Below are 57,671 nucleotides of genomic sequence, written 5' to 3' on the forward strand. Positions count from 1 at the left end.
AAGACGACGTATAGGGTCTGACGCCTGCCCGGTGCCTGAAGGTTAAGTGGAGGGGTGCAAGCTCCGAAATGAAGCCCAGGTAAACGGCGGCCGTAACTATAACGGTCCTAAGGTAGCGAAATTCCTTGTCGGGTAAGTTCCGACCTGCACGAATGGCGTAACGACTTCCCCACTGTCTCCAGCACATGCTCAGCGAAATTGAATTCTCCGTGAAGATGCGGAGTACCCGCGGTTAGACGGAAAGACCCCGTGCACCTTTACTGCAGCTTCAGAGTGGCATTAGGAAAGAATTGTGTAGCATAGGTGGGAGGCTTTGAAGCCAGGGCGCCAGCCCAGGTGGAGCCATAGGTGAAATACCACCCTGTTGTTTTCTGATGTCTAACCTCGAACCATGAAACTGGTTCAGGGACCCTCTGTGGCGGGTAGTTTGACTGGGGCGGTCGCCTCCCAAAGAGTAACGGAGGCGCGCGAAGGTTGGCTCAGGCCGGTTGGAAACCGGCTGTTAGAGTGCAATGGCATAAGCCAGCCTGACTGCGAGACTGACAAGTCGAGCAGAGACGAAAGTCGGTCATAGTGATCCGGTGGTCCCTCGTGGAAGGGCCATCGCTCAACGGATAAAAGGTACGCCGGGGATAACAGGCTGATAACCCCCAAGAGCTCATATCGACGGGGTTGTTTGGCACCTCGATGTCGGCTCATCACATCCTGGGGCTGGAGCAGGTCCCAAGGGTTTGGCTGTTCGCCAATTAAAGTGGTACGTGAGCTGGGTTCAGAACGTCGCGAGACAGTTTGGTCCCTATCTGCCGTGGGCGTCGATATTTGAGAGGAGTTGACCCTAGTACGAGAGGACCGGGTTGAACGTACCTCTGGTGGACCTGTCGTGGCGCCAGCCGCGCAGCAGGGTAGCTATGTACGGACGGGATAACCGCTGAAAGCATCTAAGCGGGAAGCCTCCCTCAAGATAAGATATCTTAGAGCGGTCGAAGACCACGACCTCGATAGATCGGATGTGGAAGTGCGGTAACGCATGGAGCTAACCGATACTAATTGCTCTAGTCGCGCTTGAGAACCCCACCATCAACAACAATCCTGATTGATGGCGGAATATCTCAGCATCATACATATCGCACGGTTTCTAGAACCTCGACAGCATGCGCCCGCTCTATAGCTTGGTGGCCATAGCGTCTGTGACCCACCCGATCCCATCCCGAACTCGGCCGTGAAACCAGACCGCGCCGATGGTACTAGCGCTTAAGCGGTGGAAGAGTAGGTCGTCGCCAGGCTTTATAGCAGGCGCAGCGCTCGTCGATACACACCCATTCACATCTCACCCTGGCGCGGGGTGGAGCAGCCCGGTAGCTCGTCAGGCTCATAACCTGAAGGTCACAGGTTCAAATCCTGTCCCCGCAACCAATCCCATACCCCCCACACACCCCGCCCGGATATAACCGCGGCGGGCTTCCTTCGTGCGCTGCAGACCAACCGCACTCAAGACCCCATAGCTACCATGCGTCGCGCCACGCCGGATTTTCCGCGGAATCACACCTCCAAACAGCCTGCGGCAAACCCGTCGCGCATTTCAACTATCCGCATCGATGGTTTACTCGAAATGCGAATTGTGATTAACAAATCGCATTTGGCGAGGAAGCGCCCTGCCGGCGGAGATCGGCCGGGCGCCATGAGGGAGGTTGCCGATGAACAGCGGAGAGAAGCGACGGGCCTGGTTGCGGCGGGGGCTGGTGCTGCCGGCGCTGCTGTCGAGCGGAGCCGTGCTGGCGCAGCCGGCGGGCGACGTGACCGATGGCGGGGGGTTGCAGGATATCGTCGTCACCGCGCAGCGGCGTGGCGAATCCCTCCAGAAGGTGCCCATCACGATCACGGCCGTGCAGTCCGCCGAGCTCGATCGTTCCCAGATCCGCGACCTCAAGGGGCTCGAGCGGATCGTCGCGGGCGTGAAGATTCCGGCGACCAATCCGGCGGGCGCGGGCAAGCCCTATATCCGTGGCCTGGGCTTCGGTTCGGTCTTCCCCGGCATCGAATCCCCGGTCGCGGTGTTCGTCGACGATGTCTATATGTTCGACGTCAGCCTCGCGACGCCGAACCTCAACAGCGTCGAGCGGATCGAGGTGCTCAAGGGGCCGCAGGGCACGCTTTACGGGCGCAACACGCTGGGCGGGGTGTTCAGCGTCAAGACCAGGGATCCGGGCCGCGAGCCGGGAATGGCGGTCGATGTCGGCTATGCCAATTACGACCTGTTCAGCGCGAAGGTCTACGCGACCGCGCCGCTCGGCGGAACGCTCGCTGCCAATGTCGCCGCGAGCTACGAGAAGCAGCGTGATGGCTGGGGCCGCAACTTCGCGCTGGGAACCGATCACCAGAGCTATGAGAGCGGAAATGTCCGCGCCAAGCTGGCGGCCGATCTCGACGCCACCACGATCCTGGTCTCGGGCTGGTATGGCGAGGCGAACGGCACCCAATATGCTTTCGGCACCTATCCCGACCGGCGCCGCGACCCGACCATCACCCTCTTTCCCGCCGGTTTCGGCTATTATGATTCGATCGCCAACGATCAGGACTCGACCCGCAAGGCCTATGGCGGCTCGCTGCGGATCGAGCATGATTTCGGCGGCATCTCGCTGGTGAACGTCGCGGCGATCACCCATTCGAACGCCACCCTGCATGCCGATACCGACCAGACCGCAGCCTTCATCGCCAACGTCCGCCAGCACTGGACGACGACGACCCGCACCAACGAACTGCGCCTGCAAAATGAAGGGAGCGGCGGTATCCAGTGGACTGCCGGACTGTTCCTGCTCGATTCGGATGCGCACATCCAGGTCAACCTGATCCGCGCGCCCACCGATCCGGCCAACCTCACCACCTTCTCCAACGGCTATCTGTCGACGAAATCGGCTGCGCCCTTCGGGCAGGTCACGGTGCCCCTGGCGGAAGGGACGCGGGTGACGGGCGGCCTACGCTACAATTACGACAAGCGCCGGCTGCGCACCAATGCCGTGAACGGCCTCGGCACGATGCTGGCCCAGCCGGCGCCGGTGCGGGCATCGTTCAAGAAGCTGAGCTGGCGACTGGCGCTGGAGCAGGATATCGGGCCCGATTCGCTCGGCTACGCCTCCTACAGCCGGGGCTACAAGGCGGGCACCTTCAACCCGGGCGCCCCGGCGGGCAGCGTGCCGCCGGTCAGCCCCGAGACGCTCGACGCCTTCGAAGTCGGCCTGAAGAACCAGTTCGCCGACCGGCGCATCCAGCTCAACCTTTCGGCCTTCTATTATGACTATAAGAATCAGACGGTGCGCGGCATCGTGCCCGGCACGGCCCGCGCCGACTTCTTCAACGGCAAGGGATCGCGGCTCTACGGCGTCGACATCGACGCGCGGGCGCGGGCGACCGACCGGCTGACCCTGACCATCGCCACGGCCTATCTCCATTCGAAGTTCCGCAGCTTCCCGGCGACGGTCTCCTATGTCGACATCCCCGGCCGCTTGTCGAACCGGCTCGTCCAGCCCTTCGATGCGACCGGCAACGTCCTGCCACAGGCGCCGCGCTTCACCGGCAGCGCGAGCATGACCTATCGGGTGATCGACAATGACGGCTTCGGCAAGCTCGAACTCTACGCGGCGGCCAACCACAGTTCGACCACCTATTTCGAGGCCGACAACCGGCTTCGCCAGCGCCCCTATGAACTGGTCGACATGTCGCTGACCTGGACTTCGACCGACCGGCGCTGGCAGGCCAGCCTGTGGGGGAACAACCTCACCGACAAGCGCTATCTGGTCGAGGCGGCCGGATCGGCGGCGGCCGATATCGCGGTCGCGGGCGCGCCGCGCACCTATGGCGTGACGCTACGCGCCAGGTTCGGCCAGCCCTGATCGTGTGCGGCGCCGGGCAACCGGCGCCGCCAGCGCGGCTCTCAGGCGAGCCAGCCCTTCACGGCATTGAGCATGTCGGACTGGAAATCCGAATCGGCCAGCGACAGATGCGCGCGGGGCTCGCCCTCGTCGGGAAGCAGGATCAGCACCAGCGCGCCCCGCATCACATCATGCCATCCCGCCATCCGTTCCTTCAGATAGGCGACCGGGCGCGGATCGTGGCGGGCGAGACATTCGGCGATCCGGTCCGACACATGCCGGGCGTTCTGGAGCACCCGGCGGCGCACCGAGGCATCGACCAGGGCCCGGCGCTGCACCAGCCGCGCCAGGCCGGGGTCGTTGCGATAGGCGCTGAAGATGATCTCGACATAGAGCGCCAGCAGCTCATCCTTCGACGCCGCAGGCTCGATCTGCTGCGCCACGAACTCGTCGAACTCACGGCGGCGCGCATCATAATAACCGTTGATCACGGTATAGAGCACCGCGTCCTTGTCGGCGAAGCGGCGATAGAGCGCGCCGGGCGACAGGCCGGCCTCGGTCGCGATATCGACCACCGAGGTGCCCTCATAGCCTTTGGCCATGAACAGTTTCAGCGCCGCGTCGAGGATCAGGTGGAGCGTGCGCCGGCTGCGCTCCTGGCGCACCTCCAGCGTCCATTGCGACACATCGGACCAGACGATGCCCGTCCCCTTCGTCGCCATCTGCCCGCTTTCGCCTTCGCTGCCCCGGGCGCCCAGAGTCCCGATGCCCTCCATCAGTCAATCACCAGCCCCGGTCAATTATGTAAATACACATTTGCAAAACTGGATGGGGGCTATATGTGAATCATAAATTGCATTTTACGGCATGGCTTGTCTCCTCATCGAGCAGCCATGCCGAGCCAGGAGGGGCCGGATGTCGTCACCAAGATACACGATCCACATCTACAACTATCATCCCGACGACATCCTCCATCTGGCGGTCCATGCCGATCGGCTAGGCTTCGAGGCGTTGTGGGCGGGCGAGCATTATATCCTCCCGCAATCCTATTCGGGCGAGCACCCGTCGGAAGCGGCCGACGGTGCGGCGCACAAGGCACTGACAGCGAACGTGCTGGGCCCGCATGTCCGCATCTATGATCCCTGGTTCCTGCTCGGCATGGTGGCGGGTGCCACCAAGTGGCTGAAGATCGGCACCGCGATCGTGATCGTCCCTCTCAACAATCCGTTGCTGCTGGCGCGCCACACCGTCACCGCGCATGATCTGTCTGGCGGGCGCTTCATGCTCGGCACCGGCGCGGGCTGGCTGCGCGAGGAATTCGACGCGGTGGGCATCCCGTTCGAGCAGCGCGGCTCCCGTCTCGACGAGACGATCGAAATCCTGCGCAAGGCCTGGGCCGGCGGCTATTTCGGCCATGAAGGCCGGCACTTCCGCTTCGATCCCGTACAGATTTCGTCCCACCCTGTGGATGTGCCGATCATCTGTGGCGGCAATTCGGGGCCGGCGCTGCGCCGCGTCGCCAGGGTGGCGGATGCGTGGATTAACTCGGCCAACATCACCCTCGACCAGGCCCGCCGCCTGCGCGAGACGATCGTCGCCGAACGCGAGGCGCAGGGCTCCGCAGGGCGGCCCTTCCGCTATTATGTGAAGCCGTTCCACAATGCCGACGTTCCCGGCTTTATCGACGCCGGTTTCGAGGACATCGTGCTGTGGGGGCCGAATGTTTGGTCAGACGATCCGGCCGTGCCGCTCGACCAGAAGATCCGCCAACTCGAATCCGTCGCGGCCGAGCTTGGTATCCGGGCGCCCGCAGACCGACAGGGAGACAGCCAATGAGTTCCGAAGCCAAGCGCCGCATCCGCGAGTTGATGGAGCTCTATTGCCGTGCCTGGGATCGTGCCGATATCGAACTGGCGCTGAGCATCTGGCATCCCGACGGCACCGCGCAATATCTCACCGAGCCTGTGCGCGACGTGCGCACGATGATTCCCGAGCGGTTGTCCGCGCGGCGCGCGACACAGGTGGTAACGTCCCATCAGGTCACCAATGCGGTGATCGCGGTCGAGGGCGACCGGGCGGTGAGCGAAGCCTATGGAACCGCCTGGCAGCAGCAGCCCGGCGAGAATGGCGCGATCATGCAGATCCATTTCTTCAGCCGCTATCTCGATAGCTGGTCGTGCCGCGATGGCCGCTGGGGGCTCGATCATCGCCGCGTGCTGCTCGATGGCCACAGCGTATCGAGCTTCGAACCACTGCCGGCGCTCCAGGCGGCCACCGGGCTCGGCCGGATGGGGCCCGACGACCCCTCCTACGCGCATCTCGCCTCGCTGAAAGCCGTGGGATGAGCCAGCGCCAGTGGATCGTGCGCGGCAAGCCGCTGGGCCGTGCGATCGAGCCATCGGATCATGAGCTGGTCGAGGCGCCGGTGCGCGAACCGGAAGCGGGCGAACTGCTGGTCCGGGTAGAATGGCTCGGGATCGATCCGGCGCAGAAGAGCTGGATCGAGCAGGATGTCGGCTACATGGCCCAGGCCGGCGCCGATCAGGTCCAGCCCGGCTATGGCGCGGGGACGGTGCTGCGCAGCGCCCATCCCGATTATGCGGTGGGCGACCGGGTGATGGGCCTGCTGGGATGGCGGGAGCGTGCCACGGTGGCGGTGTCCGATGTGGAGAAGCTGCCCGACGGCGTCGCACCCGAACTGGCGCTCGCCTGCCTCGGCAATACCGGGCGCACCGCCTATCTGGCGCTGACCAAGGTCGGGCGGCCCAAGCCCGGCGACACGCTGTTGATCTCGGCGGCGGCGGGGGCGACCGGATCGCTCGCGGGACAGATCGGCAAGCTGGCCGGATGCCGCGTCGTCGGGATCGCCGGGGGGCCGCAGAAGTGCGCGATGCTGGTCGAGCAACTCGGCTTCGACGATGCCATCGACTATAAGGCCGGAAATGTCCGCCGGCGGCTCAAGGAAAGCTGTCCGGACGGGATCGATATCTTCTTCGACAATGTCGGCGGGGAACTGCTCGATCAGGCGCTGGCGCGCTTGGCCAAGGGCGCCCGCGTCGTGATCTGCGGCGGCATCGCACGATATAATGCCGATCCCCGCGATCCGGCGCAGATGCCGCCCGGGCCGCGCAACTATTTCAACCTGGTGTTTGCGGGAGCGACGATGGGCGGCTTCCTGATTTTCGACGAACAGACCGACTGGCCGAAGGCGGATGCCCGGCTGATCCCCTGGCTAAAAGAACAGCGGATCAAACCACTGCTGGATATCGCCGAGGGACTGGAGAATGCTCCTGCCGCGCTGGCCCGCCTGTTCGCGGGCGGCAATGTCGGCAAGCAACTCGTCCGTCTTTGAGCGGGCGACGGAAGGAACAGGCAGGATGACCGCGATACTCAAGGGCATAAGGGTGTTGGAGGTGGCCGAATATGTGATGGCGCCGGCCGCCGCCGCCGTGCTGGCGGACTGGGGCGCGGACGTCATCAAGGTCGAGCATGCCGAGCGCGGCGACATGGTCCGCTCGACCACCTCCTGGGGCGTGCGGCCGGGCATCAACGGCTTCACCTATGTCTGGGAGGCATTCAACCGGGGCAAGCGCTCGATCGGGCTCGACCTGTCCAAGCCCGAGGCGCGGGAGATATTGTACGACCTGATCCGCAAGGCCGATGTCTTCGTCACCAATTTCCTGCCGCGCTCGCGCCAGAAGCTGGGCATCGATGTCGACGATGTCCGCAGGATCAATCCCGACATCATCTACGGCCGGGGATCGGCCTATGGCCCTCACGGCCCCGATGCCGCGAAGGGCGGTTTCGACGGGCTGACCTATTGGGAGGAGACCGGCGCCAGCCTGTCGGCGATGCCGCGCGAGGATGGCGATCTCGTCTCGCTGCCCGCGCCGGCGTTCGGCGACAGCCAGGTGGGCATGGCCTTTGCCGGGGGGCTCGTCGCCGCGCTGTTCCACCGCGAACGGACGGGTGAGGCGCTGGTGGTCGACAGTTCGCTGCTGTCGGGCGGCATGTGGGCGATGCAGGCGGCGCTGGTCGGCGCTAACCTGTGCGGAGTGGAGATGCTGCGCAACGGTGATCGCTCCAAGGCCGCGAGCCCGCTGACCAACAGCTATCGAACCAGTGACGGCCATTTCATCGCGCTGGCGATGCTGCAGGGCGACAAATATTGGAAGGATCTGTGCGATCTGATGGAGCGCCCCGATCTGGCGTCGAATCCGCGCTATGTCGATGTCGAGGCGCGGGGCATCAACAATGTCGCGCTGATCGCCGAACTCGATCGGATTTTCGCGCAGCATCCGCTGGCCCACTGGCAGGCGCTGTTGTCGACGCAGGACGGGCAGTGGGCGACGGTGCAGCCGGTGGGCGCCCTCAACCGCAATGCCCAGGCCCTCGCCAACGGTTTCGTCCAGACGGTGGACTATGGCGGCGGGAGATCGATCAACCTCGTCGCGTCGCCGGTGATGTTCGACGGCGCTTCGCCCGACCTGGCTCCGGCGCCCGAACTGGGCGTGGATACCGAAATGGTATTGAACGAGGATCTGGGGATCGACTGGGATCGGATCCTCGAACTCAAGGAAATCGGCGCCATAACCTGAGCGGGCCGGTGCGGGGAGCCCCGCTACGCCGGAATGGCGCCTCCGCCGATCCGGAGCATCGTCGCGCGCTCGTACATGTCGCGGATCAGCGGGTCGCGCTCCTGCGCGCGGATCGCCACCTGGAAGGGCAGGGTCCGGCGCCGGACGAAGCGCAGTTCGACCAGCGCCCCCCGCGTCAGATGGTCGCGCACCATGATTTCCGGCACGAAAGCCATGCCGCCGCCGGACATGGCGACGTCGACCATTGCGCGGACATTGTTGCTCAGGTTGATCACCGCTCCCCCCAAGCCGCCCTCGTCGAGGCTCGCCAGCGCCACCGCATGGATCGGCGAATGCGAATGGAGCACCCAGATCGGGACGCCTTTGGGCTGCGCCTCGGGATCGAGCCCGAGCACCGGGCTCGCGATCCAGATCATCTCCACTTCCCCGATCCGCTGGGTGTGGATGTTGGGCGTGGACAGCGGACCCGACAGGAAGATCAGGTCATGCGTCGCGCCCAGCAGCTTGCGCAGCATCGCCTGCGACAGGTCTATCTCAACCTCCAGGGTCGCACGCGGCATCTCCGCCTTGAGATCGGCGAGGAAGGCGGGGAGGCAGGTCGCGGCCGCAATCTCGCCGGCTCCGATGCGGATGATGCCCGACGCCCCCTCGAAACTGCTCGATTGCAGCAGGGTCCGCTCGATCGTGCCCCAGAGCGGTTCGCAGTCCCTGACCAGTTCGCGCCCGCGCACGGTCAGCGCCATGGTGCGACCGGCTCTCTGGAAGATCGGATAGCCGATCTGGCTTTCCAGTTCCCGCATCCGGGCCGAGATCGCCGGCTGGGTGGTGTTGAGGCGTTCGGCGGCCGCGGCGAAGGTGCCGAGGCGGCTGATCCACAACAGGGTTTCGAGATGGTAGAGTGAAAGCCGTCTCATAAGAGTTGTTGATGTATATCGTAAGAAAACAACAATTGGAACTTATGGCTGTGATCCGCTAGCCCACCCGTCAGGGAGATGCGCATGACCAAAATCTATTCCTCCGCCGAGGCAGCGCTCGAAGGCCTGTTGTTCGACGGCATGACGATCTGTTCGGGCGGGTTCGGCCTGTGCGGGATTCCGGAACGGCTGATCGACGCAATCGCGGCCTCCGGCGTGAAGGGGCTCACCGTTGCCTCGAACAATGCCGGCATCGACGGCGAGGGCCTCGGCAAGCTGCTGCGCACCCGTCAGATCGCCAAGATGATCTCCTCCTATGTCGGCGAGAACAAGGAGTTCGAGCGGCAATATCTGGCCGGAGAACTCGAGGTCGAATTCTCCCCGCAGGGCACGCTTGCGGAGCGGATGCGCGCCGGTGGTGCCGGCATCCCCGGCTTCTACACCAAGACCGGTGTGGGAACCCTGGTGGCCGAGGGCAAGGAGACCAAGGAGTTCGACGGCCAGACCTATGTGCTGGAACGGGGCATCCGTTCGGACATCTCGATCATCAAGGGCTGGAAGGCCGACGAGAGCGGCAACCTGATCTTCAACAAGACCGCCCGCAACTTCAACCATCCGGCGGCGACCGCGGGCAGGATCTGCATCGCCGAGGTGGAGGAGATCGTGCCGGTCGGTTCGATCGATCCCGATCATGTCCACCTGCCCGGCGTCTATGTGAAGCGGCTGGTGCTCGGCGCGCCTTACGACAAGAAGATCGAGTTCCGCACCGTGCGGCAGAGGGAGACGGCATAATGGCCTGGGATCGCAACCAGATGGCGGCGCGCGCCGCCCAGGAGCTGCAGGACGGCTTCTACGTCAACCTCGGCATCGGCATCCCGACCCTGGTCGCCAACAACATCCCCGCCGGGATGACGGTGACGCTCCAGTCGGAGAACGGCATGCTCGGCATCGGCCCTTTCCCCTATGAGGGCGAGGAGGATGCCGACCTGATCAACGCCGGCAAGCAGACGATCAGTGCGCTGCCCTCGTCGAGCTTCTTCAGCTCAGCCGACAGCTTCGCGATGATCCGGGGCGGCCATATCGACCTGACGGTGCTTGGCGCGATGGAAGTCGCCGAGAATGGCGACATCGCCAACTGGATGATCCCGGGCAAGATGATCAAGGGCATGGGCGGCGCGATGGACCTCGTCGCCGGCGTCAAGAAGATCATCGTCGTCATGGAACACAACGCCAAGGACGGCAGCCCGAAGTTCATCCCGGCCTGCACCCTGCCGCTGACCGGCCAGAATGTGGTCGACATGATCGTCACCGATCTGGCGGTGTTCCAGCGGCCCGATCATGATTCTCCGTTCCGGCTGATCGAAACCGCCCCCGGCGTCACCGCCGAGGAGGTCGCCGCCAAGACGACGGCTCATTATCTGAGCTGAGCGCGGGCTCCACCCGGTCGTCGTGCCGAAACAAGGGCGACCTTCTCGCGAAGGGGCGTTTGCGTAAACAGTCGTTGAGCCGACACTCGTCATCCTCGCGCATGCGGGGATGACGACAAAAAAGGGGGGTGATGGCCCCCTTTTTCGGCATGACGAAATTGGATGGCGCTTCCTCAGAACCGGAAGGCGATCGAGGCGAGCAGCCGATCCGACGCTTTCGAGGTCCCGGTGGCGACGGTGCGGTTGCCGGGGCGGTGGGCGTAGAGCGCCTCGATCGCGAAGGCTGGCGGGCCGATCAGGCGGAGGCCGCCGCCGAACGAGGTGAAGCGCCCGCTGGGATTGCCAGCGCCTGCCTTCCAGATGCGGACATGGTCGGCGAAGGCGAAGATCTGCGGGTGGGGATTGCCGTTCGCGAACAGGTCCAGCCGGGGTTCGAGCCGCACGCCCAGGGCGCGATCGGCCGAGGCGGCGCCGGGATCATAGCCGCGTCCGATCGTGTAGTTGCCGATCGCATATTGCTCGAAGCCGAGCAGCGGGCCGCTGGCCCATTGTCCGTCGATGGTCCCCGCCAGGCTGAAGGCCGGCCCCCAGGCGATGACATCCTCGATCGTGGCCCGGACGACGGTGGCGGTGCTGTCGGCGCCGGGCCGGCTGGTCGCGGTGCTGCCGCTGGAACTGGCGCCGAGGATGGCCAGCCCCCGCCGCAGTTCGACCTGTCCGTTCAGCATGTGCCGGCCGCGCTGGGCGCTGCCGGACAGGCGAAGATAGGCCACGCGCAGCTCGTCCCTCGTCCTGATCGGCACGTTGAAAGGGAAGACCAGGATCCGCGCCCGCTGGTCGGTGATATCCAGCCCCGCCCCGAGGCGGAGCTCGCCTTCCGGCGAGCGTAACAGCTGGCGCGACAGGTCGATGCCGCCGACCGCCGATCGCGACCGGATATCGAAGCCCGGCAGGCTGGGGCGCGTCCAGGCATAGCTGAACCGCGCACCCAAAGTCAGGCGCCTGCCATTGCCGATATAATGGCCGAGCTGGACCACCCTTTGCTCATGCCCGCCCAGCGCGATCGAGGCGCCGAGATAGGAACGATCGTACAGGCCGGTCAGCCCATAGGCCTCGACCCGGCTGGTCGCGTTCACCGGCCCGATTGCCTGCGATCCGAGATTGTCCAGCGCCGCGACGAGGCCGACCGGATCATGGTCGACAGCCAGTTCGCCCAGGATCGCCCCGGTCCCGGTTCCGGCGGGGCGCAGGGTGAGGGTGATGGACAGGCCCGGAATGTCATCGATCGCCAGCAGCATGCGTTCGAGCTCGCGCTGGTTGACCGGGCGCAGCGCCTTGATTTCGGCAAGGCGGGGGGCGAGCCGGCGGGCATAGCGGCCGGGCCGGCCGGTCAGGCGGACATCCGCGAAATGGGCGAGGATCACGTCGAGGCGCGCTATGCCGCCATCGATGTCCTGCGGGGGGATGCTGACCGCGGCGATATAGCCGGCCACGCGCAGCGCCTCGGCCGCACGGTCCCGCAGCGCGCACAGGCCCGACACCGGCTGGAGCCCCGCCGTCGGGCGGATCGGGGCGAGCAGCACGCGGATCTCGGCCGGCAGTGGCGTACCATCGGCCGATGCGAACTCGGCCGCGCGCAGGTCGATCTCCTCGGCCGAAGGGGCGAGGTCGCAGGGCGGCCGTGCCGAGCGGTCGTCGATCGTGACCTTGGGCTGGCCGGTTGGCGCGGCGGGCACGGCGGGGGCGATCTGCTCGCGGCTGGGCAGGCCGGTCGCCGCCTGTTGCGCGGCGCCGGACGATGCGGTCAGCAGCGGAACGCAGATCCAGGCATGGCGGACGAAACGGCGATCAGGCGGCCAGCGCGTCATTCGCTCCATAGGCCAGGGGCAGCTTCAGCTCGGCCTTGAAGCCTTCGCTCGTCCGGTACAGCCGCACGTCGCCGCCATGGGCGCGGGCGATCGAGCGGCAGACGGCGAGGCCGAGGCCATTGCCGCGCTTGCCGCCGATCTGGGCGCTGGTCGAGCGGTAGAAGGGCTCGAAGGCGCGCTCCAGATCCTCCTCGGGCAGGCCGGGTCCTTCGTCGATCACCGCGACATAGGCCTCGCCCCGGTCGGTCCGCAGGCAGATGCGGGCGCGATCGCCATATTTGACGGCATTGTCGATCAGATTGGCGAACAGCCGGCGCATCGCCATCACATCGATCTCGACCGGCGCGTAGGGCAGCGGATCGACTGTCACCGGATTGCCGATGAAGGCGGCGTCCTCGGCGACATCCTCGACGATGGTGCGCAGGTCGAGCTTCTCGCGCACGCCCGGGATCGATGCGTCGCGGATGAAGTTCAGGACCGAGGAGATCATCGCCTCCATCTCCTCCAGCTCCTCGACCATGCCCTCCCGCATGCGATCGTCGTCTATCTCCTCGACGCGGAAGCGCAGCCGGGTCAGCGGGGTACGCAAATCATGGCTGATCGCGCCGATCATCGCCGTGCGGTCGCTGACAAAGCTGCGCAGCCGGTTCTGCATCAGGTTGAAGGCGTGCGCGGCGCGGCCGACCTCCGCTGGCCCGTCGAGGTCGAGCACGTCGGCGGTCGGATCGCGGCCGAGTTGCTCGGCCGCTTCGGCGAAGCGTTCGAGCGGCTTGCTCATCCGCCGTGCGAACAGCCAGCCGAGTGGCGCCACGATCGCGAAGGCGATCAGGAACCAGAGCAGCACCCGGCGCTGCCAGGTGTTGAGGAAGGGCGGGGGCGCCGGCTGCACGACCGACCAGCGGCCATCTGCCATCCGCATCGCGGCGATGAAGTCACCCTCGACGAAGGGCGCGGGCGCGAGGCCGAACAGGCCGCGCTGGCGCACGGGCGGCGTGCTGGAATAGCTGGAGGGCGAGGTGACGTCCTCCTCCGTGCCGGTCGGGACGGACATGGGCGCGGCGGCCTCGGCCACGGTTGCGGGCGGTGGGCCGACGACGGGGGCCGGTGCCGGTGATGCGGCTGGGGACGGTGCCCCCGCGACGGGCGCGTAGGCATGGACGGCGGGCGGCGCGATCAGGTCGGCCTGGGGGACGATGATCGCCGGCCGGCTCTCGGCGGGAACGCGCAGCACCGGATCGAGCTGCGAGGAGGAGGGGTTGACCGGCAGCAGGTTCGACCGGCCGATCATGTCGAGGCTGCGGCGGATCAGCGGCGTGGCGCCCACCGGCTTCTTGTCGATGCTGCCATCTGGCTCGGCGGTGGGTACCGGCTGGATGACCTGCGCCCCGCTCGGCGCGCGCAGCAGCGGGGGTATCGTCTGGCCGCGATCACCCTCGATCCGGACGCGGCGTTCGGAACGCACGACTTTGTCGATCACGCCCCCGGTGGTTCCGTCTGGGGGCGTGGTGGTGCTTTCGTCTATCCGGATATGGCCCCGGCCTTCCCAGCGGCCGCCTTCGGCCCGCGGCGCGGCCGATCGCCATGGATTGCGTGCGACCCCGGTTCCATCGCCATCGGTAGGGTGCTGTGCGCCCAACCGTCCGCGCGCGAACCGGCCGGTCGCCGCAGGTGTGCCGTCGACGGCTTCGACCACGAAGGAAGCCGGGCGGAAATGAGCCGCATCGCCGGGAAGCTCCGCACCGTCATCGGCCATTGCCAGCTTGCGCGTGGCGACGGTGCCGGCGAAGGGCAGCGGCGTGTAGAAGCTCAGCCGCACATCGGCGGGGTCGACGCCGAGCAACTCGGCAAGCTCGCGCCGCGATCGTTCGGAGACCAGCCAGCCGCGGCCGCGCAGCTCGGGCGCGTCGGCCTGGACCATGTGTTCGAACTTGCGGTCCGATCCCTCGCCACGCAGCGCCTTCGCCACCGACGACAGCGTATATTGCGGCGTCGGCTCCGGAGGCAGCAGCAGGGTCAGCAGCAGGGTGACCAATTGGGCGACCACCAGACCGGCGGTCAGCAGCACGACGATCTGCACCGCGAGCGCCGGCCCCTGCCAGGGACGGATGATCGAGAGCTTCCTCATGGCCCCCATCATGCCATGGCTTGGGCCGTTGATCCATCGTTCTGCACGATTCGCCGCTGCAGGGACCGTGAAGACCAATCGATGGCGGAAAACCGCGGATGAGCGCGCGGCCGAACCGAGGTCGGCCGTCCGGAGGAACGAGTGGCTGGCATTCGAAGGCGAGGACGGCCATCATATCGGTCATGGACCTGGCCACGAGCATCCTCATCGTCGACGACGATCCCGGTATCCGGAACCTGATGTCGTCCTTCCTCGACAAGCACGGCTATCATACCGACACCGCCTGCGACCCGATCGAGATGCGTGAGCGGCTGGCGCAGCATCGTTTCGATCTGATCGTGCTGGATGTGATGATGCCGCGCGAGGACGGGTTGACCGCCCTGCGCGAACTGCAGCGCGACGATGCCCCGCCGGTGATCATGCTGTCGGCGGTGGGCACCGACGTCGACCGGATCGTCGGGCTGGAAATGGGGGCGGACGACTATCTCGCCAAGCCTTGCAATCCGCGTGAGCTGCTGGCGCGGATCCGCACCGTGCTGCGCCGTCGCCGCGTCAGGACGCCCGGGCAGAACGGCCCGGAATCGCAGCCGGCCGACGAGAAGCGCTTCTCGGGCTGGCGCATCCATATGGGGGTGCGCACGCTGCATGATCCGGCGGGCGAGCAGGTGCCGCTGTCGGACAGCGAGTTTCGGCTGCTGCGCGCCTTTGTTGAGCATCCCCGCCGGGTGCTGACCCGCGATCAGCTGCTCGACTATTCCGGTGGTGCGGACGCGGAGGTCTATGACCGCGCGATCGATGTCCAGGTCAGCCGGCTGCGCCGCAAGCTTGCCGGAGGAGGCGGGCAGGATCTGATCCGCACGGTGCGCAACGAAGGCTATATGTTCTTTCCGGTGGTGGAGTGATCTCAGGCGGCGATGCGGACCGATGACGGGGCCGCGACCGGCGCTGGCAAGGTCTGCAATTCGTCGAGGCACAGCTGGCCGTGGCGGCGCCAGGAGAGATTTCCGCTGGTCCATTGCCGCGCGCGCAGGCCCATCGCGGTGCGCAGGGCCGGGTGGCGCAGCGCCGCATCGAGCGCGCGGCTGATCGCCTCCCTGGAACGGCCGTCGACGACGAAGCCGGTCTCGCCGTCCCGGACCAGCTCGGCGGGGCCGCCCTCGCGCCCGACGATGCAGAGCAGGCCGTTGGCCATCGCATCGGCCACGCCGACGCCGAAGCCTTCGACATCGGCGCCCTGCTCGAGCGCGATCTGCGGATGGAGGAAGATGTCGGCTTCGGCCTGAAGCCGCTGCAATTCGGCATCGTCAACTTGGCCGAGCAGCATGACATGTTCGCTAAGGCCGAGATCGTCGATCAGTTCCTGGAGCCGGGCGCGGTCGGGCCCGTCGCCGGCGATGCGGTAGCTCAGCGCATGGCCGGCGTGGAGCGCGGTGCGCACCGCGAACAGGGCCGAGGCGATGTTCTTGCGTGGCAGCAGCCGGCCGATGGTGATGATCCGCGCCGGGCCGGTGCCCCGCGACAGGATTGCGCCACGATCGGCCGCGCGCATCGGGCTGGTGCCGCCGCGTGCGACGACGCAGCGCCCCGCCAGGTGCGGGAGGCGCTCGATCAGCAGGGCGCGGGCGGTTTCGCTGACCGCGACGATGCGGGTGCAGCGGTCAAGCACGAAGCGCATCAGCCGGAAGGCGGATCCCTGGGGCCGCGCGATCTCGCGGCCGTGGATGGTGACGATCAGCGGCACCGCGAAGGGCAGCGCCGGGATCGCCGCGCGCCACGTGCAGGCATGGATGGCTGCGGGCAGCGGGCCCCGGAACCAGGCGGCGAACAGAGCGCAAAGCAGCCGGATCTGCAGCGCCAGCCCATGGCGGGAACCGACGTCGCGCAGGCGGTGTGTGTCCTGCTCGATGCGGCGCCGGCCGGCGGAGGAGCGGACGAAGAGCGATAGCGACCAGCCCAGTTCGGCATAGGCGGTGGCCATCGCGCGGGCATAGGCGGCGCCACTGCCGGTGTCTGGGCCGAAGGCGCGCGAGACCAGCCAGATTCTTCCACGCGGCGCGGCCGCCCCGGACCGGTCGAAGCGCGAAGGATCGTGAAACATATACGCCACCCCCAGTCTGACAGCGGCAGGCTGGGCCCTCCGCGTAACGGCTATATGTCGGCGCGTTGCAACAAGATTGCAGCATAGCCGGGAATCGCCTTGCTCCGCGGAATCCTGTCCTTGCGCCGTCGCGTCCGGCCAGCTGCGCCATGCCCGTGAGGGGGGCTGGGCCGGCTGTTCCCAGGGAAAGAAGTCGCGAGCGACAAGCGGGGCTTGCGAAACGTCGTATCTATAGGTAACAATGTTTCTATCAAGAGGAGAATCTCATGCGGACGCGAATAACCGAACTGTTTGGCATCCAGCATCCCATCATGCAGGGAGGCATGCATTTCGTCGGGCTGGCGGAACTCGCGGCGGCGGTTTCCAATGCCGGCGGACTGGGGATCATCACCGGTCTGACCCAGCGCACCCCCGAACTCCTCGCCCGAGAAATCGCCCGCTGCCGGGACATGACCGACAAGCCGTTCGGCGTGAACCTGACCTTCCTGCCGACCTTCAGCAAACCGCCCTATCCGGAATATATCCAGGCGATCGCCGAAGGCGGCGTGCGGATCGTGGAGACGGCAGGGCGCAGCCCGGAAGCCCATATGCCGGCCCTCAAGACGGCTGGCATCAAGGTGATCCACAAATGCACCTCGGTGCGGCATGCGCTGAAGGCCGAAGCGATCGGGTGCGACGCGGTGAGCGTCGACGGCTTCGAATGCGGCGGCCATCCCGGTGAAGACGATATTCCGAACATGATCCTGCTGCCCACCGCCGCCGACCGGCTGCGCATCCCGTTTCTAGCGTCGGGCGGAATGGCCGATGCGCGCAGCCTGGTCGCCTCGCTGGCGCTGGGCGCGGACGGCATAAACATGGGCACCCGCTTCCTCGCCACGCAGGAAGCTCCGGTGCACGACAATGTCAAAAAGGCGCTGCTGGAAGCAAAGGAGACCGATACCCGGCTGATCATGCGGTCCCTGCGCAACACCGAGCGGGTGCTCAACAATTCCAATGTCGCGCGCCTCGTCGAGATCGAGCGGGAGAAGGGCGACAGCTTGACCATCGACGACATCCATGATCTCGTCGCGGGCGTGTATCCGAAGGTGATGGTCGATGGCGACATGGATGCCGGCGCGTGGAGTTGCGGCATGTCCGTCGGCCTGATCCACGATATTCCGACGGTTGCCGTGCTGATCGGCCGGATCATGGCCGAGGCCGAGACCCTGATCCGCCAGCGCCTGGCGGGCGTGCTCGACACGGCTGATCCCGAGCCCGCCCTCGCATGACGTCGGTTCCGGACGTCAGGCGCTTCGGCGACGTTCGGGCCGTGCGTGCCACCATGGAAGGCGAGACCCGCGCCGCCCTGCTGGACGCTGCCGCGGTGCTGCTCAGCGAGGAGGGGCCGTCGGCTTTGACCGTTCGCCGGGTGGCCGACGCGGTCAACGCGTCGACCAAGATGATCTACACCCATTTCGGCGGCAAGGATGGCCTGTTCAACGCCCTTTATCTGCACAGCTTTGCCGGCCTGACCCGCGCCTTCCAGGCCGAGCTGGCCGAGCAGGATCCGTTTGCGCGGCTCGAGAAGATGATTGCCGCCTATCGCGCCTTCGCACTGGGCGAGGCGTCGCTCTACAATGTGATGTTCGGGGATCTGGGCCGAGCCTGGCAGGCCCCCGTCGAAAGCCGGCGCCAGGCCTGGACCAGCTTCGAGACGCTTCGCGACACGGTCAGGCTCTGCCTCCCGCCGGAGCGCGCCGCGGAAGCCAGCAGGATCAGTTATCTGTTGTGGGCGGCCATGCATGGCGTCGTGAGCCTCGAACTCCGCAAGCTGCTGGGAAATGCCGAGGACGGCCAACAACTCTACGGGCTTGCCGTATCATCCGTCTACGAGGCCCAGGGGCTGCGGCGATAGGGGCCAACCGCCTTTCGCACCATGGAGAGAGGATTCCGCAAGGGGCCGTCACGGGCGCTATGAGCGCGCCACCGTGATGCGGCGGCATGCCGATCAGGTAGTGTCGTCCGGATTGGCATGGAGATGGCGGCGCGGGAGTCTGTTGGAATCTCGTTCGTGATGGTTCGCCGTCAGTCAGAAATCTCAGGAATTACCGGGTAATTCCTGTTTCTGCGATTCCCTAGATTCGATCACGTTCCTACAGATTCGGCTCATTTAATGGGAAGGATTTTGGGAAGTGGGAAAGCTGACGGCATTGAGGGTCAAGAGCCTGAAAACGCCCGGTCGCTATGCCGATGGCGACTGCCTGTATCTCTATGTCCATAGCGCTGAAAGCCGCTCATGGATGTTGCGGGTGCAGTTCCAAGGCAAGGTGGCTGAGATGGGACTCGGGTCTGAAAAGGTCATCTCACTCGCGGAGGCCCGAGAGATCGCCGCGACCAATCGCAAGCTGTTCAAGGCGGGCATCGATCCACGCGCTCTCAAGCGCATCGCCGCAGCGCAGCCAACCGTTCCAACCTTCGAACAGGCGGCGGAGCAGGTTCACCGTGACCGGCAAGCTGGATGGCGCAACGGCAAGCATCAGGTGCAATGGCTCTCCTCTCTGCGGATGCACGCATTTCCGACCTTGGGAAAAATGCTGCCCGATGAGATCGACGCCGCCCAGATTATCGAAACCCTGCTGCCAATCTGGCAAAAGCGGCCTGAGACGGCGCGACGTGTGAAGCAGCGCATCCTCATCGTCCTGAATTGGGCGAATTCGAAGGGATATCGCAATACTGAGGCACCGCTCCGCGCTGTCGAAGCCGGGTTAGCACGGCAACCGAAGAAGGATCGCCATTTCGCGGCGCTTCCATACACCGAAGCCTCTGATCTATTGCGGAGATTGGAAGCGAACATGTCGAGCGGTCGGCTTGCTCTCCGATTTCTCATCCTCACTGCTGCCCGTTCCGGGGAAGTCCGGGGGGCGACTTGGGGCGAGATTGATTTCGCAGCCAAACTTTGGACCATTCCTGCTGGGCGTATGAAAGCAGGGCGAGAGCACGTCGTACCGCTATCTCCCGCCGCGCTTTCCGTGCTGCGGTGCGCTCATCAGGGCAGGACGGGCAAGACCGGCGACGCCGAACCGATCTTTCCCGGGCAGCGTGGCGGACAATTGTCGGACATGACGCTGACGAAGGTTCTGCGAACCGCTACGTCGGAATCAGCGACTGTCCACGGCTTTCGATCCAGCTTTCGAGATTGGGCTGCGGAAAAAACGGACTTCGACGGGGCGGTCGTGGAGGCGGCGCTCGCTCACACCAACCCGAACAAGGTAGAAGCGGCCTATCGACGGACGAACTATTTGGAAAAGCGCCGCCGACTCATGAGGCTGTGGGCCGTGTTTTTGAGGCGAGGCAGCGCCTGAGTGCGTGATGCAGCGGGGAAGGTCGCCCGCCTCCGGCAATGGACCGCTGCGTTCGCGTTGGATCGTCAAGGAGCGTGTGCGGGTTGAGAAGCGATTTGTTCGCGGACGTTCGACACGGTTTCATAGCTGTCCAACAGGGACGGTCTAATTCGCCGACGTTGGAGGCCGGTCGCGATTGTACGAGGCCGACCTCCAACAACTGATGCACACCTAACTTGTTCGTTGAAGTTCGCGACGCGCCAGAATCTGTTCCGCCTCTGCTCGGCGTGCTCTGTAAGCCTTGGTGTAAAGGCTTTGGTCTCTGTTGTGCAGGATGCTCAGCGGAATGGGGTCCATGTTCCGTTCGATTGCTCTCAGCGCCTCTTCGCGCGCCTCTGGCGTCATGGTTGGGGGTGCTGCCTCGATCAAGTCGGCAGAATCATTGCTGCAATCGGTTGTTGGTGAGTGGGGCGTAAGTAGCTGTTCTAGATCGTCGCTTCGAATAAGTGTACGTTTCCCGAGTTTAACCACGGGAAGCCGGCCTTGCTTGATAATGGCGTATAGCGTCGTTCGACCGAGGCCGGTCGCTTTTGCGACCTCATCGATACTGTAAGCCAATCGAGCATTGTTAGTGATGGAACGAGTTGAGGGGGGTGCAATCATTTCGTCCTCCATGGTTGGAAAGACTCATTGAAAGCGTACAACAGAGAACGCAATCGAGCATAACCGTACTTACCGGGTAAGAGTTAAGATAATTCGGTCTGTATATCTGTCACTCACCGGCGTAGCACATTGTTGAAGATCCGTAATGAAATGAACTTGAACTCCGTTCATAAGGAGGGTCACTTTTTTTAGAATTAACTGGTAACTCTATCTCTCTTTATTTTAAACTCAATGTCTGAAAATTGATTCAGAAAATATAATAAATATAAAGGCTTAGTCAGAGTTATCCGGTAAAAATCAAAAAAGTGACTTTGCTATAGACCGAAGGTCAGGCGCTTTGAGCCGTTCGTTGGGGTGGCCTCCTACGCCATTATTCCACGGACTGGTCTGTGAGGGCCGTGTGGCATGGATAACCTTTAGGCGGCTCTCGGTGTGCTCTATTTGGCTCAACGCGCTCTAAGGGAGCTCCTAGGCCCTTATAGAAGCATATTTCGTCGAGACTGTCATAATTCGAACGAACTTGGCTCTCGGAGGAAGGCTTCTGCGATATGGAGAGCCGAAACATGTTGATTGTGAACATGAGCATCCCCGCACGGGCACTCATCGACATGCGCTTCTCGCAACCACATGCCATTTGTCCCTCGGCGATAGAACCATCCGGTATTAAAGCCAGCGCGGGTCATTTCGAGTCCCGGATGTTCAACAAGCAGTTCACAAATCTCGAACAGATCGTCGGCGCGTGGGATGACGCCAATCCCTTTCTGGTACATCGTCAAATGCCCCATGTTGGCGTGTTGGATCAGTTCATCAATCTCGAAGGCTACGGTGCCGTGCTTGGATATGAGCGCCTCGACGTTTGGAAAAAGCATCGGCGTAGCTTTGTCTGCTGATCCAAAAAGCACGATGTTTGGAACGTTGACGCTTATACCCCCCACTGGATCCCCGTCGATTGACTTGAACGTCTCGACTATCTTGGCTCCACGGAAAAATGCCGTCCGTGGCCAAGCAATTTTGACGTAACTCTCGTGATATTCTGGCAAATCGAGCGCGCGCTTCATGGAAGGTATCTGGATTTTCGAATCTCGGGCGGCTTCAATCTCTCGCCAAGGCAGGCCTAGAAGGGCGTCGAGAATCGGATCGTCCGACGCCGGTGGGAACAGTGCATTTGTGTCAGTCTTGCCGTGTGATGCCGCATAATCTCGCAACAGCCCACGATCCGCAGTTATCTGCGCTCGAAAGCATTCGATTGGTACAGGAGCGTTGCGAAGCGGGCCGATCAGCCATGCAGCTTGAGCAGCGGTTCGCGGTCTGAAGCCCTCAATTGATAGAGCCGCCAAATCGATCAAGCCGCACCGAGCGGCAGCCATTTTGTCGAGAACATAGAGATGCCCTTCGCCCTGCTTGAAATCATATCGCGCCATACGCTTGCGCAGCCACACGGGCCGTTCGGTGCAATCCTCGCTCATCTCGATGGTGGCGCGATCGGAATAGGAGTGGCTAGCAAACCATGCTGCGACACTCGGATCAGCGGAGCAATCGATATAGAATGACCGCCAGCCGTAATGCTGAAGTAGCGCTTGCTCGAAATCGAGATGGTTGTCTCGTCGCCCTATGAATACATCAAGCACGTTCCTCGCGTAACGACTCCACTTCAGCATCTCGCTAGGGATGCAGCCCCGCCGGTCGAAAGAAGTTTGAACAGAAGGTTTTCCAAGATCGCCAAAATGAGTGCTCTGGCCTCGAAAAAGGGCATCATTACCTAACTCCGCGATCAGGCTCTCCAACTCGTCGAGGGATTTCGCAGTATATAGTTTCAATGTCCGGCCCGCCATTTAAGCAATTGGCAATGAGCATATCACCGCAGAGTGATGATTGCCCAGCCTTGCGCGACGTGGGCTGAAATATGCGACGCGACGCGGGCGTCCCTGAGGCCCCGCCGGGCCAGAATCACGAAAAAATACGATGCGATCGTAGACGGGACTATCGGGGTTTGTTGAAATCTAACCCCCAATTTTCCGTGTTACCCTTCCTGGCGGCGTGACAATGCCGCCCAATCTCTCTACACTCTCGCCGTCGCTCCGATCTTAGTCGTGAGGCGCGACCCGCATCGCGCGGTGAACACAGGCCTCGACTTCGGTCGGGCGGCCTGCGGAATACAATACCTTCGGGGAATACGCGGGGCGCGTGTTCCCTGTGTTCAACGTGCGACTAACCGACCCGGCTGGCGGGTCGGGCGGATGAACATGGGGATGATCGTGCTCGGATTCGTGCTGGCGGCGGGCCTCGCTGCGTCGTCGATTGCGTCAGTGACCGCTATCTCCTGTGAAGGAGACTTTGTAAAATCAGGCACTTCGTCGGGGACGAAGGTCACGCGGCAAACGAGAACCTACATCTTGGATGGCGGACAAAAGAAGGTGTTTCTCTACGCGGACGGTGAGAAAATCGACGTGTGCGCTCAGATCGCGCGCTGCGGGATGTCATACGGCGAGACTGAAATTTCATTCGTCGCTACCGATGATGCCGGGTTCATGAACGTGTTCCGCATCGACCGGCTTGGAGGGACGATGAAATACGACCTCCTGCAAACGACAGGCTCCATGTCGCTTACATTCACTTTCGATGGCGTCTGCAAGCCGACAACAATCCGCAAACCAGCGCCGGGCAAGACGCCCCTGTTTTAATCATTGAGCCTATGCTGAACGGAAAGTGGGAAGAATAGTGGGAAGGTATCGGCGGCCTGCACCAAAGCGCCCGGTTTACGGGCCTTAATTGCAGGCGGCTGGCGGAGCGGGAGGGATTCGAACCCTCGATACGGTTTTGCCGTATACTCACTTTCCAGGCGAGCGCCTTCGACCACTCGGCCACCGCTCCGCTTTCACGCTGGAAGGCGGCTCCCTAGCCGTTGGCGGCGGCTTCCGCAAGGCGTGGGAGCATGTATCATGCCCGCCCATGAAGCATCGTCTCGCGTTATCGCTCCGCATCGCCCTGCCGGCCTCCCTCGCGGGCGTGCTGGCGGCGGCCTCGCCGCCTTCCAAACCGCTTACGCCATCGGAAATCGTCGCCCGGGCGCCGCCCTCGGCATGGGCCGCCGTGCCGGACGATGATCTGCTGGTGATCGATCTCGACAATCGCCAGCGGGTCGCCATCGCGCTCGCGCCCGATTTCGCGCCCGTCCATGTCGCCAATATCCGCAGGCTGGCCCGCGCCGGCTGGTTCACCGGCATCACCATCAATCGCGTTCAGGACAATTACGTCACCCAATGGGGCGACGCGACCGAGAAGAAGCCCCTGCCGGCCGATGTGGTCGCCCATCCGCCCGCGGAATATGAGCGCCCGCTGAAGGGGCTCGGCTTCCGGGCGCTGGGCTATCGCGATGCCTATGCGGCACAGGCCGGTCATGCCGGCGGTTGGCCGGTGGCCACCGACGGGAAGCTGGCCTGGCTGACGCATTGCTATGCCATGGTCGGTGTGGGGCGGAACCTGGCACCCGACACGGGGACGGGGGCCGAACTCTATGCGGTGATCGGTCATGCGCCGCGTCATCTCGATCGCAACATCACCACGGTCGGCCGGGTCCTCGCCGGCATGGAGGCCTTGGCCGCCCTGCCGCGCGGCACCGAGGCGCTGGGGGTCTATAAGGAGGGTGTCGCCCGCCCGGCGATCGTCTCGGCACGGCTGGCGGCTGACATGCCCGCGGCCGGGCGCCCTCGCTTCGAGATCATGCGCAGCGACAGCATCGACTTCGCCAACTGGGTCTCGGCGCGTGCCAACCGCAAGGATGATTTCTTCATCCGGCCGGCGGGCGCGGTCGACATCTGCAACGCCATGCCGCCGGTGCGCCCGGCAGCGAAATAGAAAGGGGCCCGGAGATTTCTCCCCGGGCCCCTCTTTTTTGCTGGTCGGATGACCGGCCTAGCGAACGGGACTTTTTCGCGGTCGCGATCGAACCGCTGGCGGGCGAACCCGCCAGCGACGATCGCTCCGGGATTAGAAGTCCATGCCGCCCATGCCGCCCATGCCACCCATGCCGCCGCCCATCGGCATCGCCGGCTTGTCGTCGGGCGATTCGGAGATCGCCGCCTCGGTGGTGATGAGCAGGCCGGCGACCGAGGCCGCGTCCTGCAGCGCGGTGCGGACGACCTTGGTCGGGTCGATCACGCCGGCGGTGACGAGGTTCTCATAGACGTCGGTCGAGGCGTTGAAGCCCTTGGTCTCGTCATTCTCGCGCAGCAGGTTGCCCGAGATGACGGCACCGTCATGACCGGCATTCTGCGCGATCTGGCGAACCGGCGCCTGGATCGCACGGCGGATGATGTCCACGCCGCGGGTCTGGTCGTCGTTGATGCCCTTCAGGCCTTCGAGCGCCTTGGTGGCATAGAGGAGAGCCGTGCCGCCGCCGGGAACGATGCCCTCTTCGACCGCCGCGCGGGTCGCGTGGAGAGCGTCGTCGACGCGATCCTTGCGCTCCTTGACCTCGACTTCGGTCGAACCGCCGACCTTGATCACGGCAACGCCGCCGGCGAGCTTGGCGAGACGCTCCTGGAGCTTCTCACGGTCGTAATCGCTGGTGGTGTTCTCGATCTGGCGACGGATCGCTTCGACGCGGCCCTTGATCGCATCGGACGAACCGGCGCCATCGACGATGGTGGTGTTGTCCTTGTCGATGGTGACGCGCTTGGCGGTACCCAGCATGCCGATGGTGACGCTCTCGAGCTTGATGCCGAGATCTTCCGAGATCATCTCGCCCTGGGTCAGGATCGCGATGTCCTCGAGCATCGCCTTGCGGCGATCGCCGAAGCCCGGCGCCTTGACGGCGGCGACCTTCAGGCCGCCACGCAGCTTGTTGACGACCAGGGTGGCAAGAGCCTCGCCCTCGATGTCCTCGGCGATGATCAGCAGCGGACGGCCCGACTGCACCACGGCCTCGAGGATCGGCAACATCGACTGCAGGTTCGACAGCTTCTTCTCGTGGATCAGGATGTACGGGTCGTTGAGCTCGACCAGCATCTTCTCCGGGTTGGTGATGAAGTAGGGCGACAGATAGCCGCGGTCGAACTGCATGCCTTCGACGACGTCGAGCTCGAAATCGAGACCCTTGGCTTCCTCGACGGTGATCACGCCTTCCTTGCCGACGCGCTCCATCGCCTCGGCGATCTTCTCGCCGACGACGGTGTCGCCGTTGGCCGAGATGATGCCGACCTGGGCGACTTCATTGGTGCCGGCAACCGGCTTCGAACGGGCCTTGAGGTCTTCGACGACCTTGGTCACGGCGAGATCGATGCCGCGCTTCAGGTCCATCGGGTTCATGCCGGCCGCGACCGACTTCATGCCCTCGCGGACGATCGCCTGGGCCAGCACGGTGGCGGTGGTGGTGCCGTCACCGGCGATGTCGTTGGTCTTCGAAGCGACTTCGCGGACCATCTGGGCGCCCATATTCTCGAACTTGTCCTTGAGTTCGATTTCCTTGGCGACGGTGACGCCGTCCTTGGTGATGCGGGGGGCGCCGAACGACTTGTCGATGACGACGTTGCGGCCCTTCGGCCCCAGCGTGACCTTCACCGCGTCGGCGAGGATGTCGACGCCGCGCAGGATGCGCTCACGGGCGTCGCGCGAAAACTTGACGTCTTTCGCTGCCATGATCTGAATTCCTCTGTCTAGTATGATGTGTCTAAGTGCGGAGAAGGCTTAGCCGACGATTCCCAGGATGTCGGATTCCTTCATGATCAGCAGGTCTTCACCGTTGATCTTGACCTCGGTGCCGGACCACTTGCCGAACAGGATGCGGTCGCCCGCCTTGACGTCGAGCGGGGTCACCTTGCCGTCATCGGCCTTGGCACCGCCACCGACGGCGACGACTTCGCCCTCCTGCGGCTTTTCCTTGGCGCTGTCGGGGATGATGATGCCACCGGCGGTCTTTTCCTCGGCTTCGACGCGGCGGACGAGCACGCGATCGTGCAGCGGACGGAAACTCATGCGCTTCACCCTTTCCTTCACATTTTTCGGGCGGGGGGCCGGGTCTGGTCCGCCGCCGAATCCCTCAGGTTGGAAACTTTTAGCACTCACCCGTGTTGAGTGCTAGCGGCGATATGTGTGGCAGCCCTTGAGCTGTCAAGCCGTCCTCACATCCTTTTTTTGACAGGCCCTGAGTCGGGCCCGGCCCGCATTTTTTCGTCAAGTTGGCGACACTCCCTTTCCGGGAGCGGGGCGGGCGGGATATGGGGAAGCGTCCAACCCATTCAAGCCGGTGATGCGAAAACTTCTTCCGTTCAAGATTCCGGCGATCATGTTCGGCCTGGGGCTCGCCTCGGCGCTGGGTTTCGCGCCGCTCAACTGGTGGCCGCTCACCCTGCTGTGCATCGCGGGGCTGATGTGGCTGCTGCTCGATGCCAGCCGGCTGCGGGCCGTGGCCCTGCGCGGCTGGTGCTTCGGAGTGGGCCACTTCACCTTCGGCAATAACTGGATCGCGCAGGCCTTCACCTTCCAGGAGTCGATGCCGCACTGGCTTGGCGCGATCGCGGTGTTCCTGCTGGCGCTCTATCTGGCGATCTTTCCGATGCTGGCTGCGATGCTGGCGTGGAGCCTGCACCGCCTGCCGCCCAGGCTGGAGGCGCGCCGCCGCCGGATCGAGCAGGCGCGCCGCCGCAGCAAGCTCAAGGGGCTGATCCCCGAGGGCATGGAACCCGCCCCCGTCTTTGTCGCCGCATCCGAGCCGAGCCCCTATGGCTTCCTGCCCCTGTTCGCGGGGAGCTGGGTGATCGCAGAATGGCTGCGCAGCATCGCCTTCACCGGCTTCGCCTGGAATCCGCTCGGCGCGGTCATGGTGTCGCCGGGCAGTGCCGAGCCGGCCTGGATGGGCCTCACCCCGCTGATCGGCACCTATGGGCTGTCCGGCTGGATGGTGCTGCTATCGGGCATCTGGCTGCTGGCGCTGCTGCCGGGCGGCAAGCGTGTGCGCTGGCAGCGGGTCGGCTGGGCGCTGCTCGTCGCGATGCTGGCCCAGATATTGTCGGCCTGGATGCTGCGCCCGCTGCCCCCGCGGGAGGCGCCTCGGATCGTGGTCGTCCAGCCCAACATCAACCAGAACGAGAAATGGGACCCGAAACTCCAGATCGCCAATTTCCGGCGGCTGAGCGAGCTGACGGGTCGCCCCGTGCCGGGCGCTCCGCCCCGGCTGGTGCTGTGGCCCGAGGCCGCCACCGCCGATTTCCTGGAGCTCCAGCCCGAGGCGCGCGCTCGGATTGCCGCGCTGCTGGGGCCCCGCGACAAGATATTGCTGGGTGGCGACGCGCTGATCTTCGACAAGGCGGGCGATCTGGCGGGCGCGCGCAACAGCCTGTTCGCGCTCGATGCCGGCGGCGCGATCCTGGGCCGCTACGACAAGGCGCATCTCGTCCCCTATGGCGAATATCTCCCCGCGCGGCCGATCCTCTCGGCGATCGGCCTGTCGCGGCTGGTGCCGGGCGAAGTCGATTTCTGGCCGGGCCCGGGCCCCCGCACGATCGATGTGGCCGGGTTCGGCAAGGCCGGGATCCAGATCTGCTACGAGATCATCTTCTCGGGCGAGGTGATCGATGCCCGCAACCGGCCCGACTTCCTGTTCAACCCGTCGAACGACGCCTGGTTCGGCCGCTGGGGCCCGCCGCAGCATCTGGCCCAAGCGCGGTTGCGGGCCGCCGAGGAGGGGGTGCCCGTCATCCGGTCTACGCCCACCGGCATCTCCGCCGTCATCGATGCCGACGGACGGCTGCTGCACAGCCTGCCCTGGCGCAAGCCGGGGGCGATCGCGGCAACGCTGCCCGCGCCCAAGCCGGCGACGCCGTTTGCGCGCTTCGGCAATCTCTTGCCGCTGCTGTTCGCCGGGCTGCTCCTCGCGGCTGGAATTGCCATCACGCTCAAGCTCCGCTAAGCGAGATATAACGAAGTCTTTATATCCTGAATCGTGTCGATGCCGTATCAGGCCGCGATCATTTCGAGGGGTCCGTCAGTACCAATGCGCAGCAACTATCTCTTCACATCCGAAAGCGTGTCCGAAGGCCATCCCGACAAGGTCGCCGATCAGATCTCCGATGCGATCGTCGATCTGTTCCTGTCCAAGGATCCGGAGGCGCGCATCGCCTGCGAGACGCTGACCACCACCCAGCTCGTCGTGCTGGCCGGCGAGATTCGCTGCAAGGGGGTCTATGAGGACGGTGCCTGGGCGCCGGGCGCGCAGGAGGAGATCGAGAAGACCGTCCGCGAGACGGTTCGGCGGATTGGTTATGAGCAGGATGGCTTCCACTGGCAGAGCTTCCGCTTCGAGAACAACCTCCATGGCCAGTCGGCGCATATCGCCCAGGGCGTGGACGCCAGCGGCAACAAGGACGAGGGCGCCGGCGACCAGGGCATCATGTTCGGCTTCGCCTGCGATGAGACGCCCGACCTTATGCCGGCGACGCTCTACTACAGCCACAAGATCCTCGAGACGATGGCGGCCGACCGCCATTCGGGCGCCGCGCCCTTCCTCGAGCCCGACACCAAGAGCCAGGTAACGCTGCGCTTCGAGAACGGCAAGCCGGCCGCCGCGACCGCGATCGTCGTCTCCACCCAGCATGGCAAGGGCTATGACGACGGCGCCAAGGAAGCCGAGCTCAAATCCTATGTGAAGGGTGTCGTCGCCAAGGTGCTGCCGGGTGAGCTGCTCTCGGATCAGACCGTCTATCACATCAACCCGACCGGCAGCTTCGAGATCGGCGGCCCCGATGGCGACGCCGGCCTGACCGGCCGCAAGATCATCGTCGACACCTATGGCGGCGCTGCCCCCCATGGCGGCGGCGCGTTCAGCGGCAAGGATCCGACCAAGGTCGACCGTTCGGCCGCCTATATCACCCGGTACCTGGCGAAGAACATCGTCGCCGCCGGCCTTGCCCGCCGCTGCACGATCCAGCTCGCCTATGCCATCGGCGTGTCCGAGCCGCTGTCGCTCTATGTCGATACCCACGGCACCTGCGCCGAGGGCGTTACCGACGCGGCGATCGAAACCGCCATCCAGGGCATAAAGGAACTGGGCGGCCTCACCCCGCGCGGCATCCGTACCCATCTCGGCCTCAACAAGCCGATCTACCAGAAGACCGCAGCCTACGGCCATTTCGGACGCAAGGCTGAGGGTGATTTCTTCCCCTGGGAGCGGACCGATCTGGTCGACAAGCTCAAGGCGGCTTTCGCCTGATCCGGCCCCTGCGGCCGGAACCGATCAAGGGCGGCGGAGCGATCCGCCGCCCTTTTTCGTCGGAAGCATCGAAAATCGATCCTTATCGGGATGCTGCCTCTGGCCATCGCGCCCGCTCTCCGGCTAAGGCACCGCCATGGTGGCGAAGGCGGAGCGTGGCATGTCGGATCTCGCGGCCTTCCTGCGTGCGTGGGCGCGCGATCCGCTCAGCATCGCCGCCGTCGCGCCGTCGGGCCCATCGCTTGCCCGACTGATTACCGCCGAAATCACCGCCGACATGGCCCCCGTGATCGAACTCGGTCCTGGAACCGGGGTTTTTACCAAGGCTCTGATCGAACGCGGCCTACGCGAGGCCGATCTGATCCTGGTCGAGAGTGAGGCCGATTTCGCCCGGCTGCTGGAGGTCCGCTTCCCGCAGGCGCGCGTCCTCCAGGGGGATGCCGCGCGGGTGCGGCGCCATCGCGCGCTGCTGAACGGCGATCTTGCCGGCGCCACCATCTCCGGCCTGCCGGTGCTCAGCATGAACGCCGCGCAGCAGATGAAGATCATGCGCGGCTGCTTCGATCTGATGCGGCCGGGAGGGCGCTTCTACCAGTTCAGCTACAGCCCGGTATGCCCGGTGCGCCGTCCGGTGCTGGAGCGCCTGGGCCTGCGCGCGCGACGGCTGTCGAGCACCGTCCGCAACCTGCCGCCTGCCGCGGTCTATGAGATCAGCCGCATCGATGAATGATCCGCTGTCGATCCGCCGCCTCTACGGGCGGCGCCAGGGCCACAAGCTGCGCCAGGGCCAGGCCGAACTGGTCGATCGGCTGCTGCCCGAGATATCGGTCCCCGGACAGGGCGAACTGACCGCCGGAGTCCTGTTCGGCCGCGCCATGCCGCTGGAGCTGGAGATCGGCTTCGGCAGGGGCGAGCATATGGCTTGGCAGGCCAGCCAGCATCCGGACCACGGCTTCATCGGCTGCGAACCCTTCCTCGATGGGGTGGTCGGCGCGCTGATGAAGGTCGACGAACTGACCCTCGACAATGTCCGCATCCACATGGGCGACGCGATCGAGGTGCTCGAACGGCTTCCGGATGCCTCGCTGGAGCGCGCCTGGCTGCTCCATCCCGATCCATGGCCCAAGGCGCGCCACGCCAAGCGCCGCTTCATGAACGCCGGCCCGATCGGCCTGATCGCCAGGAAGATGAAGCCGGGCGGCGAGTTTCGCTTCGGCACCGATCATCCGGTCTATGTCCGCTGGGCGATGATGGTGATGGGCCGGTCCCCTGATTTCGAATGGCTGGGCGAGCGCCCGTCCGATTTCCTGACCCGCCCCGCCGACTGGCCCGAAACCCGTTACGAGGCCAAGGCGCGCGCCAAGGGGCACGAGGTCTGGTATATGACCTATCGGCGCCGTTGACGCGCTAGATTGCGACATTCCTCACTTCGCTACGCTGAGCTACTAGGAATTTAATCATTATTCCGGACAGTTGGTGATTGCCCGCCAGAGGGGGGGCACGAAGCCTTCTGCTTTGGCGATAACTGTAGCACCGCGCCTATAGGCAATGCAGCCAAGAGCGACAACGCCAACCGTGCGCCCGAATCGCCCGGCATTGCCGGACGATCCGTAGAAGTCAGCCTCCGGTGCCGAAAATCAGGTCGAGCATCTGTTGCTTCCAGATCCGCACTGCGCGCGCGACGAATGCAGCGTCCGGGTTCCGGATATACTCCACGGTCAACCCGCGGGTGACGGCGTTATTGAGCAACTGCACGCTCAAATGCCTTTCATCTTCGGAAATTCCGGCGGCGTGCAAGATGGAATAGGCCCACAAACGAACGCGTCTGTCGAAACGGCGGGTGCTGGGTCCCACCTCACGGTCGAGGTCCGGATCATTGCGACGCGCGAGATGAATTTCGAGAACAGCCGCCATCTCGGGTCGGCTAATCATCTCGAAATTCGCGTCGATCAGGTTTTCCATCGATTGTCGAGGCGAGCGTCCGCGTCGAATGGCTTCACGATAAACGCCAATCCGATAGGCGGAGAATTCAGCAGCGACCGCCGCCATCAGCTTCGCCTTGGTCGGAAATTGATGCTGAATCGCTCCGAGGCTCATGCCGGCAGCGTCACGGATGGCGTGCATCGTGGCCCCCGAATAGCCCTGGGCGCACAATACATCGCGGGCCGCAGCGATAACCTTGGCGCGGGTCGCTGCGCTGCGGTCGGCCTGACTGCGACGAGTTTTACGGGCAACGCTCGTCACGCGGGAGGTGTCTGCACCGATATTCGCCTCATCCATGAGCGAGGTTTCCACGGCCCCATTCGAAAATTCAACCCTGACGACGGTATCGATTGCAGACGCGGCCTCTTCCAACCTGACCTGTGGTCAGAAGTTCGAACTGAATCGAACACCGAACGTGCGCGGCTGCTGGACGATGCCGTTGCCCGTCCCGCCGGCGCCATCGCCGCTGAGGTAGTAGTATAGTCCCCGCGCATTCCCGACATTCGTCACATATAGTGCTAGCCGATGCTGGCCGAACTCGACCCCGCCTTGCAGGTTCACCGTATGGTAGCTCGGTAGCCGTTGATGACCGGTTTGCGGTGCCGCAAGGCCCCCGACGATGAAGTCCGAATTTCGCGATCCGACATAGGTCCAATCCGCCCCCACGAACGTCGTCGCCTCACCGCCGATCGGCACGCGATAGTCAAACCCGGCCGTATTCGTGAATGTCGGGACGTAGGGCAGGCGATCGCCCCGGGCGCCGCCGATCCCAGGAACGGCCAGCCGCAAATTAGCGTCGGTATAGGCGCCGTTGACAAAAAGCGACAGCTGCGGCGACGCCGCCAATCGCATCGCATATTCAACGCCGCGACTACGCGCCTTGCCGCCATTATCGGTAAAATTATTGGGAACGCCTGTATCCGGATCGACCACCGATGTCGGAATCTGGATATTCGTCCAGTCGACGGTGAACACCGAGACGTCGAAGCTCAGGCGGCGATCGAACAATTCGCCTTTCGCACCCAGTTCGTAATTGACCGTGGTGTCGGGGCCATAGCTGGTCCGGTAACCCGGCGGTTGCGTGGCCAGCGCCAGGTTGGGGCCGCCCGGCCGATACCCCGTTGCAGCCCGCGCATAAACCGTAACGCGCTCGGCCGGATGCCAGCTGATCGCGCCCGACCAGGTGACCTTTTCCTCCTTTGTCTTGGAGGGCTGATCCGTGACATCGACGAAGGATTGCGAAACGAATCCCGCGAAGCGCGTGGTCTGCGATCTTTGCCGATTGCGCGAATATCGGGCACCGCCCGTGACATCGACATTGGGTAGCGGATGCCAGGTCAGCTGGGCAAAGCCGGCTACCTCACGATAACGGGCGGGAACGGATAATCCGCCACCGGGCACCGGAACGGTCAGAATCACGGGCGGAGTGGTCACGCTGGTCACGTCGAAGAGCTGCGTGATCGAACTTTTTTCACGGGTATAGAAAAGGCCGGCGAGATAATCGATCGGCCCGGAGCCGGGCGCGGACGCAAGGCGGATTTCCTGGTTGATGCGCCGCACCGTGGTGAAATCGTTGCTGCGGATATCGACCGGTTGACCATAGGCCCCGCTGAGCACGTCACCGAAGGTCACACCCGGCGCCGCATTATAGTGGGTCAGAACCTTCCTGCGCTGAAAATTCATCTTCGCCAGGCTGGTGATGCTCGTGATGGACGCAAAGTCGGCGTCATAGTTCAACGTCGCGCTATACACTTGCGATCTGCGCTTTATCGGTTCGCCCAGGCGCAGATTGCGTTGCAATTCGCCCCCGTAGGCGATCGACGTGGCGTTCGCTGGCGGCGTGGCTGGCGTCAGCGCCGCTCCCACCAAATCGATGCTGGCGGGCGCATCGCGATCGTCGCGTTGCCAGATGCCGCTCAGGCGGACGCTGAACTCGGGACTCGCCTGCCACAACAGGCCGGCACGGACGCCGTAGCGCTCCCCGCTGTTCACGTCGCTCGCATTGCCCAGGGGATTGTCGATAAAGCCCGGCAGACGTTCGTAGAGCCCGGAAACGCGGATCGCGACGCTATCCTGAACGACCGGTAGGTTTACCGCTGCGCGAACGCTTCCTCCCGTTTGGCCCTTGTCGACATGATTGAGTTCCAACTGTGCCGATCCCTCGAAATGGGCCAGATTGGGCGCCTTCGTCACATATTTTATCAGCCCGCCAAGCGCTGAGGCGCCGTACAGCGTTCCCTGGGGGCCACGCAGCACCTCGATACGTTCGAGATCGTAGGTGTCGAAATTTGGCGTCGTGCTTTGCTGGTAAGACGATGAGGAGGTGAGCGGTACATCGTCGACGAGAATCGCGGTCGTCGCGCCCTGGCCGCTGGCGTTGAGCCCGCGAACGGTCAGTTGTGGACCAGTCAGCCCTTCGCTGAAGGAGATGCCCGGCGTGAAGGCTGCGAACTGTTCAATTCGCGTGAGGTTGCGCTGCGTCAATGCATCTCCGCTCACGGCGGTGACCGCGGACGGAACATCGATCAAGCGTTGCTCGCGCTTCTGCGCCGTTACGACGATCTCGTCGGGCACGGCCTGTGCCCCTTCCTCTTGTACGCCGCTTCCGGCCGATTGCGCCCAGGTTGCAGCGGGGGGCGTCAGGACAATGGCCAGCGCCGTGCCGGTGAGTCCTTTCTTCAGATTTCGCATATGATTCCTCCCAGTTTTGTGATTTCGATGTGCGTCAACCCGCCCGGCCCAGGGCGAAGCGCATGCCGTGAAGAATGGCGGCCGGCGCGGCCGAGATGTGATCGTCCTCGGCAAAGGCGACATGGCGCACATCCTTGAGGCCAGCGTCGCGCAGCGCTTCGGCGAAATCTCTCGCGCCATCGACCATGCGCGCGGCTCGCACCTGCGCCTGCGCTTCCTCAAGCGTCAGGCCCATCCCGTCGGGTACGCTCGTCGGCAAATCCTGCTCCTTGGCGCCGACGTCGACGAACACGCGCGGCTGTTGCGGCAGCGCCGCGAGCCGCTCCTTGAAAGCGGGAAGCTTCTGAAGCGCTGAAAAGCTGTTCCACCAGAGCGACGGGCTGCTGACGATGAACGACGCGAAGCTGCCCGGACGGGTCAACAGCGCATTGGCGGCGAAAAGCCCCCCCAGTGAATGGCCGAACAATATCTGCGCGCCGCCGACCGTCTGCGGATAACGCGCTGCGATCTCGGGCCGCAGCGTCTCTGTCAGGAAGGCAAGGAACGCGTCCGCGCCGCCGCTGCTTTCCCCGCCGATCGCCGTGCCGAACGACCCAAGCCCCTCAAGGGCCTCAGCGTCGATCGGCGGTGCGAGATCCGCTGTCCGCAGCCTCATGAAATCGGGGAACGCCGCATCATAGCCGATCCCGACGACATAATGCGCGGGAAATCCCTCTACCGTGGAAACCGCGCGCCCAATCTCCGCCGCCATGCCGAACAGGATGTCGCCGTCCAGAACATAGAGCACCGGCACGCACGCATCAGGCGTCTCGACCGCAGGGACCGCGACGCTGATCTGGAGCAACCCCTCGCGAAAGGGATGAGTGAGCGTGAATTGCTCGAGCGCCGCGCGAACGGAAAATTGCATCGAGTTCCTCCATCCGGCCGCTCTGAACCCGCGCGCCAATCATGAATTTTCACCACGGCGAGCCTGCGACACGCAATTCATCGGGCGGATTTACAATAAAGTCAACTTATTTGTTGTGTGCTATCGCTAACCGCTATACGTCGTGAGAAACCGTGGGAGAATGGATATGACGAGCAGGACGGACCTGACCGCGGCAAAACCATCACAGGTTTCGATCGAACTCGCGGCCACCGAGCGCGTCATCCAGCGAGCTGCATATAGAGCCGGCGTCCTGGCCTGCTATGGTCTGGCCGTTCTCCTGACGGCCAATTTCTACGGGCTTGTCGTCCGTCAGATGCTCAACCTGATCGCGCCCGGGGTCCAGAGCTCGCTCGGCATCTCGGACCTGCAGATCGGAATGCTGCAGGGGCTCGGCATGGCGGTCTTTGCGTGCATCGCCAGTTTTCCGATGGGCTGGCTCGCCGATCGTTACGGACACCGCTTGTTGCTCGCGATCGGGGTCGGCATCTGGTCGCTGGCGACCTTCCTGTACGCATTGCAGGACAGCTTCGGCGGTCTGTTCGCGGGGACGGTCGGCATAGCGATCGGAGAAGCCGGACTGGTTCCGATCATCTACGCGATGATCCCCGATCTGTTCCCCCAAAATAGGCGCAACACAGCCAACCTGATTTTTTACGGCGGATCGCTGTTCGGCGCCGGCATCGGCATGGCGCTCGGCGGGGCGATTCTCGAATGGCTGGCAGCATCGCCGGGCAGCTTGCCGCAATGGCTTTCGGGCGTCGATTCATGGCGCATCGCGATGGTGGTGATCGCACTGCCCGGGCCGCTGCTTTTCCTGCTCGTCGCAACGATGCCGCTCGCCAGTCATGCGCCCCCTGTACATGCGACGCAAAATGGCGACGCAGGCGAGATGCTGGGGTTTGCCTCTTATGCGCAGACGCATTGGCGCACGCTCGCCTGTGTATGCGGATCGATATTTGCCATCGCGGTCGCGATGACCTCGGCGCTCATCTGGTTTCCCATCGCATTGCCGCGCGCCTTCGGCATCGATCCGGCGACTGTCGGCTTAGGACTTGGCACAGCGGTCACCGCCGCGACTCTGATCGGGGTGTTCCTTCCCGGCATCGCGCTGAAGTTCGGGCGGCGCGGCGGGCTTACGGCGATCAAGGCGACGAGCTTCTTTCTCTGGTTGACGCCGCTGCCTGCGATATTCCTGCCCTTCGTTAACTCCCCGTTCCAGGCATATATGGTTGCCGCGCTTCAGGGCGCGATGGGCGTCGCGGGCTCGGCGCTTATGCCGGGGATCTTTCAGGATCTCGCGCCCTCTGCCCTGCGAGCGCGCGTCATGACCCTGCTCGGCGTGGCGAACGCGTTGGCCCTCGCGGCCTCGCCGCTCGCCGTCGGCATGATTTCTACCCTGATGTCAGGGCCGCGTGGCATGCTTTATTCGATAGCGATCGTCAGCATACCCTCGCTTCTCGCCGCCGCCGTCCTGATGTCGCTCGCCCAGCGCCCCTACGCCGCCACGGTCCGCGCCGTGCGATCCCGATTTGCAGGAGAGGAAGCATGACAATCGCCATCACAACCGATCGTCCGGATGACATGACCAGTATGCGCGAAGCGATCGAGGCGGGGCGTACCTCACCGGCCGCGCTGGTCGAACGCGCGATCGAGCGCGCCGAGGCCGTCAATCCCCAGCTCAACTTCATTGCTTGGCCCTGTTTCGACCGCGCCCGTACGCAGGCAGCTACGCCGCGTTCGGGGCCGCTGGCCGGCATCCCCACCCTTATCAAGGACTCGATCCTGGAGAAGGGCATCCCGTCAAGTTTTGGTGCCGTCGCGCTCCGCGACTTTGTGCCGGATGACGATGGGCCCTACGCCCGCGCGATAAACGGCGCCGGTCTGATTTCGATCGCCCGCTCGGCGATGCCCGAACTCGGACTCAACGTGGCAACCGAATCGCCACTGGTGGGCGTGACCCGTAACCCCTGGAGCCTCGACCACACCCCCGGCGGCTCGTCGGGCGGTGGATCGGCAGCCGTGGCGGCTGGCGTGGTGCCGGTCTGCCATGCCAGCGACGGGCTCGGTTCCATTCGTCATGGCGCGGCCCCCTGCGGCCTCGTCGGGCTCAAACCCTCGCGCGGACGCAATATCGGCGACGAGGCGATGCGCTCGATCGCAGACTTGAATGTCGATGGCTGCGTCAGCCGCACGGTGCGCGACACTGCCGCCTGGCTTGAAGCAACGCAGACCCGCGCGCCCGACGCGACCTTCGCTCCTGTACCGCTCGTTACCGCGCCGATCGACAGCAAGCTTCGCATCCACGCCTACAGCAAGGTGATGCGCACCGGCGCGGATCCGGACGCTAGTGTCACGCGGGTTTTTTCAAACACGATCGATCTGCTCGGACGGCTCGGTCACACCGTCAGCGATGGCCGGCTGCCGTTCGACGCGCGTGCCGCCATCTCCGCGCTCAGCGACATCGCCGAAGGCAGGTTTTCCCGGCGGCTGCAGCCGACTGCAGAACAACTCGGCACCGCAATTCCACCGGAGGCTCTTGAGTATCGCTCGCAAACGATCGTGGAACAGGGGAACCGGGTTTCGGACGAGCAATATGATGCCGCTTGGGCGCTGATGGAGAAGAACGCCGCGTGCTATCTCGCGCTGCTGGACGAAATCGATATCTGGATGACCCCCACTTTCAGCACCGAAATCATCCGCACCGGCGTCTTCGGACCCGATACCACGTGGCTCGACACGCGCGATCATCTGCTCGACTATGCCGGCTATTGCTGGATCGACAATTTTGCCGGCTCGCCGTCGATCAGCCTGCCAATGGGTTTCAGCGACAATGGTTTGCCGGTCGGCATGCAGTTCGCGACCCGGCCCGGCGGCGAGGCGCTGCTGCTCGCCTTGGCCTATCAGCTGGAGGATGCCCTCTGCTGGTGGCGCCACACGCCGCCGATATGGTTGGGAGACGCGTGATGGCGAAGGCGCGCATTGCCGGCGTCGGCATGATACCGTTCGCCAAGCCCGGGCAGAGCGCGGATTGGGACGTCATGGCCGAGCATGCGATCCGCCTGGCGCTCGCCGACGCCGGTCTGCACTATGCGGATATCCAGCAGGCCTATGCTGGTTATGTCTATGCCGACTCGACCGCCGGCCAGTCGGCGCTCTATCGTGTCGGCTGCACCGGCGTCCCGATCTTCAACGTCAACAATAATTGTTCGACCGGCTCGACCGCGCTCTATCTGGCGCGCGAGATGGTCGAAAGCGGCGTTGCCGATTGTGTCCTCGCCGTCGGCTTCGAACAGATGATGCCGGGCGCGCTTGGCATGGTGTTCCAGGATCGCAAGCGGACGCTGGACCATCATCTGACCCGCCAGGTCGAAATCCAGGGCTGGGATGAGACGGCGCCGCTGGTCGCGCAGCAGTTCGGCGGCGCGGGCGTCGAATATCAACAGCGCTTCGGCACAGCCGATGAGGTGTTCGGCATGATTTCGGTCAAGGCGCGCCGCCATGCCGCCAACAACCCGCTCGCCATGCTGCGCGCGACGATCACGCTCGACGAGGTGATGCAGTCCCCGCATCTCTACGGCCCGCTCACCCGCTACCAAGCCTGTCCGCCGACCTGCGGGGCAGCCGCGGCAGTGCTGGTGTCGCCGGCCTTCGCCGGGAAGCATGGCCTGGCCGCCCCCGTCGAGATCGTCGCGCAGGCGATGACGACCGATTATGCCGAAAGCTTGGCGCGCCGCTCGATGATGTCGCTCGTCGGCTATGACATGACCCGCGCCGCCGCATGCCAGGTGTACGAGCGCGCGGGCCTCGGCGCGGACGATATCGATGTCGTCGAACTGCACGACTGCTTCACGTCGAACGAGCTGATCAGTTACGAAGCGCTGGGCCTGTGTTCCGAAGGCGGCGCCGAGGCCTATATCCGCGACGGGCGAAACAGCTATGGCGGCGACCATGTCACCAACCCTTCGGGCGGGCTGCTGTCGAAGGGGCATCCGCTCGGGGCTACCGGCCTTGCGCAATGCCATGAGCTTATCCACCAGCTTCGCGGCACGGCCGGGGCGCGGCAGATCGATGGCGCGCGCTTCGGCCTGCAGCACAATCTTGGCCTCGGCGGCGCCTGCGTCGTCACGCTCTACGGGAGGGTGTGATGCACGGTGCGGGCAGCTTGGCCGGCAAGGTGGCGATCATCTCCGGTTCGGGCCGGGGAATTGGACGGGCGGTGGCGTTCAGGCTCGCATCGGAAGGCGCCGCGGTTGTCGTCAACGATCTCGACCCCGCCTGCGCTGCGGAAACCGTGACGGCGATCGAAGCGGCGAGGGGGCGGGCTATAGCCTGCGCCGGCGACGTCACGGACGGGGATTTCGGGGAGCGCTTCGTGGCCGCCGCGATCGAGACGTTCGGCGGTCTCGACATCATCGTCAACAATGCCGGTTATACTCGCGACGGGGTCATCCACAAGCAGAGCGACGAGCAATTCCAGGTCATGCTCGACGTACATGTGACCGCGCCCTTCCGCATCCTGCGGGCCGCCGCGGAACCCTGGCGCGCGATGGCCAGGAAGGACGCCGCAGAGAAGCGGGAGGTCATCCGCAAGGTCGTCAACATTTCCTCCATGGCAGGCACCCATGGCAATGCCGGTCAGGTCAATTACAGCGCGGCGAAGGCCGCTATCGTCGGCATGACCAAGACTCTCGCTAAGGAATGGGGACGGCTGAAGGTCTGCGTGAACTGCGTCGCCTTCGGGCTCATCGAGACGCGTCTGACCAGGCCCAGTGGCGACCCCGAAGCAACCATCATAATCGACGGCCGGGAAATCCGTGCTGGCGTGCCCGCCGCGCTGCTCGACACGCTGAAGGCGGTGGTGCCGCTGGGGCGCGCCGGCACGCCCGAGGAGGCGGCCGGCAGCGTCTATTTCTTCTGCTCGCCGGACAGCGACTATGTGTCGGGCGAGGTGCTCGTCGTGGGCGGCGGCGCAAGTCTATGACCGCAATGAGAGTGAATCGATGACCCATGAGAGCTTCGGCGCGGTATTGAAAAGCCACGCGGCGGCGAGCCCGGACACCATCGCCCTATCCTATGGCGAAGACCGCCTGACCTGGCGCGAACTCGACCTCTGTTCGGACAGCCGGGCGGCGACGTTACTGGCGCGCGGCATCGGCCACGACGATCTGGCCGCGATCGCATTACCCAATGGTACGGCACACCATGTGTGGACATTCGGCGCATGGAAGGCGGGAGCGACGCCTTGTATTCTGCCTTACCGGCTGCCGGCGACGGAATTCACAGGCATCTTGGACGTCGCGCGGCCCCGCGTGATCGTCGGGGCCGCGACATTGCCGCACGGCACGGCAACGCCGATCGCGGGCGATGCGCCCCTGGAAACGGCGCCCGCCACGCTCGGGAAGCATCCGCCGGCCAGCTATTGGAAGGCCGTCGCAAGCGGCGGTTCTACCGGCCGCCCGAAGATCATCGTCGATCATGCGCCAGCCAGCCTCTGCCCATATATCGCCCAGCTTATCGCGCTGATCGGTATGCCCGAAGGCGGCACGATATTGAATCCCGGGCCGCTCTACCATAACGCCCCGTTCCTTTTTTCCAACCTGGCCCTCGTCGCGGGAAATCGCGTCGTCGGCATGGAGCGGTTCGATGCCGAGCAATGGCTGCGGCTGGTCGAACGCGAGCGGGTCGAATGGTGCTGCCTTGTTCCGACGATGATGCAGCGCATCTGGGCCCTGCCGCCTGCGGTGCGCGACGCCTATGACCTGTCCTCGCTGAGGCGCGTCATCCACATGGCGGCAGCATGCCCGGTGTGGCTCAAACGAGCCTGGATCGACTGGCTCGGCCCCGAGCGGATCGTCGAGGCCTACGCCGGCACCGAGGCGACAGGCACCCTCATCACCGGGGCCGAATGGCTGCTCAAGCCCGGATCGGTCGGGCAGGTCGCACCGGATACGATCACCATCCGCAATGCGCGTGGTGAGCTCTGTCCGCCCGGCGAAGTCGGTGAAGTCTTCCTTCTCGCGGCCTCGGCCGCCCGTTTTCACTATATCGGCGCGACACCGCGGCTCGATGCCGGGGGGCGTATGTCGCTGGGCGATCTGGGACATGTCGACGCGGACGGCTACCTGTTCCTCGCCGACCGGCGGACCGACCTGATCATTCGCGGGGGCGCGAACATCTACCCGGCCGAGATCGAAGCTGCGCTCGACGAACATCCCGCGGTCGCGAGCTCGGTCGTCATCGGCCTGCCTTGCGAAGAATTCGGTCATCGGGTGCATGCAATTCTGGAGGTTCGCCAGGATGTGCCCGCCATTGCGGATGTCCATGCCTTCATCGCTGATCGGCTCGCTCCCTATAAACGTCCTGAGAGCTACGAGGTCGTGCAAATGCAATTGCGTGACGAAGCCGGCAAGGTCCGGCGCACCGCTTTACGTGACGAGCGGCTAGAGTGGCTTGCGGCGGGGAAATCCTTCCAGCACCCACCCTCTTATTCAGCCTAGGCTATTGCTGGCGCCTTGAGCGGTGCACTATAGAAATTGGCAGGGGTCAACAAACCGTTGTCCGCGTTAAAGCTGGCAGCAGAAGGCCAAGAGCAGGTGGGTATGACAAGGAAATCCCGGGCGGAGCGGAAACTGGATATCGCCGATGCGCCACATCACGCTCGTCTCGAGGCGCTGAAGTGCATTGCCGGTGCACTGGCAAAGGTGGTGCGCGCCGACACCGAGGTTATCGTGCATGATCTGCGCCGGCCGGAAGCGTCGATCGCCAGAATCGTCAACGGTCACATCAGCAATAGGCGGGAAGGGCAGCCCATTCTCTCCAGCCTTTCCGGCGATCTCGCTTTCGATGCGGTGATCCACGATGCCGCTGTTGGGGAACCCAACGAGACCCGTTTGATCGACAGCTACGAAACCAGGACGCGGGAGGGCAAGACCTTGGCGTCCTCTTCGGTGATCTTTTTCGACGAGGCGGGACAGCCGGCTGCGGCGCTGTGCATGAACGTCGATCCGCAACCCTTCGATCAAATCCAGTCCGCTTTGGACAGCCTCGTGCGCCGTCCCAAATTGCCAAAGGCTACCTCCTCGGAGCCCACGGTCGACACGCTCGTGACCGACATCATCACGAGTGCGCTGCAGGTGTTCAATGCGCCTGTGTCCAGACTCTCCAAACGCGAGAAGATCGCTGCCGTCGCGACCATGCATGAGCGAGGCCTGTTCTCGCTTCGTGGCTCCGCCGAGATGGCCGCGGAGGCGTTGGGGACGACCAAGTTCACCATCTACAATTATCTCGACGAGATTAAGCAGAGTCGAACGGTCGGGACCGACGACACGCCCGACTCTCTGGGCTAGAGCTTCTTGCTACAACGGGACGCGACCTGCTTCGGGCTGGCGAGAGCCGATCGACCCGGGAGGCTATCAGGGCGTAGCCCGACCGGTAGCGCTCCGAAGCCCGCAAAACCGGATATTTTCTACCGGAGGGCGGTTCGCGGCCTCCCATCGGCCGGAACAATCTCGTCCGCAATCAGGGTGGCATCGTCGCCATCGGCGAAGAAGGTGCCTGGCCGTCAATCGAGACCATCGCCGCCTGCCTAACCAGTGCAAGATGACAGACTATTGACAGGCGACACATTTTGTTGAATATTTCAACGAATAGTTGTTAACCGCCACGCATTCTGAAAGCAGAGGCGGCGGGTGTCGCCATCAAGCATTGGGGGATATGTTATGGGTTCGATCGACCGCCGCGTCTTCAGGGCCGCGCTTTCCGCTTCCGCAGCTTTTCTTACCCTTCCCGCTGGCGCGTACGCACAAGAGCCGCAGGCGGCCGATACGGTCGCCTCTGCGGGCGATATCGTCGTTACCGCGCAGAAGCGGGAACAGCGCCTGATCGACGTTCCTGTCGCTATAAGCGTGCTTCCGGCCGAATCCCTGGCAAGGCTGAACGTCAGCCGCCTTTCCGACTATTATGACCGCATTCCCGGACTGCAATATTCGGGTCAGCTGGTCTCGAACATCTCGCTTCGCGGAATCAGCGCGGGCAGCGGAACATCGCCCACCGTTGCCATCCTGGTCGACGATGTCCAGTTCGGGGGCACGACCGGCGCCGGCCAGCCCCCGCTGCCCGACTTCGACGCGAGTGCGCTGGGCCGCGTCGAGGTGCTCCATGGGCCGCAGGGTACGCTCTACGGCGCCGCGAGCCTCGGCGGCCTGATCAAATATGTCCTCAAGGAACCGCAGTTCGACAGCTTTTCGGGCCGCGTCGAGGCCGCGGGGACCAAGGTCGATGTGGGCGGCTCCGGCTATGCCTTGCGCGGCTCGATCAACGTCCCGGTGACGGACTGGCTCGCCGCGACCGCCAGCGCATTCACGCGCGAGGATGCACCGTATCTCGACAATGCCAATGCGGGTGCCCTGAAGAAGAACAACGTCAACACCCGCAAGGTATGGGGCTTCAGGACGGCTGCGCTGATCCGCGCCACGGACAATCTGCGGATCACGGCCTCTGCCCTGTACCAGCATCAGAAGGCTCTCAACAGCGATCTGGCCGCTACCAGCGGCGGCGTGCCGGTATGCAATATCTGCGTCAACGGCCCCAATGCGACCACGGCGCCCACGACCTTCGATCCGGTTCTGGGCGATCTCACCATCAACACGCTCGATGCGCCCAACAGGATGAAGTTCCAGCTCTACACGGGTCGTGTGGAGTGGGATCTAGGCCCTGCGGCACTGACATCCATCAGCGCGTGGAGCCGCGCCGACAATGTGCTGCTCAGCGATGTGACACGGACATTCGGCCGGCTTCTGGCAAGATCGTACGGCGTCGCAACGCCGCCGACGGCTCAGATCTCCAACGCCACCAAGACGTCCAAATTCTCGCAGGAACTTCGCCTCGCCGGGAAGATGGATGCTGTCGAGTGGCTGGTCGGCGGCTTCTACACCGTCGAACATGCGGCGACGGACCAGACCATTTTCGCCTCCGGGACCGTCACCGGCACCCCATATGATGCCCTGGGGCCCGCCACCTATCGGGAGTATGCCGGGTTCGGTGACCTTATCTGGCATGCTACCGACAAGCTCGACCTGCAGGTGGGCGGTCGCTACGCCAAGAACAAGCAGAACAACGCGACGACCCTGGTTCTCGATGGACCCGTCGAAGGCGTATTTGGTACCTCCGGTACGGTCCGGGCCCGTTCCAAGGACAGTGCTTTCACCTGGCTCGTCTCGCCAAGCTACCATTTCTCGCCCGATATTCTTGGCTATGTCCGGGTGGCATCAGGCTATCGGCCTGGCGGGCCCAATATCGGATCGCCTCCCGGAAGGCCGGTGGCCTTCGATTCGGATAGCGTCATCAACTATGAAGTCGGGTTCAAGGGCAGGGTCCTGCCCGGTGTCCTGACCATCGATACCGCCTTGTTCCAAATCGATTGGAAGGACATTCAGCTTCTGGGCACCGATCCCGTCACGTCGCTGAATTTCCAGGCGAACGGTGGCAAGGCGCGCAGCCGAGGGCTGGAGTTCGCGGCGGATCTCACACCCTGGCGCGGCATGTCGATCAACGGCAACTTCACCGTGACCGACGCGGAAATCACCGAGGATATCCTGACGATCCAGGGCGGAAGGGGCTTCCGCGGCCTGCCGGGCGACCGGCTCCCGTTCGTCGCCAAGTTCACGAGCAACCTGTCGGCGCAGCAGAGCTTCGATCTCACGGACGATTGGGAAATGTATGTCGGGGGAACACTGACCTATGTCGGGAACCGCCTGGCGGGATTCCAGACCAACGATCCGGCTGCCACCCGGCCACGCATTCGTATTCCGGCCTATACCACCCTCGATCTTCGTGCGGGTGTCACCTTTGATAAGAAGCTGAGCATCGCACCCTATATCCGCAACGTGTTCGACAAGCGTGGCGTTGCCGCAGCCAATAATGCCAATGGCGCGCGTACTCCCACCGCGCTGTTCATCAATCCGCGCACCTATGGCGTAGTGGCGAGCATCTCCTTTTAAGGGAGATCTCGCGTCCACATAGAAGCGCCGTGATAGCCATGCTCTGGAAGGGACTGATCCCTTAGCAGTGCTTTGCTAGAGCCTGGCCGTTTGAGGCGGGAGCGCTTTGCGCTTCCGCCGAAAGCGTGAATGGGCTCTATCGTTACCTCAATTCAGAGCCTGGATTCCGGTCAACCTCGCCGGGCGAAGACCCGTATCGAAGAACGCCCTTCGCGACGTCATTTCGGCGCCGCCCTGTCTGTTCAGGACGAGCCAAGGGTCGTTCGGATATCGGATAAAGGGCACTCGCTCCAGGCTTCAGGATGCCGCAGCCTGCGCTTCCTGCATGGCGCGCGCGTTGATGTCGAGACGATCGACCGCGGCGAGATCCTGCACGATCAGGCCAAGCGACTTGTACAGCGTGATCTCGGACGGATCGGTTCGCCCCCGAATCCGGCCGGCCAGGACTTCTCCGACCTCCCCTCTTATATGATCGCTGGAGATCGCGCCCGACGTCAGCGCCGAACGATATTCCGCGCCCGCCACCTCGACGGCGCGCCGGCTGTCGACGAACAGCTTGCCGCGCGCGACGAGCGCATCATCCACCTCACGTGGCCCGTCATAGCTGGAGCCGACGATGTTCACATGAGCCCCGGCGCGCAGCCAGTCGCCGCGCAGCACTGGCTCGCTGGCACCCGATACGGTGCACACAATGTCTGCGGCAGCTGCCTCCCTGGGATCCTCGACGGCGGCGATGTCCAGCTTGGCCTCCCGACCGACCCGTTCCGCAAAGTCGGCTGCGCGGCCATGGTCACGCCCCCATACGAACACCCGCTCCAGCCGACGCACATGGGCGATGGCATGTACGTGGGTGTGGGCCTGCGTGCCGCATCCGAACAGACCAAGTGTTCGAGCATTCTCGCGGGCCAGGGCTTCCGTCGCGACGGCCGATGCACATGCCGTCCGGATCGCCGTTACGGCCTCCGCGTCGGCTATTGCCTTGACGTCACCCGTGCCGCCGTCGAAGAGGACCACCAGGCCACGGTGCCGCGATCGGCCCTCCCGCGATCCCTGCCGGATGACCGTGCCGAGCTTCGCTCCAAAATGCCCCGTGGCCGCCTCGCGGCCGGGCATCGACGCGAACAGGATGCCATTTCCGATGCTCATGATTTCGCGCAGGGGCTGCGCCTCGCCCGACTGTGAGAAGGCTGACATCGCCGTCCGTATGGCGTCGATGCAGTCCTCATAGGTCAGCCAGTGAGCCACCTCTTCAGCGCGAAAAATCCTGCCTATCATCCCCGAGTTCCTCTGGCTGGCCAGGAAAGGACCAGCGCGTTGACAAGACATGGATTTCCACTTACGTCAAATAAATGTCAGGGTACACCACTTAATGTTGAAAAAAGCGGATGGCGCAGGGCATTAAGTGCTGCCAGAAATGGCATTCTCCAAGGCGGAGGCTCGAATTGTCGTGACCGGGATTCACCGATTGAAAGCCGTCCGCGCCACTTTTCCGTTCACAGCCTGCTTCGCCTTGATGGCCTGTGCCACGGCCTCGCCGACGATAAGCGGCACATCTCCGGAGCCCCGCCTTGCGCCGGGCTATCTCGCCGATCCCTATCCATCCACCTATCAACGCTATCCCGGCGTGCCGACCATGGTGGCGAACGTCACCATCTATGACGGGGAAGGGGGGCGCATCGATCGTGGTTCGGTGCTGTTCGCCGATGGCAAGATCGTCCAGGTCGGTCAGCAGATTGTCCCGCCCGCCGGCGCAACGGTAATCGACGGCACCGGCAAATGGGTGACGCCTGGTATCATAGACGTTCATAGCCACCTCGGCGCTTCCGCCGCGCCGCGCATCCAGGCGCTGTCCGATCACAACGAGGAGACGTCTCCCGTCACCGCGAACGTCTGGGTCGAGCATAGCGTCTGGCCGCAAGACCCCGGCTTCGGCCGTGCCCTGATGAACGGCGGCGTCACCACGCTGCAGATATTGCCCGGTTCGGCGAACCTCGTCGGTGGCCGCTCTGTGGTGCTCAAGAATGTCTATGCGCGCACGACGCGAGCCATGAAGTTTCCCGATGCGCCTTATGGCCTCAAGATGGCATGCGGCGAGAATCCGAAGCGGGTCTACGGCGCCAAAGGGCGCGAACCCTCCACGCGCATGGGGGAGGTGGCGGTCGACCGCGCGACGTGGGCCAAGGCGGTGGAATATAAGCGAAAGTGGGACAAATATGAGAGGGACGGCGGCGAATCGCCGGCCCGCGACATCGGCCTGGACACGCTGGCCGGCGTGCTGGCGGGCAACATCCGCCTTCATACCCACTGCTATCGCGCAGACGAAATGGCCAATTTCATCGGCATGTCGGCCGAGTTCGGCTATCATGTGGCCGCGTTCCACCATGCGGTCGAGGCCTATAAGATCGCCGATCTGCTGAAGGCCAATGGCATCTGCGCCGCGGTGTGGGCCGACTGGTACACCTTCAAGATGGAAAGCTATGACGGCATCCCGGAAAATCTCGCGCTGCTTCAGAAGGAAGGCGCCTGCGCGGTCATTCATTCGGATGACAAGAACAGCATTCAGCACCTGAACCAGGAGGTCGCCAAGGCGCAAACCGCCGGTCGCACTATCGGTGTGGACATCCCGGACGAGATGGCCTGGGAGTGGCTCTCGATCAATCCGGCCCGGGTGCTCGGCATCGCCGACAGGACCGGCAGCCTGAAGCCCGGCAAGATGGCGGATGTGGTGCTGTGGAATGGCAATCCACTGAGCGTCTATTCTCGGCCGGAAAGAGTCTGGATAGACGGGGCGCTGCTCTTTGATGCGAACGACCCGAAGCTGCGTCCGGTGAGCGATTTCGAACTGGGCCAGCCTGGCGAAGGAGACGCCAAATGAGGGTGTGGCTGATCGCAGTCGCGGCCCTGCTCGCGCAAGCCGCGTCGGCCGAGACGACCGCGATCGTCGGTGGTACGGTAGCGATCGGCGACGGCTCCACACCCATCCCCGATGGCACCGTCGTCTTCACCGATGGGCGCGTCGTCGCCGCCGGCCGCAATGTCGCCGTGCCTGCCGGAGCCAAGGTGATCGATGCACGCGGCAAATGGGTTGCGGCCGGTATCGTCGCAGGCTTCTCTGACCTGGGACTGGCCGATGTCGACGGGGTCGGTGAAAGCAACGACGGCAGCGCGGCGAAATCGCCTTTTTCTGCCGCGATTGACGTCTCCCCGGCGATCAATCCTCACTCGGCCATCCTCAACAATGAACGATTGCGCGGCGTGACCAGTGCGCTGGTGTCGCCCAGCGCCAGCGGTTCGATCTTCGCCGGGCAGGGCGCGGTCATCTCCCTCGGGGTCGGGTTGGACCCGGTGATGCGTCCACGTGCCTTCCAATATGTCGAACTCGGCGAATATGGTGCGGAGCTCGCCGGCGGCAGCCGGCCCGCAGCGTTCGTCATGCTGCACGAGGCGCTGGCCGAGGCGCAGGACTATCGTCGCAATCCCGACCTCTTCGACGGGCGCGGGAAGGACTCGCTGATCAAGCGACCGGATGCCCGCGCCTTGCTGGCGGTTCTGGATGGCAAGGTGCCCCTGCTCGTACATGTCGAACGGGCGAGCGACATTCGTTCGGTGCTTGCGCTGAAGACCGACTATCCGCGGCTGAAACTCGGGCTGGTCGGCGCGGGCGAGGGCTGGATGGTCGCGCCGGAGATCGCCGCCGCGCGCGTGCCGGTCATTGCCGCCGCCCTTGCCGACCTGCCCGAAGCCTTCGAGCGCATCGCCGCGACCCAATCCAATGTCGGCCGTATGGCGAAGGCAGGCGTCGCTCCGCTGGCAATCTCCACGATCAACGCGGATCCGGGCGCCAATCAGGGCAACCTCAAGCAATATGCCGGCAATCTGGTCGCCATCACCAAGGTGCCTGGCTATACCGGCCTCGATTGGGGCCGTGCCTTCGCCGCAATCACGTCAGGACCGGCGGCAGTGGTGGGGATGGACAGCGAGATCGGGTCCCTCCGTCCGGGCCGGCGTGCCGATCTGGTCATATGGACCGGCGATCCGCTCGAACTTTCCTCGGTGCCGATCGCGATCTTCATTCATGGTCGACAGCAGCCCGCCTACTCGCGCCAGACGAGATTGCGGGATCGCTACATCACGCCCGGTGAGCAGAGCCTGCCCAAAGCCTATCAGCGATAGAGTTACGTCTCGACCGGCGGCAGCGGCATGTGGTCGCGAAGGCTCGGCTCGGAGCGTGTTTACCGAAAGTTGGACCAAATGATCACCAGACGACGTGCTTTGGAATTGTTGGCGGGGGCTGCTTCAGCGGGGCTGGTCTGTACGTCGCCCGTCTTCGCCCAGGCTGTGGATGGCGGGCTGGATGGCAGGATTGCTGAAGAGGGCCTGGACCGGTCCCAGGTCATGGAAACGGCTTCCTGGCTGAGCGACAGGATCGGATCGCGGCTGACCAATTCACCTGGCATGCGGGCAGCCGAACAATGGACCCTTGCGCAGTTCAAGCGGTGGAAACTGCGGGATGTTCATGCCGAACCCTTTGATTTCGGGCGCGGCTGGTCGTTCGATCGCGCCTCGATCCGAATGATCGAGCCTCGCTCGCGGGCCCTGTCCATCATTCCGATCGCGTGGACACCGGGGTTCGACCGGCCGGTGCAGCACGGCGTTATCGTGGCGCCCATCGCCAAGGACGCCGATCTTGCCCGCTGGACGGGGAAGCTGGCCGGCAAGATCGTCCTCATATCGGCGCCCAAGGTGGTATCCCCTCTCACGGCGCCGCCCGTCCATATATATGACGATGCCGAATTGCGCGCGCTCGAGGCGCCCTACACGCCGGAAACGCGCCAGTCCGACTATGCAGCGGATATGACCGCAAGGCTGTTCGCGGAACGCCTGGATGCCTTTCTGGCCAGGGAAGGCGCCGTTGCCTGGATCCGCAAGTCATACCGCGACGGGGAACTGGTGCATGGCGATACGGGCTATGGGGCCGGCTATCGGGTCGGCCGATCCCGGGCAGTTCCGGGGTTCGAGATGGCGGCAGAGGATTATCTCCGCATCGTCAGGCTTGAGGAAAGCGGAGCGCCGGTCGTCCTGGAGATCGACAGCAGCGTCCGGTTTCATGATGGTGACCACAATGCCAACAACATCATCGCCGATATTCCGGGCACCGATCCGGACGGCCATTATGTGATGGCCGGAGCGCATCTGGACAGCTGGATCGCCGGCGATGGCGCGGCGGATAATGGCGCCGGGGTGGCGATCGTGATGGAAGCGGCGCGGATATTGTCGACGCTCAAGGTCAAGCCGCGCCGTACGATCCGGTTCGCGCTCTGGGCGGCGGAGGAGCAAGGCGGGCTGGGCTCGCTCGCCTATATCGAGCGGCATATCGCGACACGGCCCGGGCAGACCGTCCCCGGTGCGGCGCCCAGCTGGGCGTGGAGTCGGCGTTTTCCCATCTCGCCTAAACCGGGCTTCGATCGGATCGACGCCTATTTCAATGTGGATAAAGGATCGGGCGCGATACGGGGCATTTTTACCGAAGGTAATCGCGAAGTCGTGCCGATCTTTCGCCAAATGTTGAATCGTTTCGCGGCATTCGGTGCGTCATCGGTGGCAAGTGGACCGGCCGAAGGCAGCGATCATTCCGACTTTCAGAGCCTTGGCCTGCCGGCTTTTCAATTCATCCAGGACCCGCTCGACTATGAGAGCCGTGTCCATCACTCCAATCTCGATACGTTCGATCATCTCGCCCCGCTCGCACTGCGTCGAAACGCGGTGATTCTGGCGACCGTCCTGATGGAAACGGCAAATCGCGAGGAAGCCCTTCCACGTCGCCCCATGCCGACCGGCATCGGGAGCAAACAACAATGAGCGTCGGTCATATAGATATCGGGTCGAATGACCGTGCGGCTCCGACGAGCGACGTCGCGCTGCCGGCGAAATCCCTGTTCGCTTCGATGCCGACGGCCTATTTCAATTCGGGATCGATCCACCCCCTGCCGCGGGGGGCCCAACGCGCACTCGAAGCCTATGCGGCGCATAAAACGCTCAGCAGGTCCGCGGCCCCGCTCGATATGCGGGCGGCGGACGATCGCGTGATGGCACTGTTCGCGGGGCTGATTGGTGTTACGCCTGACGAACTTGCCTTTACCCAGTCGACCACAATGGCCGAGAATCTGATTCTGTCCGCACTCGACCTGCCTCGTTCGGGCGGACGGGTCGTTACCGACGAACTTCATTTCGCTGGCTCGCTCTACACCTATGCGCGCCTTGCCCAGGCGGGTGTCGATGTCGTGGTGCTGCCGATGACCGATCAGGGTACGATCGATCCCGAGGCGATGGCCGCAGCGGTGAACGACAAGACAAAACTCGTGGCGATCAGCCAGGTCTCTTCCCTCAACGGATTTGAACATGACTTGAGCGCCGTCTGCGCGCTGGCGCACGCACATGGAGCCTATGTCTATACCGATATCGTCCAGGCGGCCGGCGCCATGCCCCTCGATCTGGCCGGCAGCGGCGCCGATTTCGCGGGATGCGCCTCTTACAAATGGCTTATGGGCGACTTCGGCCTGGCCTTTCTTTATGCGCGCAAGGACGTCCATCACCTGTTGAGACCCAGTTGGTGGGGCTATTATCAGGTCAACGGCCAGAAGCAGATCGCTCCGTTACCGAAAGGGGACATATTGGAGCCGGGCAGCTACCGGCCCATGAGCAATGCGCAGGGCATTTTCGCCATGGGCACGATGTGCCGAACGGGCGTTGCAATGCTCGATTACTCGCTCGATTGGATTTCCCGGGTTGGAACCCGGGCGCTCATGAAGCATCGCCTGCCGCTTATCGATGCGATCCAGAACGAACTGCGCAAAAGAGGCTATCAGCCGCTGACTCCACTCGGCTCGCGGTCGCCGCTCCTCGCCTTCGCATTGGACGATGCGCCCGCCAAGTTGGCCGAACGGCTCGACGAACATGGTATTTCGCTGGCCCTGGGGCCCGATCGATTTCGGATTTCGCTGGCGGCGTTCAACGACCTGAACGATGTCGACCGGCTGCTCGAAGCTTTGCCTCGCGTCGTTCCATCGTGACGCGGCGCAGGGAATCTTGCTCTGCCCCAGCAAGGCGAACGGGAAAATCCCGCACGCTCGGCGACTTCCGCAGAGGAGAGGGAAGTATCCGGCTGAACACGGTCGAGGATGCACATATCAATCTTGGCGGGCTGGCAGCGCGGAGCACATGCTCCGATCGGAGGGCTCTGATTATGGACCACTATCCAACGCCCAAATATTCTCTGGATACATCCCGATCTCTCTGGCTTTCTGGTGGTGCATGGTAATGACGTCTTCGGTAAACCAGGATCTGGACCGCGGTGTCTCGCTGGTCGACGTCGTCATGTTGGGCGCCGGTTCGGCCATCGGTGCGGCTATTTTCACGGTCCTCGGTCCAGCCGCGCAGGTTGGTGGCGCGAGCATGCTGGTTTCGCTGTTGATCGCAGCAATTCCGATGGGAATCTTCGCGCTCGTCTACGGCTATCTTTCATCTGCGGTGCCGATGACGGCCGCGTCGTTCGAATGGCAAAGGCGCTTTGTCCATCCGGTATTCGCCTTTGGCGTAGTGTGGCTGCGCGTGCTCAGCAACGCCGTGGTAATGGCTCTGCTGGGGCGCATCCTGCTCGATTATCTGATCGTGGCGATACCCGTGCCGCGTACGCCGGCGATCATTGCTGCACTGCTTCTGGTCTTCGCCATAAACTATGTGGGCGTCAAGGTCGCCGCGCGCGCACAAACCATCTTGATGATCGCGCTGCTGCTGCTTTTCGCCATATATGCGGCGGTTGGTACGCGCCATATGCAGCCACATCTGCTTGTCGAAGCTGTGATATCGGGCTGGTTGCCGGTGCTGGCGCCTATACCTTTGATGATCCAGTTGTTCCTCAGTATTGAGACGGCGACCGAAATAGGTGGGGAGGTACATCGCCCGGAGCGCAATATTCCGTTGGGTCTGGCATTGGCGCTTCTGCTGACCACCGCCGTCTATGGGCTGATCGCATTTACCACGCTCAGCGTTCTCGGGCCCGTCGGGCTCGCTGAAAGCTCAGCTCCCTTGCTCGACGCCGCCAGGCAGATGCTCGGTGGATGGGCCGTCCCGCTTGTTGTGGTCGCGGCGACGGTGGCCCTTTTCAAATCGATGAATGCGGTATTTCTCGTATATTCGCGATTTCTCTACGCCATGGCAGTGGAGGGCGAATTGCCTTCCGCCCTGGCCAGGATTCATCCGCGCTTCGCCACGCCGCATATCGCGATCATCGCGGCCTTTGCGATGTCGCTGGCTTGTCTGCTGTTGCCGGAAGCGCTGATCTTTCTGCTGCTCGCGATAAGCGTTCCGACGATGGCGAAGTATTTCGGATCGTGCGCTGCGGCTTTCATCGTTGCCACCCGCCGCCCCGACATCGTGGCGCGCGCGCGGTTGAAGTTCCCCGCCTGGACGGTTCGATGGCTCGGGATCGCAGGCATGGCAACCGCGATAGTCATCGCGGCGCTCGGCCTTTCCAGTGACATCCGGCCCTATCTGCTCATGATCGGCTGGCTGGCGATTGGCCTGGCCTATCTGTTTTTCAAGAAGCGTGGAGCGCGCCGATCATGAGCGGCCGGCAGCTTCGGCGACTGGACATCGCGGCAAGAACCGTCCCGCTTCTGCTGTTCATTGCCGCCCTGATCTTCGGTGTTGGCCGGGCACAATCGGCCGATCCTTCCTCGACATCGGACATCGGAACGCTGGTCCAGCCGACCGGGGCCTTCGATTTCGAACGACGCACTGTCGAAATCCCGATGCGGGATGGTGTCCGCTTGCACACCGTCCTGATCATTCCCAAAGGCGGACGCGACGCGCCGATCCTGCTCACGCGGACCCCGTACGGGGCAGACAGCCGGACCTCGCGCAATGCCTCGCCGCGACGCGCCATGGTCCTGCCGCGCGGCGATCAGCTGTTCACCGATGATGGCTATATTCGGGTCTATCAGGACATACGCGGAAAATATGGATCACAAGGTGATTTCAAGGTTACCCGTCCTTTGCGCGGCGCGCTGAACGATACGATCACCGACGAGTCGACGGACGCCTGGGATACGATCGAGTGGCTCATCCACCATGTACCCGAGAGCAACGGGCGGGTCGGAATGATGGGATCATCCTACGACGGGTTCACGACGGCGATGGCGCTTGTCGCGCCGCACCCGGCGCTGAAGGTCGCCGCGCCGTTACACCCGATGATCGACGGCTGGATGGGCGACGACTGGTTTCACAACGGGGCCTTTCGCCAGCCCACGCTGGGCTATTTGCCTTTTGGCACGGCCGCCAAAGGCACGGGGCCATCGACGGTTCGAGGACGTTGGGACGAGTATGAGGCATATCTGCGGGCGGGTTCCGCGTCGGGTTGGGCCGACCATACGGGTATCGCGCAGCTGCCCTATTGGAAGACGCTATCGAGCCATCCCGCTTATGATCGCTTCTGGTCGGAACAAGCGCTCGACAAGATTCTCGGCCGGCAGCCCTTGTCGGTGCCGACTTTGTGGACGGCCGGCTTCTGGGACCAGGAGGATATATATGGGGCGATCCACGCCTGGGCCGCGCTCGAACAACAAGACGAGGCAAATGACCGCAACTACCTCGTGATCGGCCCCTGGCGGCACAGCCAGTCGACTGGCGAGGGCCGCACACTGGGGCCTTTCAATTGGGAAGGCGATACCGCCCTCCAGTTCAGGCGCGACATCCTCAAGCCGTTTTTCGATAGATATCTGAAGAACGATACGTCCGCCGCGACGATCTCTCCGGTGACCCTCTATAACAGCGGAGACAACCGGTGGGAGCGGTTCAACCGCTGGCCGCTCGCCTGTCAATCCGGCTGCGCCGCACCCTTGCGCCCGCTTTATTTGCAGCCGGCCTTTGGCCTGTCTTTCGATGAGCCGTCAGCGAAGACGGGGGATGGCGGTTTCGACAGCTACATCTCCGATCCTGCGAAGCCCGTTCCCTTCATTCCACGGCCGTCGCGCGCATCCGACAGTGATGTCTGGGCGCCCTGGCTGGTCAGCGATCAGCGCAGCGTTGCGGATCGCCCCGACGTCCTGACCTATGTCACACCCGTCCTGACGGAACCGCTGCGCATCAGTGGCACCCCGGCTGTGGACCTGTGGGCATCGACAAGCGGAACCGATTCGGATTGGGTCGTCAAACTCATCGACGTCTTTCCCGATGAAGTGCCTGATCAGCCACAATTGGGCGGTTACCAGCTTGGGGTCTCCATGGAGATATTTCGGGGGCGGTATCGCGAGAGCTTCGCGCAACCGCGGCCGCTTACAAGCAATGTTCCGCTCCGCTACCGCTTCGACCTGCCCAGCGCCAATCACGTCTTTCTGCCGGGACACCGGATAATGGTGCAGATCCAGTCGAGTTGGTTCCCGCTCTACGACCGCAACCCGCAACGCTATGTCGACAATATCTTCTTCGCCAAGCCGGGCGATTTTCGGCGGGCCGAACAGCGTGTATTTCGCCTGAAAGGCCAGGCAAGCTCCATTCTGCTGCCCGTGGTAGCAGACAGTCCGCGCGCTGAACCGTAGTTTTGCCTGTCCGATCCAGGTTCGAAGATCTGAAAATATCGGCAGGATCTTCCCGCCGTGATAGTCGATATCGAAAATCCGGAAGTCGAAGTGGGCGTCTAACCTGGCCGGTTATTTGCTATTCCGCTCTAGGAGTGCCGCCGCAGGATATCGGTCAGAACCTGCTCGTCGATATTGCCACCGCTCATGATCGCGGCGACCTTGCGATTGGCGAAATCGGGCTTCGTCAGCGCGCAGGCGATTGGGACGGCACCGGCGCCTTCGACGATGAGCCGGTGTTTGCGAAACATCATGGCGACGACGGCGGCGGCCTGCTCGTCGTCGACGACGGCCGTGCCTGCGACATATTCGCGCAGCAGCGGCCAAGCCGATGGCAGCACCATGGCCCCGCCGATTCCGTCGATGAAGCTGTCGGGATCGCTCTCGACCGCGACCGGCTTTCCGGCGGCCAGGGCACTGGTAAAGGGCGTGGATGAGGATGCTTCGCAGGCGATCAGCTCGATGTGCGGCGCCAGGAGGCGAATGGCAGCAGCGATGCCGAGAACCAGCCCCCCACCGCCGAAAGGAACGAGGATGGCGTCGATGTCCGGGGCGTCCTCGATGATCTCCGCACCGATCGTGGCGTTGCCGATCAGAACCTCGCGGCCGCGGCAGGGATGGACCATATGGGCCGTCTCGCCCTCGGGGATCTCGCCACTAAGGATTTCCCACCAGCGCGAGAAGGACACCTCGATGACCTCCGCTCCGAGGCTGCGCATCATTCCGATCTTGGTTCGCGCGGCATTGTCGGGCGCGTAGACTCGGGTCGGCACCCCGCGTCGCGCCGCCGCCGCGGCCACCCCCTGCCCGAAATTGCCGGCGCTGGCAGTGTACAGCCCCCGGTCAAGGCATTCATCGGGTACGCTGAGAACGGCATAGCTGCCGCAGCGAATCTTGAACGAGCCATATGGCTGGATATTCTCCGCCTTCGCCAACGCCGCTCGTCCGTTCGCGGCACTGACCGGCACCAGCGGCGTGCGGATCGCCACGTCGCGCAGCAGCGAGCGCGCCCGGTCGATATCGTCACGCGTGATCTGGCCCACGATATTGTCGACATCGGACATGGGCGATTCTCCTGGGCGGTGTAGGTAATCCGGGTTCATCGATCATCGATCGTGACAAGTCGGCACGTTCGAAGGACACCGTCCGCGGTGTCTTGCCGGTGCCGGATTTTTACAATGTTATGATAGTGGAAGCAGCCATTATATCTGGAGCAGACTATTCGCCAAGGTGCGACAGAAAGTCAAACGCGGCCACGGATGGCCGCTTGTCCGAATTCTCTCCCTCGAACACTTCGACCGGGGCGATGAAGTCCTCCTGGGCCGGGAGCGATCCCACGGAAGCAGAACGGCG

Annotated in this window: 44 protein-coding genes, 2 tRNA genes and 2 rRNA genes (1 of these 48 only partly in view); 33 read left to right on the top strand and 15 right to left on the bottom strand. The window is 63.8% G+C overall.

Translation table 11 applies throughout. The features are described from left to right. From CMV14_RS03480 to CMV14_RS03495, 4 genes are all read left to right on the top strand, one after another. Positions 1–1,067 (top strand): 23S ribosomal RNA (locus CMV14_RS03480) (it extends 1,738 nt beyond the left edge of the window). Positions 1,068–1,168: 101 nt separating this feature from the next. Then, positions 1,169–1,283 (top strand): 5S ribosomal RNA (gene rrf, locus CMV14_RS03485). Between the two features lie 53 nt (positions 1,284–1,336). Beyond that, a tRNA-Met gene (locus CMV14_RS03490) sits at positions 1,337–1,413 on the top strand. Positions 1,414–1,694: 281 nt separating this feature from the next. After that, positions 1,695–3,887 carry a TonB-dependent receptor gene (locus CMV14_RS03495; RefSeq protein ID WP_066959706.1) on the top strand — a complete coding sequence of 731 codons (2,193 nt, stop codon included), beginning with the start codon at positions 1,695–1,697 and terminating at the stop codon, positions 3,885–3,887. 41 nt (positions 3,888–3,928) lie between these two features. On the opposite strand, the gene CMV14_RS03500 is transcribed toward CMV14_RS03495, so the two are convergent. Further along, a complete protein-coding gene (locus CMV14_RS03500) occupies positions 3,929–4,642 on the bottom strand; it encodes a TetR/AcrR family transcriptional regulator (RefSeq protein ID WP_066959704.1) in 714 nt (237 codons plus the stop codon). Positions 4,643–4,781: 139 nt separating this feature from the next. Between CMV14_RS03500 and CMV14_RS03505 the strand changes: the two genes are divergently transcribed. The 4 genes from CMV14_RS03505 to CMV14_RS03520 are packed head-to-tail and all read left to right on the top strand — an operon-like array spanning position 4,782 to position 8,464. Then, on the top strand, positions 4,782–5,702 hold the full coding sequence (locus CMV14_RS03505) for a TIGR03619 family F420-dependent LLM class oxidoreductase (protein WP_066959702.1): 921 nt from the start codon (positions 4,782–4,784) through the stop codon (positions 5,700–5,702). Beyond that, positions 5,699–6,211 (top strand): nuclear transport factor 2 family protein, encoded by a 513-nt coding sequence (locus tag CMV14_RS03510; RefSeq protein WP_066959701.1) that lies wholly within the window; start codon positions 5,699–5,701, stop codon positions 6,209–6,211. The genes CMV14_RS03505 and CMV14_RS03510 overlap by 4 nt, the downstream gene beginning before the upstream one ends. Further along, positions 6,208–7,218 carry an NADP-dependent oxidoreductase gene (locus CMV14_RS03515; protein ID WP_066959699.1) on the top strand — a complete coding sequence of 337 codons (1,011 nt, stop codon included), beginning with the start codon at positions 6,208–6,210 and terminating at the stop codon, positions 7,216–7,218. Before CMV14_RS03510 ends, CMV14_RS03515 begins: the two co-directional genes overlap by 4 nt. 25 nt (positions 7,219–7,243) lie before the next feature. Then, on the top strand, positions 7,244–8,464 hold the full coding sequence (locus CMV14_RS03520; RefSeq protein ID WP_066959697.1) for a CaiB/BaiF CoA transferase family protein: 1,221 nt from the start codon (positions 7,244–7,246) through the stop codon (positions 8,462–8,464). A 23-nt stretch (positions 8,465–8,487) separates the two neighbouring features. Here CMV14_RS03520 and CMV14_RS03525 read toward each other — a convergent pair whose 3' ends face one another. Further along, positions 8,488–9,378, bottom strand: coding sequence for a LysR family transcriptional regulator (locus CMV14_RS03525; RefSeq protein ID WP_066959695.1), 891 nt, complete (start codon positions 9,376–9,378; stop codon positions 8,488–8,490). An 84-nt stretch (positions 9,379–9,462) separates the two neighbouring features. Between CMV14_RS03525 and CMV14_RS03530 the strand changes: the two genes are divergently transcribed. Continuing rightward, positions 9,463–10,170 (top strand): CoA transferase subunit A, encoded by a 708-nt coding sequence (locus tag CMV14_RS03530; protein ID WP_066959799.1) that lies wholly within the window; start codon positions 9,463–9,465, stop codon positions 10,168–10,170. Continuing rightward, entirely contained in the window at positions 10,170–10,805 is a 636-nt protein-coding gene (locus CMV14_RS03535; RefSeq protein WP_066959693.1) for a 3-oxoacid CoA-transferase subunit B, read from the top strand. Before CMV14_RS03530 ends, CMV14_RS03535 begins: the two co-directional genes overlap by 1 nt. Before the next feature lie 173 nt (positions 10,806–10,978). Here CMV14_RS03535 and CMV14_RS03540 read toward each other — a convergent pair whose 3' ends face one another. Next, positions 10,979–12,673 (bottom strand): ShlB/FhaC/HecB family hemolysin secretion/activation protein, encoded by a 1,695-nt coding sequence (locus CMV14_RS03540; RefSeq protein WP_066959691.1) that lies wholly within the window; start codon positions 12,671–12,673, stop codon positions 10,979–10,981. Then, positions 12,654–14,798, bottom strand: coding sequence for an ATP-binding protein (locus CMV14_RS03545; RefSeq protein WP_176488994.1), 2,145 nt, complete (start codon positions 14,796–14,798; stop codon positions 12,654–12,656). The genes CMV14_RS03540 and CMV14_RS03545 overlap by 20 nt, the downstream gene beginning before the upstream one ends. 182 nt (positions 14,799–14,980) lie before the next feature. Between CMV14_RS03545 and CMV14_RS03550 the strand changes: the two genes are divergently transcribed. After that, complete coding sequence (locus CMV14_RS03550) at positions 14,981–15,700, top strand: response regulator (protein WP_066959687.1); 720 nt, start codon at positions 14,981–14,983, stop codon at positions 15,698–15,700. 2 nt (positions 15,701–15,702) lie between these two features. Here CMV14_RS03550 and CMV14_RS03555 read toward each other — a convergent pair whose 3' ends face one another. Next, complete coding sequence (locus tag CMV14_RS03555) at positions 15,703–16,896, bottom strand: glycosyltransferase family 4 protein (RefSeq protein WP_066959685.1); 1,194 nt, start codon at positions 16,894–16,896, stop codon at positions 15,703–15,705. A 266-nt stretch (positions 16,897–17,162) separates the two neighbouring features. On the opposite strand from CMV14_RS03555, the gene CMV14_RS03560 reads away from it, so the two are divergent. The 3 genes from CMV14_RS03560 (at position 17,163) to CMV14_RS03570 (ending at position 20,237) form a co-directional block, all read left to right on the top strand. Further along, a complete protein-coding gene (locus CMV14_RS03560; protein WP_066959683.1) occupies positions 17,163–18,164 on the top strand; it encodes an NAD(P)H-dependent flavin oxidoreductase in 1,002 nt (333 codons plus the stop codon). Beyond that, complete coding sequence (locus CMV14_RS03565) at positions 18,161–18,790, top strand: TetR/AcrR family transcriptional regulator (RefSeq protein WP_066959681.1); 630 nt, start codon at positions 18,161–18,163, stop codon at positions 18,788–18,790. Before CMV14_RS03560 ends, CMV14_RS03565 begins: the two co-directional genes overlap by 4 nt. A 277-nt stretch (positions 18,791–19,067) precedes the next feature. Next, positions 19,068–20,237 carry a tyrosine-type recombinase/integrase gene (locus tag CMV14_RS03570; protein WP_066959679.1) on the top strand — a complete coding sequence of 390 codons (1,170 nt, stop codon included), beginning with the start codon at positions 19,068–19,070 and terminating at the stop codon, positions 20,235–20,237. Between the two features lie 210 nt (positions 20,238–20,447). Here the strand turns inward: CMV14_RS03570 and CMV14_RS03575 are convergent, their stop codons facing one another. Both CMV14_RS03575 and CMV14_RS03580 read right to left on the bottom strand, forming a co-directional pair. Beyond that, positions 20,448–20,891 (bottom strand): helix-turn-helix domain-containing protein, encoded by a 444-nt coding sequence (locus tag CMV14_RS03575; protein ID WP_217992406.1) that lies wholly within the window; start codon positions 20,889–20,891, stop codon positions 20,448–20,450. A gap of 491 nt (positions 20,892–21,382) precedes the next feature. Next, positions 21,383–22,696: an FRG domain-containing protein gene (locus tag CMV14_RS03580; RefSeq protein WP_066959796.1), complete on the bottom strand. Its 1,314-nt coding sequence runs from the start codon at positions 22,694–22,696 to the stop codon at positions 21,383–21,385. A gap of 426 nt (positions 22,697–23,122) precedes the next feature. Here CMV14_RS03580 and CMV14_RS03585 point away from each other — a divergent pair, with 426 nt between their 5' ends. Continuing rightward, a complete protein-coding gene (locus tag CMV14_RS03585) occupies positions 23,123–23,560 on the top strand; it encodes a hypothetical protein (RefSeq protein WP_066959677.1) in 438 nt (145 codons plus the stop codon). Between the two features lie 99 nt (positions 23,561–23,659). Here the strand turns inward: CMV14_RS03585 and CMV14_RS03590 are convergent. Further along, a tRNA-Ser gene (locus CMV14_RS03590) sits at positions 23,660–23,750 on the bottom strand. Between the two features lie 78 nt (positions 23,751–23,828). Here CMV14_RS03590 and CMV14_RS03595 point away from each other — a divergent pair. Then, the gene (locus tag CMV14_RS03595) at positions 23,829–24,734 is read left to right on the top strand and encodes a peptidylprolyl isomerase (protein WP_066959675.1); all 906 of its coding nucleotides are present in this window, start codon (positions 23,829–23,831) and stop codon (positions 24,732–24,734) included. A 132-nt stretch (positions 24,735–24,866) separates the two neighbouring features. Here CMV14_RS03595 and groL read toward each other — a convergent pair whose 3' ends face one another. Together groL and groES are read right to left on the bottom strand one after the other, a co-directional pair. Next, on the bottom strand, positions 24,867–26,516 hold the full coding sequence (groL, locus tag CMV14_RS03600) for a chaperonin GroEL (protein ID WP_066959673.1): 1,650 nt from the start codon (positions 26,514–26,516) through the stop codon (positions 24,867–24,869). Between the two features lie 48 nt (positions 26,517–26,564). Continuing rightward, positions 26,565–26,852 (bottom strand): co-chaperone GroES, encoded by a 288-nt coding sequence (gene groES / locus CMV14_RS03605; RefSeq protein WP_066959671.1) that lies wholly within the window; start codon positions 26,850–26,852, stop codon positions 26,565–26,567. A gap of 274 nt (positions 26,853–27,126) precedes the next feature. Here groES and lnt point away from each other — a divergent pair, with 274 nt between their 5' ends. From lnt to trmB, 4 genes are all read left to right on the top strand, one after another. Further along, positions 27,127–28,785, top strand: coding sequence for an apolipoprotein N-acyltransferase (lnt, locus tag CMV14_RS03610; RefSeq protein WP_096367666.1), 1,659 nt, complete (start codon positions 27,127–27,129; stop codon positions 28,783–28,785). Positions 28,786–28,869: 84 nt separating this feature from the next. Next, the gene (metK, locus tag CMV14_RS03615; RefSeq protein ID WP_066959669.1) at positions 28,870–30,084 is read left to right on the top strand and encodes a methionine adenosyltransferase; all 1,215 of its coding nucleotides are present in this window, start codon (positions 28,870–28,872) and stop codon (positions 30,082–30,084) included. A 160-nt stretch (positions 30,085–30,244) separates the two neighbouring features. After that, the gene (locus CMV14_RS03620; protein ID WP_066959793.1) at positions 30,245–30,814 is read left to right on the top strand and encodes a class I SAM-dependent methyltransferase; all 570 of its coding nucleotides are present in this window, start codon (positions 30,245–30,247) and stop codon (positions 30,812–30,814) included. Continuing rightward, positions 30,807–31,487 (top strand): tRNA (guanine(46)-N(7))-methyltransferase TrmB, encoded by a 681-nt coding sequence (trmB, locus tag CMV14_RS03625; RefSeq protein ID WP_083215683.1) that lies wholly within the window; start codon positions 30,807–30,809, stop codon positions 31,485–31,487. Before CMV14_RS03620 ends, trmB begins: the two co-directional genes overlap by 8 nt. A gap of 214 nt (positions 31,488–31,701) precedes the next feature. Here trmB and CMV14_RS03630 read toward each other — a convergent pair whose 3' ends face one another. From CMV14_RS03630 to CMV14_RS03640, 3 genes are all read right to left on the bottom strand, one after another. After that, positions 31,702–32,379 (bottom strand): TetR/AcrR family transcriptional regulator, encoded by a 678-nt coding sequence (locus CMV14_RS03630; protein WP_139114675.1) that lies wholly within the window; start codon positions 32,377–32,379, stop codon positions 31,702–31,704. A 72-nt stretch (positions 32,380–32,451) separates the two neighbouring features. After that, a complete protein-coding gene (locus CMV14_RS03635) occupies positions 32,452–34,758 on the bottom strand; it encodes a TonB-dependent receptor (RefSeq protein WP_066959665.1) in 2,307 nt (768 codons plus the stop codon). Positions 34,759–34,792: 34 nt separating this feature from the next. Continuing rightward, positions 34,793–35,665: an alpha/beta hydrolase gene (locus CMV14_RS03640; RefSeq protein WP_066959663.1), complete on the bottom strand. Its 873-nt coding sequence runs from the start codon at positions 35,663–35,665 to the stop codon at positions 34,793–34,795. 166 nt (positions 35,666–35,831) lie between these two features. Here CMV14_RS03640 and CMV14_RS03645 point away from each other — a divergent pair, with 166 nt between their 5' ends. The 7 genes from CMV14_RS03645 to CMV14_RS03675 all read left to right on the top strand — a co-directional run bounded on the left by CMV14_RS03645 (position 35,832) and on the right by CMV14_RS03675 (position 45,684). Next, a complete protein-coding gene (locus CMV14_RS03645; protein ID WP_176488995.1) occupies positions 35,832–37,235 on the top strand; it encodes an MFS transporter in 1,404 nt (467 codons plus the stop codon). Further along, a complete protein-coding gene (locus CMV14_RS03650; protein ID WP_066959658.1) occupies positions 37,232–38,650 on the top strand; it encodes an amidase family protein in 1,419 nt (472 codons plus the stop codon). The genes CMV14_RS03645 and CMV14_RS03650 overlap by 4 nt, the downstream gene beginning before the upstream one ends. Continuing rightward, positions 38,650–39,831: a lipid-transfer protein gene (locus CMV14_RS03655; protein ID WP_066959657.1), complete on the top strand. Its 1,182-nt coding sequence runs from the start codon at positions 38,650–38,652 to the stop codon at positions 39,829–39,831. The genes CMV14_RS03650 and CMV14_RS03655 overlap by 1 nt, the downstream gene beginning before the upstream one ends. Then, positions 39,831–40,667 (top strand): SDR family NAD(P)-dependent oxidoreductase, encoded by an 837-nt coding sequence (locus tag CMV14_RS03660; protein WP_066959655.1) that lies wholly within the window; start codon positions 39,831–39,833, stop codon positions 40,665–40,667. The genes CMV14_RS03655 and CMV14_RS03660 overlap by 1 nt, the downstream gene beginning before the upstream one ends. 19 nt (positions 40,668–40,686) lie before the next feature. After that, the gene (locus CMV14_RS03665; RefSeq protein ID WP_066959653.1) at positions 40,687–42,183 is read left to right on the top strand and encodes an AMP-binding protein; all 1,497 of its coding nucleotides are present in this window, start codon (positions 40,687–40,689) and stop codon (positions 42,181–42,183) included. 57 nt (positions 42,184–42,240) lie between these two features. Further along, positions 42,241–43,032, top strand: coding sequence for a helix-turn-helix transcriptional regulator (locus tag CMV14_RS03670; RefSeq protein WP_066959651.1), 792 nt, complete (start codon positions 42,241–42,243; stop codon positions 43,030–43,032). 372 nt (positions 43,033–43,404) lie between these two features. Continuing rightward, a complete protein-coding gene (locus CMV14_RS03675; protein WP_066959649.1) occupies positions 43,405–45,684 on the top strand; it encodes a TonB-dependent receptor in 2,280 nt (759 codons plus the stop codon). Positions 45,685–45,981: 297 nt separating this feature from the next. Here the strand turns inward: CMV14_RS03675 and CMV14_RS03680 are convergent, their stop codons facing one another. Then, positions 45,982–46,959 (bottom strand): ornithine cyclodeaminase family protein, encoded by a 978-nt coding sequence (locus CMV14_RS03680; RefSeq protein ID WP_066959647.1) that lies wholly within the window; start codon positions 46,957–46,959, stop codon positions 45,982–45,984. A 190-nt stretch (positions 46,960–47,149) separates the two neighbouring features. Between CMV14_RS03680 and CMV14_RS03685 the strand changes: the two genes are divergently transcribed. From CMV14_RS03685 to CMV14_RS03710, 6 genes are all read left to right on the top strand, one after another. Beyond that, positions 47,150–48,559: an amidohydrolase gene (locus CMV14_RS03685; protein ID WP_238147179.1), complete on the top strand. Its 1,410-nt coding sequence runs from the start codon at positions 47,150–47,152 to the stop codon at positions 48,557–48,559. After that, positions 48,556–49,857 carry an amidohydrolase family protein gene (locus CMV14_RS03690; protein ID WP_066959643.1) on the top strand — a complete coding sequence of 434 codons (1,302 nt, stop codon included), beginning with the start codon at positions 48,556–48,558 and terminating at the stop codon, positions 49,855–49,857. The genes CMV14_RS03685 and CMV14_RS03690 overlap by 4 nt, the downstream gene beginning before the upstream one ends. A gap of 78 nt (positions 49,858–49,935) precedes the next feature. Beyond that, positions 49,936–51,543 (top strand): M20/M25/M40 family metallo-hydrolase, encoded by a 1,608-nt coding sequence (locus CMV14_RS03695; RefSeq protein ID WP_066959641.1) that lies wholly within the window; start codon positions 49,936–49,938, stop codon positions 51,541–51,543. Beyond that, positions 51,540–52,754 (top strand): aminotransferase class V-fold PLP-dependent enzyme, encoded by a 1,215-nt coding sequence (locus CMV14_RS03700; protein ID WP_083215679.1) that lies wholly within the window; start codon positions 51,540–51,542, stop codon positions 52,752–52,754. Before CMV14_RS03695 ends, CMV14_RS03700 begins: the two co-directional genes overlap by 4 nt. A gap of 247 nt (positions 52,755–53,001) precedes the next feature. Next, positions 53,002–54,309: an APC family permease gene (locus CMV14_RS03705; protein WP_176488996.1), complete on the top strand. Its 1,308-nt coding sequence runs from the start codon at positions 53,002–53,004 to the stop codon at positions 54,307–54,309. After that, positions 54,306–56,279 carry a CocE/NonD family hydrolase gene (locus CMV14_RS03710; protein WP_066959637.1) on the top strand — a complete coding sequence of 658 codons (1,974 nt, stop codon included), beginning with the start codon at positions 54,306–54,308 and terminating at the stop codon, positions 56,277–56,279. The genes CMV14_RS03705 and CMV14_RS03710 overlap by 4 nt, the downstream gene beginning before the upstream one ends. Positions 56,280–56,407: 128 nt before the next feature. Here the strand turns inward: CMV14_RS03710 and CMV14_RS03715 are convergent, their stop codons facing one another. After that, a complete protein-coding gene (locus CMV14_RS03715; RefSeq protein ID WP_066959636.1) occupies positions 56,408–57,382 on the bottom strand; it encodes a threonine ammonia-lyase in 975 nt (324 codons plus the stop codon). Between the last annotated feature and the right edge of the window lie 289 nt (positions 57,383–57,671).

This window comes from Rhizorhabdus dicambivorans (assembly GCF_002355275.1).
GTDB lineage: Bacteria > Pseudomonadota > Alphaproteobacteria > Sphingomonadales > Sphingomonadaceae > Rhizorhabdus > Rhizorhabdus dicambivorans.

Coding starts and splice junctions, on each gene's coding strand:
- CMV14_RS03495 (WP_066959706.1), top strand. CDS start 1,695: ATGAACAGCGGAGAGAAGCGACGGGCCTGGTTGCGGCGGGGGCTGGTG.
- CMV14_RS03500 (WP_066959704.1), bottom strand. CDS start 4,642: ATGGAGGGCATCGGGACTCTGGGCGCCCGGGGCAGCGAAGGCGAAAGC.
- CMV14_RS03505 (WP_066959702.1), top strand. CDS start 4,782: ATGTCGTCACCAAGATACACGATCCACATCTACAACTATCATCCCGAC.
- CMV14_RS03510 (WP_066959701.1), top strand. CDS start 5,699: ATGAGTTCCGAAGCCAAGCGCCGCATCCGCGAGTTGATGGAGCTCTAT.
- CMV14_RS03515 (WP_066959699.1), top strand. CDS start 6,208: ATGAGCCAGCGCCAGTGGATCGTGCGCGGCAAGCCGCTGGGCCGTGCG.
- CMV14_RS03520 (WP_066959697.1), top strand. CDS start 7,244: ATGACCGCGATACTCAAGGGCATAAGGGTGTTGGAGGTGGCCGAATAT.
- CMV14_RS03525 (WP_066959695.1), bottom strand. CDS start 9,378: ATGAGACGGCTTTCACTCTACCATCTCGAAACCCTGTTGTGGATCAGC.
- CMV14_RS03530 (WP_066959799.1), top strand. CDS start 9,463: ATGACCAAAATCTATTCCTCCGCCGAGGCAGCGCTCGAAGGCCTGTTG.
- CMV14_RS03535 (WP_066959693.1), top strand. CDS start 10,170: ATGGCCTGGGATCGCAACCAGATGGCGGCGCGCGCCGCCCAGGAGCTG.
- CMV14_RS03540 (WP_066959691.1), bottom strand. CDS start 12,673: ATGACGCGCTGGCCGCCTGATCGCCGTTTCGTCCGCCATGCCTGGATC.
- CMV14_RS03545 (WP_176488994.1), bottom strand. CDS start 14,798: ATGAGGAAGCTCTCGATCATCCGTCCCTGGCAGGGGCCGGCGCTCGCG.
- CMV14_RS03550 (WP_066959687.1), top strand. CDS start 14,981: ATGGACCTGGCCACGAGCATCCTCATCGTCGACGACGATCCCGGTATC.
- CMV14_RS03555 (WP_066959685.1), bottom strand. CDS start 16,896: ATGTTTCACGATCCTTCGCGCTTCGACCGGTCCGGGGCGGCCGCGCCG.
- CMV14_RS03560 (WP_066959683.1), top strand. CDS start 17,163: ATGCGGACGCGAATAACCGAACTGTTTGGCATCCAGCATCCCATCATG.
- CMV14_RS03565 (WP_066959681.1), top strand. CDS start 18,161: ATGACGTCGGTTCCGGACGTCAGGCGCTTCGGCGACGTTCGGGCCGTG.
- CMV14_RS03575 (WP_217992406.1), bottom strand. CDS start 20,891: ATGGAGGACGAAATGATTGCACCCCCCTCAACTCGTTCCATCACTAAC.
- CMV14_RS03585 (WP_066959677.1), top strand. CDS start 23,123: ATGGGGATGATCGTGCTCGGATTCGTGCTGGCGGCGGGCCTCGCTGCG.
- CMV14_RS03595 (WP_066959675.1), top strand. CDS start 23,829: ATGAAGCATCGTCTCGCGTTATCGCTCCGCATCGCCCTGCCGGCCTCC.
- groL (WP_066959673.1), bottom strand. CDS start 26,516: ATGGCAGCGAAAGACGTCAAGTTTTCGCGCGACGCCCGTGAGCGCATC.
- groES (WP_066959671.1), bottom strand. CDS start 26,852: ATGAGTTTCCGTCCGCTGCACGATCGCGTGCTCGTCCGCCGCGTCGAA.
- lnt (WP_096367666.1), top strand. CDS start 27,127: ATGCGAAAACTTCTTCCGTTCAAGATTCCGGCGATCATGTTCGGCCTG.
- metK (WP_066959669.1), top strand. CDS start 28,870: ATGCGCAGCAACTATCTCTTCACATCCGAAAGCGTGTCCGAAGGCCAT.
- CMV14_RS03620 (WP_066959793.1), top strand. CDS start 30,245: ATGTCGGATCTCGCGGCCTTCCTGCGTGCGTGGGCGCGCGATCCGCTC.
- trmB (WP_083215683.1), top strand. CDS start 30,807: ATGAATGATCCGCTGTCGATCCGCCGCCTCTACGGGCGGCGCCAGGGC.
- CMV14_RS03635 (WP_066959665.1), bottom strand. CDS start 34,758: ATGCGAAATCTGAAGAAAGGACTCACCGGCACGGCGCTGGCCATTGTC.
- CMV14_RS03640 (WP_066959663.1), bottom strand. CDS start 35,665: ATGCAATTTTCCGTTCGCGCGGCGCTCGAGCAATTCACGCTCACTCAT.
- CMV14_RS03645 (WP_176488995.1), top strand. CDS start 35,832: ATGACGAGCAGGACGGACCTGACCGCGGCAAAACCATCACAGGTTTCG.
- CMV14_RS03650 (WP_066959658.1), top strand. CDS start 37,232: ATGACAATCGCCATCACAACCGATCGTCCGGATGACATGACCAGTATG.
- CMV14_RS03655 (WP_066959657.1), top strand. CDS start 38,650: ATGGCGAAGGCGCGCATTGCCGGCGTCGGCATGATACCGTTCGCCAAG.
- CMV14_RS03660 (WP_066959655.1), top strand. CDS start 39,831: ATGCACGGTGCGGGCAGCTTGGCCGGCAAGGTGGCGATCATCTCCGGT.
- CMV14_RS03665 (WP_066959653.1), top strand. CDS start 40,687: ATGACCCATGAGAGCTTCGGCGCGGTATTGAAAAGCCACGCGGCGGCG.
- CMV14_RS03675 (WP_066959649.1), top strand. CDS start 43,405: ATGGGTTCGATCGACCGCCGCGTCTTCAGGGCCGCGCTTTCCGCTTCC.
- CMV14_RS03680 (WP_066959647.1), bottom strand. CDS start 46,959: ATGATAGGCAGGATTTTTCGCGCTGAAGAGGTGGCTCACTGGCTGACC.
- CMV14_RS03690 (WP_066959643.1), top strand. CDS start 48,556: ATGAGGGTGTGGCTGATCGCAGTCGCGGCCCTGCTCGCGCAAGCCGCG.
- CMV14_RS03695 (WP_066959641.1), top strand. CDS start 49,936: ATGATCACCAGACGACGTGCTTTGGAATTGTTGGCGGGGGCTGCTTCA.
- CMV14_RS03700 (WP_083215679.1), top strand. CDS start 51,540: ATGAGCGTCGGTCATATAGATATCGGGTCGAATGACCGTGCGGCTCCG.
- CMV14_RS03705 (WP_176488996.1), top strand. CDS start 53,002: ATGACGTCTTCGGTAAACCAGGATCTGGACCGCGGTGTCTCGCTGGTC.
- CMV14_RS03710 (WP_066959637.1), top strand. CDS start 54,306: ATGAGCGGCCGGCAGCTTCGGCGACTGGACATCGCGGCAAGAACCGTC.
- CMV14_RS03715 (WP_066959636.1), bottom strand. CDS start 57,382: ATGTCCGATGTCGACAATATCGTGGGCCAGATCACGCGTGACGATATC.